This window comes from Streptomyces sp. NPDC026206 (genome assembly GCF_040638465.1).
Taxonomy (GTDB): Bacteria; Actinomycetota; Actinomycetes; order Streptomycetales; family Streptomycetaceae; genus Streptomyces.
The window spans coordinates 1-56,153 of record NZ_JBEZYL010000021.1 but is presented as its reverse complement, the minus strand read 5'-3'; the positions used below and the strand labels follow the sequence as shown (position 1 = coordinate 56,153).

Genomic DNA, 56,153 nt, shown 5'->3' with positions numbered 1-56,153 from the left:
CGAAGTCGGCCTCGCGCAGGCCCTCCTCGACGCGGACCTCCAGGCCGAGCCGGGCGGCGATCGCGTCGGCGGTCTCCCGGCAGCGCCGCATCGGCGAGCTGACGACGGCCTGGACGGTGCCACGGGCGGCCAGCGCGGCGGCTGTCGCCTCGGCCTGGCGGCGGCCGGCGGCGGAGAGCTCCGGGTCGGTGCCGCCGCTGCCGGAGAAGCGCTTCTGCGGGGTCAGGGCCGTCTCGCCGTGCCGGAGCAGGACGAAGGTCGTGGGCGTGCCGAGGTCGGCCGCGGCTCCCCAGCCGACCGGGGCGGCCTTGGGCTCGGCGAGCGGCTCCGCGACCGGCTCGGCCACGACGGCAGAGGCGGCCGAGGCCGCCACCGCGAGGCCGGCCGACGAGCGGCCCGGCTCCCACTTCCGGCCCGCCTTGCCGGCGTCCATGGCCTCGTTGGCCAGCCGGTCCGCGTGCTTGTTCTTCTCGCGCGGGATCCACTGGTAGGTGACCTGGCTCGCCGGGAGGATCCGCTGCGCCCGGGCGGCCAGCGGCTTCATGTCCGGGTGCTTGATCTTCCAGCGTCCGGACATCTGCTCGACGACGAGCTTGGAGTCCATGCGGACCTGGACGACGGCGTCCGGGTCGAGTGCCTTCGCGGCTTCGAGGCCGGCGATCAGGCCCTTGTACTCGGCGACGTTGTTCGTCGCGGTGCCGATGTACTCGGCGGCCTCGGCCAGCGCCTCGCCGGTGACGGGGTCGAGGACCACCGCGCCGTAGCCGGCGGGGCCCGGGTTGCCCCGGGAACCGCCGTCCGCCTCGACGATGAAGCGATTCGCCATGGGGCTTACAGGCCGGACTCGGGGGTGCGGACCAGGATGCGGCGGCAGTTCTCGCACCGCACGACGGCGTCGGGGGCGGCCGCGCGGACCTCGTTGAGCTCGGTGATGTTGAGCTCCAGCTGGCAGCCCTCGCAGCGGCGCTGGTAGAGGCGGGCCGCGCCGACGCCGCCCTGCTGGGCGCGGAGCTTGTCGTACAGCTTGATCAGGTCGGCGGGGACGGAGGCGGCGACGAGCTCGCGCTCCTTGGTGACGGTGGCGTCCTCGGCGTCGATGGCCTCGGTGGCGGCGTCACGGCGCGCGATTGCGTCGTTGACCTTGGCCTGGACGGACTCGACCCGGCCGGTCAGCTCCTTCACCCGCTCCTGGGCGGCCTCTCGGCGCTCCATGACCTCGAGGACGACGTCCTCCAGGTCGCCCTGGCGCTTGGCGAGGGAGGCGACCTCACGCTGGAGGTTCTCCAGGTCCTTGGGGGACATGCCGGCGCCGGAGTCCAGGCGCTGCTGGTCGCGGGCGGCGCGCTGGCGGACCTGGTCGACGTCCGTCTCGGCCTTCTTCTGCTCGCGGGCGCAGTCGCTCTCCTCGGTCTGCGAGGCGACGAGCAGGGAGCGGTGCTGGGCGAGGTCGCCCTCCAGGGAGGTGATCTCGGCGTGCTCGGGCAGGCTCGTGCGCTTGTGGGCGAGCTGGGTGAGGCGGACGTCCAGGGCCTGGAGATCGAGAAGGCGGATCTGGTCGGCGGGCGCGGCGTTTATTTGGGGGCTCCTATTTAGTGGTGGTGATGGGCGGACGACGCCGCGTGGGCGGTCCAGGGGTCGGTGACCGTACGCGAGACGTGGGTGCGCAGGCCCCAGCCGTGGCGGTCGGAGATCTCGTCGAGCTGGGCGGCGGCCTGCTCGGTCCAGGGCCACTCGGTGGCCCAGTGCGCGGCGTCGACCAGCGCGAGCGGGCTGTGCTGCTGTGCCTCGGAGGCGGGGTGGTGACGCAGGTCGGCGGTGACGTAGGCGTCGACGCCGGCGGCTCGTACCTCGTCGAAGAGGGAGTCGCCGGAGCCGCCGCAGACGGCGACGGTGCGGATCGTGCGCTGCGGGTCGCCGGCGACGCGGATGCCCTGCGCGGTGGCGGGCAGGCGCTTGGCGGCGCGCTCGGCGAAGTCGGCCAGGCTCATCGGCGGGTCGAGCTCGCAGATACGGCCCAGGCCGCGGCAGCCGGCGGGGTCACTCGGGTCGGGCACCAGGGGTGCGGTGACGCGCAGGTCGAGGGCGCCGGCGAGGGCGTCGGAGACGCCGGGGTCGGCGCGGTCGGCGTTGGTGTGCGCGACGTGCAGGGCGATGTCGTTCTTGATGAGGGTGTGCACGGCGCGGCCCTTGAACGTGGCGGCCGAGACCGTCGTCGTACCGCGCAGGTACAGCGGGTGGTGGGTGACGAGCAGGTCGGCGCCGAGCCGTACGGCCTCGTCGACGACTTCCTGAACGGGGTCGACGGCGAAGAGGACCCGGCCGACGGTGAGGTCGGGGTCGCCGCAGACCGTACCGACGGCGTCCCACTGCTCGGCCCGCTCCGGGGGCCAGAGGGCGTCGAGGGCGGCGATGACTTCAGACAGTACGGGCACGGGGAAAGGCTACCTGGCTCCCGTGCCCGTACGACTCTCGTTGTTCGCCCGATCCCGCGGGACCGGGTGCGGCGCCCTTCGCGGCCTCCTCGGCGGCCTTGCCGAAGTCCTTGCCGCCTTGCGCCACGGGCTTCGGGCCGCCCCGCCGTCCTTGCCCGCGCTCGCCGTGCCGTCATCGTCGTCGGACGAGCCGCAGGCGGCGAGCGTTGGTCAAGAGGGCCAGGTCAGCCACTCCTGCTGCCACTCAGGCTCGCCTTCCCTTGGTCAGCCGAATCGTACGAAGCACATCCAGCCACCGTTCCTCAGGCGAACCGGGCAGGCAACACCCTTACGCGTGAAGCGCCGGGGGTGGCGCAGTCGAGTTGCGACCGCGATAACTACGTTCTGTGCCGGAGGTGACGTTTCTCATGACGGTCTGTGCTCCCCACAGCGCCCAGAGCACCGCTCGAACCACCCCGAGCGCCCCGCCGGCCGACGTGCGGCGCCCGGCGTTCACCGTCACGGTGGACGGCTCGTACGCGGCCTGGCTGGCTCTCGGGCGTGGCACGGATGGCTGGTTTCCGGAGCGCTGGACCCTCGACGGCCCCGAGCCCTACGCCGTGTCCCTGCCCGGCAGCCAGCCGGAGGAGCCCGACAGCGAGGTCCTGCCCCTGACCGACGGCCGCGTGCTGATCCGGCGCCGCGTCGCCGACCGGTACGCGCTCTCGCTGCTCTACCCCACCGGCCCCGGCACCGGCGAACTGCCGCTGGGCGCGATCGAGTGCCCGCAGCTGTCCCTGCTGCCGCCCGCGCCCGACGGCTCCTGCGCCTACGCCCTCGTGAACGGCGAGCGGCAGACCACGCTGTGGCTGGTCTACGGCTGCGCGAGCGGGCCCGAGCTGCTGGCGAGGGTGCCGGGGCGGTGCGAGGGCGGCGCCTGGCTGGACCGCTCGGGAAGGCTGCTCGCGCTGGACCGGGAGCTGGAGGGGCTGACGAAGGCCGTCGTCGTCGACCTGGGGCGCGGCGGCGAGGTCAGCCCGCTGCTGCAGATCACCGAGAAGAGCAACGACCGGCTGCTGCTGGCCGAGCCGGACAGCGGTCTGCTGGTCGTGCGCTCCGACGCGCCCGGCGTCGACCGGCTGGGGTGGGGCGTGCTCGGCTCCGCCCGGCCGGTGCGCTTCCCGGAGTGCCTGCTGGTGCCGGACGCGACGCTGACGCCGTTCGCGGCCCAGCCGGGGCAGGGGCTGGCACCGGAGGCCAGCTCGGTGGCGTTCCGGATCGACCGGGAGCCGGCGGGCAGCTGGCTGGGCGTGTGGCGGCCGGCGAAGAAGCAGCTGCAGCAGTTCCAGGGGCCGGCCGGGTGGCTGGCGGGAGCGGGGCTGTGGACGGCGGACGGGGAGCTGAAGCTGCCGTTCGTGACGCCGGGCGTGCCGTGCGGGCTGGCGCGGCTGCGGCTGTCGGAGGACGGCGACGTCCTGGTGGCGGGGGCGGAGGGGGACGGGCGGGCGACGTCGTCCACGGCACTGCCCGTGGACGCCACGGACCCGGACGCGGAGATCGACGCGGAGATCGACGCGGAGACGGACGAGGAGGACGCGGCCGAAGGTGCGACGGCGGTTCCGCCGCCCCGGCCCGTACCGCTGCAGCAGGCGCCCTGCGCCCGTACGCCCTGACCACCCGTACGCCGCAACAACCGGACACACCTGCGAGTGCGAGTGGCTCGGTGATCAAGGTCCCGTTAGACTTGGGCGGGGGCCGCACAGCTGTACCGGGCGGGCACCCGGGTGAACCGAGGTGAGCGGAACGGTCATGCGTGGGAAGCGTGTTGACATCCGAGGTACATCCGGTGGTGTCTGCGCCGCCGTGCGCCACTGCTGTGGCCCCGACGCGCAGAGCACGCATCCCATCCGACGGAGTGACTTTCCCCATGCCCGATGCCCGAACCGACACGACCGAGGCGCGCCACCATGAGGCATCCGCCCAGGCCGCATCCGCCGGCAGCGGCAGGCACCGCGGTCCGGCGTCCCCGGACGAGAACCGCGCCCCCGCCCCCGGCAAGCACCGCCGCACCGACATCCGCTAGGCCGTAAGCACTACCGGGGCTTTGCCCCGGACCCCGGTCCTCAATCGCCGGACGGGCTGGTTCCGCCGAGCCCGTCCGGCCCGGGCCGCTTCACCCCCGCCCGAGCCCCAGCACCTCCGGCGCCGCGAAGCCCTCCCCCGCAGGCCGCCCCGCGAAGTACGGCGTCAGGGCCGCATCGAGCTCCTCCACCCCGAAGACCTCCCCCTTCGTGTCGAACTTCGCCGCCACCCTCGGCCGCTCCACCACCGCGACCATGCCGCCGTGCACCACGAACACCTGTCCGCTGACCCCGGCCGCCGGGGGTGAGGCGAGATAGGCCACGAGCGGCGAGACGTGCTCCGGTGCGAGTGGGTCGGCCCCGGTGTCCGCAGAGACGGCCGCGAAGACGTCCTCCGTCATCCGTGTCCGCGCCCGGGGACAGATCGCGTTCGCCGTGACCCCGTACTTGCGCAGGGCCGCGGCCGTGGAGGTGGTGAGCCCGACGATGCCGCCCTTGGCCGCCGCGTAGTTCGGCTGTCCGGCCGAGCCCGCCAGGAACGCCTCGGAGGAAGTGTTGACGATCCGTCCGTACACGGGGGCGCCGCCCGCCGCCTTGGAACGGTCGCGCCAGTGCGCGGCGGCGAAGCGGATCGTGTTGAAGTGGCCCTTCAGGTGCACACGGACGACGGAGTCCCACTCGTCCTCGGACATGGAGAAGACCATGCGGTCGCGCAGGATGCCGGCGTTGTTGACGAGGATGTCCAGCGAGCCGTATGTGCCGACGGCCAGTTGGACGAGCTCGCGGGCCTGGTCGAAGTCGGACACGTCGCCGAGGTGGGCCGTGGCCCGGCCGCCCGCGGCGCGGATCTGCGCGACGACGGCCTCGGCGGGTGCGGCGGAGGCCTCGCCGGTGCCGTCGCGGCCCGGCTGCCCGTAGTCGTTGACGACGACGTCGGCGCCGAGGCGGGCGAGTTCGAGGGCCTCGGCGCGGCCGAGGCCGCGCCCGGCGCCGGTGACGATCGCGGTCCTGCCGTGCAGCACGGTCCTCCGGCCCCCTGTCGTGTCGTGGTCCGCGGTCCGGCGGGCCGTCACATCGTGATCCAGGTACGGAGTGCCTCACCCGTGCGCATCTGGTCGATGGCGTCGTTGATGCGGGCGAGCGGGACACGGTGGGTGATCAGGCCCTCCAGGTCGACGCGGCCCGCCCGCCAGAGTGCGATGGTCCGTTCGTAGGAGCGCAGGACGTCGCCGCCGCCGTACAGCGAGGGCAGGATCTTCTTCTCGTCGAAGAACAACTCGAACATGTTGAGGCGCAAGTGGTCGTCCAGCGCCCCCGCCCCGACGACGCAGAGCGTGCCGCCGCGCCGGGTGGCCTCGTAGGCACTGCGGGCGGTGGCGGACCTGCCGACGACCTCGAAGACGTAGTCGAAACCCTCGCCGCCGGTGACGCGCCCGACGGCGTCCGCGAGGCCCTCGGGGGCGACGGCCTCGGTCGCCCCGAACCGCAGGGCGGCCTCGCGGCGGGGCGCGACGGGGTCGACGGCGACGATATGGGCGGCGCCCGAGACGCGGGCGCCCTGGATGGCGGCGATCCCGACGCCGCCGCAGCCGATGACGGCGACCGAGGAACCGGCGCTGACCCGCGCGGTGTTGAGGGCGGCGCCGAGGCCGGTGGTCACGCCGCAGCCCAGGAGCGCGGCGATCTCGTAGGGCACGTCGTCCGGGATAGGTACGGCGCAGCCTGCGCCGACGACGAGCTCCTCGGCGAAGGTGCCGGTGCCGGCGAAGCCGAAGAGGTCGGTGGTGCGGCGCCTGAAGTTGGGGGTGCCGGAGTTCATGAACCCGGCGAGGCAGAGCCGGCTCTGTCCGCGCCGGCAGGAGGGGCAGTCGCCGCAGGCGGGCAGCCAGCGGACGAGGACGCGGTCCCCCCGCTTGAGACGGGTGACGCCGTCGCCGACGTCGATGACATCGCCGGCGCCCTCGTGGCCGGGGACGAAGGGTGCGGGCTGCGGCAGGACGCCGGACATCGCGGAGAGGTCGGAATGGCACAGTCCGGCGGCCCGGACCCGGAGTCTGACCTTGCCCGGGCCCAGGCCCACGGCTTCGACGTCGTCGAGGACTTCGAGCTTGTCCTGGCCTGTCTCGTGCTGTACGGCGGCGCGCATGACGGTGCTCCCTTCGCGGGGGAAGCGGGCTGTGCCGGCTCAGCCGTGCTGAGGATCGAGCCGGCAGGTGTGTTCGACGACCGTGTCCATGAGCACCGGAGCTTCGTCGCGCTCGACGGCGGTGGCGGTCACCTGGATGCGGCCGGGGCCGAGGGCGTCCCGCCAGAGCCGTACGCGCAGGGTCTCGCCCGGGTGGACGACGCCGGCGAAGCGGGTGGTGTACGAGCGCACGCGGCTCACGTCGCCGCCGAAGGCGGTGTCGACGACGGCCTTGAGGACGATGCCGTAGGAGCACAGGCCGTGCAGGATCGGTCTGTCGAAGCCGGCGAGCTTGGCGAACTCCGGGTCGGCGTGCAGGGGGTTCCAGTCGCCGGAGAGGCGGTAGAGGAGGGCCTGGTCCTCGCGGGTGGGCCGGTCGACGGTGAAGTCGGGTGGGGTGGCGGGGGGCTCCAGGCGTTCGGTGGAGCCGCGTTCGCCGCCGAAGCCGCCTTCGCCCTTGACGAAGATCTCGCTGGTGCCGGTCCACAGCGGCCCGTCGCCGTCGGCGACGTCGGTGCGCAGCACGATGACGGCCGCCTTGCCCTTGTCGTACACGGCGGCGACGCGTGAGGTCTGGGTGGCGTCACAGGAGCGGACGGGGATGGGCCGGTGCAGGGTGACGGTCTGTCCGCCGTGCAGGACCGCCGCGAGGTCGACCTCGATGCCGGGTACGGAGAGGACGCCCGCCACGGCCCGGCCGCCGCCGGCGACCGTCGCGAAGCCGGGCAGGACATGGAGCCGGCTCTCCAGGGTGTAGCGGAGCTCGTCGGGGTCGGTGGCGGGGATGCCGGCGCCGATGCCCAGGTGGTAGAGCAGGATGTCCTTGTGGTCCCAGGCGAGGGGGAAGGTGCGCGGTGCGGCGGTCGTGGCCTTGGCGGGGTCGATGGGCATGGAGGTCCGTACTCCCGTCTGGCGAGGACTAGAACGCGTTCTACCCAATCGCCCATGTATAGCCGATGCCGCGGGACATGGGAAGAGAGGAGGAAGGCGCGGGTCCGACGCGGGGACATGGGCCGGGAGGCCGTGCGGGACAAATGTCACGGGTGACCCCGGACATTCGCATCTGCCCAGCTCAGCGCCGCGTTTCGTAGAGTCGGCAGCATGAAACACAGCATGGAGCGAACCCTCCGGCTCAAGACGCCGAACCGGCGGACGTTCATGCCCTGGCTGTTCATCCTCACCGGGGACGTGGTCGATCTCTTCCGGGGAAAGGTCGCGCTGCCGTGGCTCGCGGGCACCGGGGTGGCGGTGTTCATCGCGCTGTATCTCGCCACGGTCTTCACCGGACTCGACGAGCACCGCCGCAAGACCACCGCCCCGCTGATCGCCCTGGGCGCGCTGACCGCCCTGACCTACGCGCTGTCCATCGGGTACGGCGGCGACTGGATGCTGTGCTTCCCGCTGCTGTCGCTGGCGGCGGGGGTCGCACTGCGGGACAGGGGCCGCTGGCTCTCCATCGCGATGGGCGTCTTCGGCGTCACGGTCGGGGTCGTCCTCTCCGTCCGGAGCGGCGCGGAGAACGTCCTGGCCATCGCCTGGGGCACCTCGCTGTCCGGGCTCGTCGCGGCCGCCATCCTCAACCTCTCCGAGGCGGTCGCCCAGCTCCGCGCCACGCGCGAGCAGCTGGCACACGCCGCCGTGGAGCGCGAGCGCCTGCGCTTCTCGCGCGACCTGCACGACCTGCTCGGCCACACGATGTCCGTGATCGTGGTCAAGGCGGAGGCCGTACGCCGGCTGGCGCCGCGCAACCTGGACGCGGCGCTGGGTCAGGCCGCCGACATCGAGGCCGTGGGCCGCCAGGCCCTCACCGAGATCCGCGAGGCCGTGACCGGCTACCGCGAGGGCAGCCTGGCCACCGAGCTCGACCGCGCCCGGTCCCTGCTCGACGCCTCCGGCATCGCCGCGGACATCCGTCAGTCCGGGCCCCCGCTGCCGCCCCAGACGGCAGCACTGCTGGGGTGGGTGGTGCGCGAGGGGGTCACCAACGTCGTACGGCACAGCGGGGCGCAGCGGTGCGCCGTCGAGGTGCGGGGGGAGCCGGACCGGGTGCATCTGGAGATCACCGACGACGGGCGCGGCGTAGGGTCGGAGCCGGCTGCGGTGCCCGGCACCGGCGGCAACGGGCTCAAGGGCCTGACCGAGCGACTGGCCGCCGCGGGCGGCTCCCTGACGTCCGGCCCGGACGGGCGGCGCGGTTTCCGCCTCGTGGCGGAACTGCCGGTGGACGAGAACGACGAGGAGGAGCGGGCCGCGTGAGCAGCGAACTGATCAAGGTACTGCTGGCGGAGGACCAGGGGATGATGCGGGGCGCGCTCGCGCTGCTGCTCGGCCTGGAGGACGACATCGAGATCGTCGCCCAGGTGGGCGACGGCGACGACATCCTGCCCCAAGCCCTTGAGGTCCGGCCCGACATCGCTCTCCTGGACATCGAACTCCCCGGCCGCAGCGGCCTGGACGCCGCCGCCAAGCTGCGGACGCGGCTGCCGGAGTGCCGGGTGCTGATACTCACCACGTTCGGCCGTCCCGGTTATCTGCGCCGCGCCATGGAAGCGGGTGCGTCGGGCTTCCTGGTCAAGGACGGCCCGGTCGAGGACCTCGCGGCCGCGATCCGCCGTGTCCTGGCCGGCGAACGCGTCATCGACCCGGCCCTGGCCGCCGCCGCCCTCAGCGCCGGCCCCAACCCCCTCACCCAGCGCGAACGCGACGTCCTCACCGCAGCCGTCGACGGCGCCACCGTCGCCGACATCGCCGCCAAGGTCCACCTCTCCCCCGCGACCGTCCGCAACTACCTCTCGGCGGCCATCGGCAAGACCCAGACCCGCAACCGCATGGAGGCGGTGCGGGCGGCACGGCAGAACGGGTGGCTGTAGGGGCGCCGGTCCGGCCCGCCGCCCCGCCCCCGGGTCGTGCGGGCCCGTACGGCAGCATGGGTGGGGTACGTGACCAGCCAGTCGTCACCGGAGGACAGGACAGCCATGGCGCCCAAGCAGGGGATACTCGCCGCCTTCGAGGCGGCGAAGGGGTTCATGCCGGTGGAGGAGGGGCTCGCCCTCTATGCGGCGGCCGAGGAGGCGGGGCGGCTGGGGTTGCCGTCGGTGGAGGTGGGGACGTACTGCGGGCGGTCGACGATTCTGCTGGCCGGGGCGGCCCGGGAGGCGGGCGTGGTCGTGGTGACCGTCGACCACCACCGGGGCAGCGAGGAGCAGCAGCCGGGGTGGGAGTACCACGACCCGTCCGTCGTGGACGACGCGCCGGGCGTGGGGCGGATGGACACGTTGCCGACGTTCCGGCGGACGCTGTACCGGGCCGGGCTGGAGGAGCACGTCATCGCTGTCGTCGGACGGTCGCCGCAGGTGGCGAAGGTCTGGGGGCGCCCCGTCGGGCTGGTGTTCATCGACGGCGGGCACACCGACGAGCACGCGAACGCCGATTACGAGGGGTGGGCTCCGCACCTCGCGCCCGAGGGGCTGCTCGTCATCCACGACGTCTTCCCCGATCCGGCCGACGGCGGGCAGGCCCCGTACCGCGTGTACCTCAGGGCCCTGGCGTCAGGGGCGTTCACCGAGGTCTCTGTGACGCACTCGCTGCGCGTACTGCGGCGTACAGGTCTCGGAATCTGAGCGGCAGCGCTAGCATCGCCCGCGTGTCCAACGGCAGCGGTTCCCAGATGACCCCACGACTCGTCGCCGGGGCGGCAGCGCTGTTCCTGGCGGCCGGGCTGGCGGGCTGCTCGGGTGACGCGGACGACGACGGGGGCCGGCCGTCCCCGTCCGCCGCGTCGTCCTCCGGCACGGCGCGCCCGGCGCCCCGGCCCCAGCCGTCGGAACCGCCGGCCCCCGGCACCCCCTCGGCGGCGGAACCCGCGCAGCCCACGCAGGCCGCGCCCCAGGACGCCGCCGCCCCCGCCGCGGACGGGCCCCTCAAGGGCAAGGTCGTCGTCGTCGATCCGGGCCACAACATCCACAACGCCGAGCACACCGCCGAGATCAACCGTCAGGTCGACATCGGCACGGGCCACAAGGAATGCGACACCACCGGCACCGAAACCAACTCCGGTTACGCCGAGGCCGCCTTCAGCCTCGATGTGGCGCACCGGCTCCGGACGATCCTGCAGGCGCAGGGCGCCAAAGTGGTGCTGACCCACGACGGGGACCGGCAGTACGGGCCGTGCGTGACCGAACGGGCCGAGATCGGCAACAAGGCGCACGGCGACGCCGCGGTGTCCGTTCACGCGGACGGGGCGGGCGAGGGTGACCGCGGCTTCCATGTGATCCTGCCCGCATCCGTGCGCGGCGGACAGGCGGACACCTCGGCCATCACCGGGCCGTCGAAGGAACTGGGAGCGCGCATCGCGGGGAACTTCGTACGCGCCACCGGCAGCGCCCCGTCCAATTACATCGGCAAGGGCACGGGCCTCGACACTCGCGGTGATCTCGGCGGGCTCAATCTCTCGACGATTCCCAAGGTTTTCATCGAATGCGGCAATATGCGCGACGCGCAGGACGCGGCGCGGCTCACCGACGCGGCATGGCGCGAGAAGGCGGCGCAGGGAATCGCGGACGGCATCAAGGACTTCCTGCGCGGGTAAGTACCGGCAGGCCACCGGGCGTGTCACGAGGGTGATACGAAGGGGACGCCCTGGCTGCTCAGGCGATAGGTTCCCCGTACGATGGGTGGCCGCCACCCCCGCGCCCTCGCGCCCCCGGCATGCTCGCGTACCGGCGACAGCGACAAATTACCGACAGCACCGACAAGCACTGACAAAGGATTTCAGGTGAACATCCGCTCCCTCACTCGAGGCGACGGCGTGGTGATCGGAGCAGCGGTGTTGCTGTTCATCGCCTCGTTCCTCAGCTTCCGTTCTTACGACTGCGGGTCGGCGATCAACTGCCCCAAGGAGCCGATCGGCTGGAAGCCCGAACTCTTCCCCGTACTGCCGTCGATCTTCCTCGCCGGGATCGTCGCCGCCGCGCTCGTCATCGCCGCCCGCTTCCAGCCCGAGGGGCGCAAGCTCATCGGCCTGGGCCTCGACCAGTGGGGCATGGCGCTCGCCGTGTTCGCCGCCTGGTCCTCGCTGTGGACGATCTTCGGCGGTCCGGACGTGGACCAGATCTCGCCCGGCGTCGGCCAGATCCTGGGCCTGATCGCGAACCTGGTGCTCGCCGTGGTGGTCGCGCTCACGCCGCGCACCCCGGCGCTCAAGGCCCCGCTGATGGGCGCCCCGCGCCCCGCCCCCGCGCAGCCGTACGGCGGCATGGCTCCCGACCAGGGCTACGGCTACCCGGGTCCGGGCGGCATGCAGCCCGGCGCCGGCCCGTCCCCGTACGGTGCCCAGACCCCGCAGCCGTACGCCGGCCAGGCGGGCCCGACGCAGGTCCAGCCCCAGCCGGGCGCCGGAGCGGCCGCGCCGCAGCCCGCCGCGGCGGGTCAGCCGGCGGCCGGTCAGCCGGTCGCGGGTCAGCCTGCCGCGGCCGGCGGGGGCGAGTTCGCCCCGTTCTGGTTCGCGGTGCCGGTCAACCGTCCGCTGTTCGCGGAGGACGGCTCGCCCAGCCAGATCGCCGAGCTCGCGCCCGGCACCTGGTACCTGGCGGTCGACCAGCGCGGTCCGGCGCTCGTCGCGCAGACGCAGGACGGCCGCCGCGGCCTTCTGCAGGACACCACGGGGATCCAGCGCGGCTGAGCCCCGCTTCCTTCCCATGCGGCGGCCCGCCGGGTTCATCCCGGCGGGCCGCCGTCTTGTTGCCGCACGCCCGGCGGGCCTACCCTCCACTGGCTGACATAGCGTCAGATGACTGCGGGAGGTCCCATGCGGCTCGGTCTCGCCCTCGGCTACTGGGGCCGCCGGCCCGGCCCGCGCGACCTCGCGCTCGCCCGGCAGGCCGAGCGGCTCGGCTACCACTCCGTGTGGACCTCCGAGTCATGGGGCTCCGACGCCTTCACCCCGCTGGCCTGGATCGCCGCCCACACCAGCCGCATCCGGCTCGGCACGGCCGTGGCCCAGATGGCGGCCCGCTCGCCCACCGCCACGGCCATGCACGCCCTGACCCTCGACCACCTCTCCGGCGGCCGCGTCCTGCTCGGGCTGGGCCTGTCGGGGCCTCAGGTCGTGGAGGGGTGGTACGGGCGCCCGTTCCCGCAGAGCCCGCTGACCGCGACCCGCGAATACGTGGACGTGGTCCGGCAGGTGCTGCGCCGGGACGCACCCGTCGTCCTCGACGGGCGCTTCCACTCCCTCCCCTACACCGGGCCCGGCGCCACCGGGCTCGGCAAGCCGCTCAGGTCCATGACGCACCCCCTGCGCCCCGGCCTGCCCGTCCTGCTCGGCGCCGAGGGGCCCCGCAACGTCGCCCAGACCGCCCGCATCGCCGACGGCTGGCTGCCCCTGTACTGGTCGCCGACGCGTACGGACCTGTACGCCGCGGCCCTCGACGGCACCCCCGAGGGCTTCATGGTCGCGCCCATGGCCCAGGCGCGCGTCTGCTCCGACCTCGCGGAGGGCCTGCGCCCGGTGAAGACGATGCTGGCCCTCTACATCGGCGGCATGGGCCACGCCGCCCGCAACTTCCACGCCGACCTCATGGGGCGCATGGGATACGAGGAGGAGGCGCGGCGCGTCCAGGAGCTGTTCCTGTCCGGGCGGCGGGACGAGGCCGTCGCGGCCGTACCCGACGCCTTCGCCGACGAGATATCCCTGGTGGGCCCGCGCGAGCGCATCGCCGAGCGGTTGGAGCTCTGGCGCGCGGGGCCGGTCACCGACCTCCTTCTCACCGCCCCCGACCCCGGCACGCTGCGTCTGCTCGCCGGGCTCAACGCCTGACCCCCGGCCGGCCTCTCAGCGCTTCGCGGGCCTGCCCTTGCCGAACAACCAGACGTCGAAGACGTCACCGACGTCGCCCGCGTCCTCGCAGAAGTCGACGAACCCCTCCGTGTCGACGTTCTGGTACCGGTACTGCGCGGCCCACCCGCGGACGAGGCGGAAAAACTCGCGGTCCCCGAGCTTCTCGCGGAGCTTGTGCAGCACCATGGCCCCGCGGCCGTAGACAGGCAGCCCGGAGACCGTCTCCGGCCCCGGGCCGGCCGGCGGGAAGTCCCAGATGGTCTTCCCGCCCTCGCCCTTGCTCTCCGGGTCCCTGCCGTCGTAGTAGTCGTCGAAGATCTGCCGCACGGAACGCCCGCCGCTCCTCTCCTCCCACATCCACTCGGCGTACTGCGCGAAGCCCTCGCTCAGCCACATGTCCTTCCAGGTGCGGGGCGTGAGGGAGTTGCCGAACCACTGGTGCGCCAGCTCGTGCACCACGAGCCTGTCGCTGGGCGCGGCGTGGAAGTAGGGCTTGGGCTGGGTCTCCAGTTCGTAGCCGACCTCCGGGTTGCGGTCGATGACCGCGCCCGTGGACGAGAACGGGTACGGGCCGAACAGGCCGCCCGCCCAGTCGAGGACCTCCGGCACCAGCTTCGCCACCTTCGCCGCCGCCTCGGACTCCCCGGGGTGGGCGGCGATGTACACGGGCAGGCCGCTGGGCGTCTTCGAGGTCGTCACCTTGAACTCCCCCACGGCGACGACGGCCAGATAGCTCGCCATCGGCTCGCCGCTGTGCCAGGTGTAGGTGGTGCGCCGGGCCCCTGCCGGGCCCTTGTCCTCCGTGCGCTTCAGCTCGCCGTTGGCCACGGCCGTGAAGCCCTTCGGCACCGTCACCGCGATGTCGTAGGCGGCCTTGTCGGAGGGGTGGTGGTTGCCGGGGAACCAGGCCATCGACCCCGCCGGTTCGCCCAGTCCCACCGCCCCGTGGTCCGTCTCGACCCAGCCCTCCGTGGACCCGTCCGCGTCCTTGACCGCCTGCGGCTGCCCGTCGTAGACGATCGTCGTCTCGAACCAGCGGTACTTGTCGACCGGCTTGTCCAGCTCGACCGTCAGCTCGGTGCCCTTGCGGGACGTACGGACCGGCTCCCCGTCGACGCGGGCGCTGCGCACGTCCAGGCCCTTGAGGTCGAGGTTGAACGCGCTGAGCTTCTCCGTGGCCCGGGCGCGGATGACGGCGGTGCCGGAGAGGTGGTTGCCCTCGGGCTCGTAGTCGAGCGTCAGGCCGTAGTGGCTGACGTGATAACCGTCGTTGCCCAGGCCCGGGAAGAGCGGGTCGTTGACACCCGCCGCCCCCGGCCGGGCCATCGGGGCCGTGCCGCCGCCGCACGCCGTGACGAGCACGAGCAGGGCGGCGGGCAGCAGCACGCGCCGCGACGACCGGAGGTGACCGGTTCTCATCAGAAGCTTGCCCGCTCCAGCCACAAGTCGAGCACTTCGCGGTCACCGAGGACCTCGACCCGGTCGCTGTCGGCAGGCGAACGCCGGTAGAAGACCCGCAGCACGTCGGTCAGCGGGCCGCGCACCGCGACGGCCGCCTTCTCATGGGCACGGCGCCACTGGACCGTCTCCCCGGTGGCGTCGATGAACCACTCGGCGTTCAGCTCCGCAGCGGTGTCGGTCGCGTGCAGGTGCAGCGTGCGGCCCGGGCCGGTGAGCTCGCCGTACACCGGCTTGTACGCAATGGCCTGCGGGGACGTGACGAGCTCCAGCCACTCGTCGATGCAGTCGGCGGCGACGGCCGGGTCGAGGGTGTAGTCGGCGCCGGCGGCCGCGAAGACGTCGGCGCGGTGCATCGCCGTCTCATGCGTCATACGGCGGGCCCAGAACGACGCCTTGTGCTCGGCACCGAAGGTCCACACCTCGGCGTCGGGCCCCGCCTCCCGCAGAGTCTCCGACAGCTTCAGCGCGCCCTCGGCCAGCCGGGCGTCGAGGGCGGCGATGTCGTAGTTCTCCGCCCCGCCCGTCCCCGCCGTCTCGTCGGTCGGAACCGTGAACTCCTTGACCCGGTTGCGGACGATCTCCTCGACGCCCCGGTGCGCGCTGGAGACGTGCAGCACGAGCTGGGCGAGGGTCCAGTCGGGGCAGGTGGGGACGGTGGCGGAGGGGTCGGCGCCGCGCAGCGCTGCGCGGAGGAGGTCGGTCTGGGTGACGATCTCGGCGCAGTAACGGTCATGTGGCAGCAAGGTCATGACGCCACTTTAGGTTGCGGGGCCGGGCCTGTTCGAAAGTTTTGTCCCCACCCCGCCCCTTCCCGTAACCGGGGGCTCCGCCCCCGGACCCCCGGTCCTCAAACGCCGGACGGGCTGCTGTGCTGTGAGGACGCCGCGCGCAGCGCGGTCCGGGGCGGGGCCCCGGGTCACTGCCTCGCGCAGTCGCAGTCCGGGCCCAGCCCCACCACCGGCAGGCGCTCACCGCCGAAGACCGCCGTGGTGGCCTCGTCGCCGCCGAGCGCCGCGGCGGCCAGCAGCAGGGAGCCGGCCGTCCAGGTGGTGAGCTCCTCCGGCCAGACCGCCTTGTCCTCGAAGACGTAACCGGTCCAGTACATGCCGTTCTCGGCGCGCAGGTGCTGGATCCACTGGAGGATCTCCACCGCGCGGTCGGACTCGCCCATCACCCAAAGGGCCAGCGCCAGTTCACAGCTCTCGCCGCCCGTGACCCAGGGGTTGGGCAGCACGCAGCGCACCCCGAGCCCGGGCACGACGAAGGCGTCCCAGTGCCGTTCGATGCGCTCCTTGGCGGCCGCGCCGGTGACGGCGCCGCCCAGCACGGGGTAGTACCAGTCCATGGAGTAGCGGCTCTTGTCCAGGAACCGCTCCGGGTGATGGCGTATCGCGTGGGCCAGCAGGCCGGCGGCCAGCTCCCAGTCGGGCTGTGGCTCCTCGCGGTGCTCGGCGATGGCCAGGGCGCAGCGCAGCGCCTGGTGGATGGAGGAGCAGCCGGTGAGCAGGGCGTCGGTGACGTCCGTGTCGCCGTTCTCCGGCGACTCCCGCTTCCAGCCGATCTGGCCGCCGGGCTGCTGCAGTTGCAGGACGAACTCGACGGCGGCGAAGACGGTCGGCCACATGCGGTCGAGGAAGGCGTCGTCGCCGGTGGAGAGGTAGTGGTGCCAGAAGCCGACGGCGGCGTAGGCGACGAAGTTGGTCTCGCGGGCCCGGTCGGTGGGCCGGCCCGCGTCGCCGTCGGCGTACGCGGCGTACCAGGAACCGTCGGGGTTCTGGTGGCCGGCGAGCCAGCGGTACGCGGCCTCGGCGCGCTCGTGTTCACCCGCGGCGTCCAGGGCCATGGCGGACTCGACGTGGTCCCAGGGATCGAGGTGGTGACCACGGAACCACGGTATGGCGCCGTCGGCGCGCTGGACGGCGGCGATGCCCGCAACGGTCTGCTCGGCCTGTTCGACGGTGAGCACCCCGGGCAGGACGAGGCGTTCGGTGCGGCCGGAGCCCCGGCTGAAAGCGGTCATTCGGCGGCCGCCCGGGCTGTCGGGGCCACGGTGGCGGGGAGGTGCGGCTTGGTCGCGTACGCCACGAAGCTCTTGCCGATGACCGGGTTGAGGAGCTGCTCGGCGAGGCGCGTGGCCTTGGGCTTCTTCATGATGTCCCAGACGAGCAGCTTGTGGTACGCGCGGACGGGCAGCGCCTTTTCGTTGCCCACCCCGAAGGCGCACTTGAGCCACCAGTAGGGGCTGTGGAGGCCGTGGGCGTGGTGGGTGCCGTAGGGCTTGAGGCCGGCTTCCCGCATTTTGTTCAGCAGTTCGTCGGCCTTGTAGATGCGGATGTGACCGCCCTCGACCTCGTGGTACTCGTCGCTGAGCGCCCAGCACACCTTCTCCGGCCCGTAGCGGGGGACGGTGACCGCTATGCGGCCGCCGGGCCTGAGGACGCGCACCATTTCGGCGAGGACGCCCTTGTCGTCCGGAATGTGCTCCATGACCTCGGAGATGATGACGACATCGAAGCTGTCGTCGGGAAACGGCAGTGCGAGCGCGTCGCCCTCCATGGCGGTGGCGGTGGCCCCCTCCGGGGCCTCGCCGGCCTCCTTCATGGCGGCGAACCACTTGGCGACCTCGCGGATCTCCGCACCGTTGCGGTCGAGGGCGACGACCTGGGCGCCGCGCCGGTAGCACTCGAAGGCGTGCCGCCCCGCGCCGCACCCCAGATCGAGGACGCGGTCGCCTGCGGCGAGCGGGAAGCGGGAGAAATCGACGGTCAGCACGTTTTTGCTTTCGTCCGGCGGGACAGGTCGGGGTGCGGCGCCAGCCGCGTGGGGTGGGTCGCTGCCTCGGCCGGCGGAAAAGGAGGCCCGTCCGGCGACCGAGGACTTGGGGGCACCTCCCGGCGGTGGCCGGGGGAGGTGAAAGGGCGGAAAGGGGAACAGTCCGTGCCGGCCACTAGCCGCGCCTGCCGGCCGGCCGCATGGCACCGGCTCGGGCCATCGCCTCACGGTAGTGCTCGGCCGTCCCGATCGCCGCCTGGTGCCAGGTGAACTTGGCGAGTACGCGCTGCCGGCCCGCTGCACCCAGGCGCCGGCGCAGGTCCGCGTCACCGAGCAGCCGGGACAGCGCGGCGGCCAGCGCGTCCGCGTCCCCCGGCGGGACGGCGAGACACGTCTCGCCGTCGGGCCCGGCGACCTCGGGGATGGCGCCTCCGGTGGTGGCCACCAGCGGGGTGCCCGTGGCCATGGCCTCGGCCGCCGGCAGGGAGAAGCCCTCGTACAGGGACGGCACGCAGGCGATCTGGGCCGAGCGGACCAGGCCGACGAGTTCGGGGTCCGTGATGCCCTTGACGAACTCGACGGCACCTTCGAGCCCGTGCCGCTTGATGGCAGTGGCGACCGGCCCGTTCTCGGCACGCTTGCCGACGACGACGAGGTGGGCGCCGGGGTTGCCGGCGGCCCGGACGCGGGCCAGCGCCTCCACGAGGTGGACGAGGCCCTTGAGGGGGACGTCGGCGCTGGAGGTGGTGACGATCCGGCCGGGTATCTCCGCGACGGCGGGGTCCGGCGAGAAGAGGCCGGTGTCGGCGCCGATGTGGACGACGTGAATACGGCCGGGACGCACCCCCAGGTGGTCGACGATCTCCTGCCGGGAGGATCCGGAGACCGTGAGCACGGACGGCAGCCGCCGGGCGACGCGCTTCTGCATCCGCGTGAACCCGTACCAGCGGCGCACGGAGGCGCGGCGCTTCCAGTCCTGCGCCGCGTCCAGCTCCAGCTGCCGGTCGACGGTGATGGGGTGGTGGATGGTGGTCACCAGGGGGGCGCCGAGGACGCCGGGCCCGCCGAGGAGCCCGTAGCCGAGGGTCTGGTTGTCGTGGACGACGTCGAAGTCGCCGCGGCGCGCGGCGAGGTGGCGGCGGGCGCGCAGCGAGAACGTCAGCGGCTCGGGGAAGCCGCCGGTCCACATCGTGCCGACCTCCAGCGCGTCGATCCAGTCGCGGAACTCCTCGCGCCTGGGGGTTCGGAAGGGGTCGGGCTGGCGGTAGAGGTCGAGGCTGGGCAGCTCGGTCAGCCGCACGCCGCCGGCCGCACTCCGCGGCACGCCGCTTCTCGCGTAGCCGCTGCGCACGTACTCCCCGTCCTCCCCGTCCTCCCCACCCTTCATGTCGTCCCCGCCCTTCACGTCGTCCAGGACGGGGTAGGGCTGGGCGCCGATGACCTCGACGGAGTGGCCGAGGCGGGCGAGTTCCCGGGAGAGGTGGCGTACATATACGCCCTGACCGCCACAGAAGGGGTTGCCCTTGTAGGTGAGCAGCGCGATGCGCAACGGACGGTCGTCGCCACCCCTGTCCCGGAGGCTGCTGCGGTCTCGCGTAAGCGATGCCTCCGTGGCCTCAGCGGTCACTCCGGCCTCCTTCTCACTGGCTGTTCCGCCGGAGCGTAACGGGTCGCGCTAATCTAGAACAAGTTTCAGACCGGGTCGTCAGAGGCTTGAATCTACCGGCATGTCAGAGGGCCGAAACAGCCGTGCCGGGTGATTCGCGCCACCAACCCGACCCCTGCCATGCTGTGCCGTCCGGGCCGCACAGGCGCCGCTGGATGGAACGCCACGGAATGGGACATACGGACATATGACGACGGAACCCAAGTCGGCCATGGCATCTGTCGCACCCCTGACCCCCGCCGCGCCCTTGACGGCACGTCAGGAGGACCGGCGCCGCCGCATTCTGCACGCCACGACCCGGCTGGCGTGCCGCGGCGGCTTCGACGCCGTGCAGATGCGGGAGGTCGCCGAGTCCTCCAGCGTCGCGCTCGGCACCCTCTACCGCTACTTCCCCTCGAAGATCCATCTGCTGGTCGCCACCATGCAGGACCAGCTGGAGCACCTCCACGAGACGCTGCGCAAGCGCCCGCCGACCGACGAGAACCCGGCGGCCCGCGTGGCCCAGACCCTGATGCGGGCATTCCGCGCGATGCAGCGCGAGCCGCACCTGGCCGACGCGATGGTGCGCGCCCTGACCTTCGCCGACCGCTCGGTGAGCGCCGAGGTCGACACGGTCTCCCGGCTCACCACGGCGATCATCCTCGACGCCATGGGCCCGGCGGGCCCGCCCACCCCCGAGCAGTTGTCGGCCGTACGCGTCATCGAGCACACCTGGCACTCCGCCCTGATCACCTGGCTGTCGGGACGGGCGTCCATCGCCCAGGTGAAGATCGACATCGAGACGGTCTGCGGACTCATCGGCCGCCCGCCGACGGCCGCCGGCGCATGCCGGTAGGAGAGGGTCAGTAGGGCGCAAGGCACCCGCAGCCGAGGCGGGCGCGGCGGTCCTCCCACGTCGTTGCGCCCCCCGTGGACGGGGTATCCGCCCCCCTGACAGTGGGCGGCGCCGGTATGAATTTATCGACGTGCCCGAGGTGGTTCGCTACACGGAGCGGGGAGATACACACGTGACCCGAGTTCTACTGATACACGACACCTATCTACTGCGCATGGCTCTGGCGGTACTGATCGGCAGAGAGCCGGACCTGGAGGTGTCCTCGGCCTCCTGGCCCGGCGCCCTCGCGACGTCCCGGGCCCTGCGGCCCGATGTGTGCGTGGTGGACATGGACAGCCCGCACGCGGGCGAGGAATGCGGTATCGGGGAACTGGGGAGCCGATGTCGTGACGACGGCGGGCCCACCGCGCTGCTCGCGCTGGCGACCACCGGGCGTCCCGGGCCGCTGCGCCGGGCCTACGAGGTCGGAGCGTTGGGGTACTTGAGCAAAAACGCTTCGCCGGACCGGCTCGTCGAGGGCATACGGCATGTGGCGAAGGGGGAACGCTACATCGACGAGTCGCTCGGCTTCGGCTTCCTCCAGGCGGCCGAGATACCGCTGACCCGCCGAGAGTTAAGCGTGCTGTCACTCGCGGCCGAGGGTGCCTCCGTCGGCGAGATCGCCCGGAGCCTGCACCTGTCCAACGGGACCGTGCGCAATTACATGGCCGCGATCAACCGCAAGACCGGGGCCCGCAACCGTGTCGACGCGATCCGCATCTCGCGCGTGGCGGGGTGGGTGTGAGAGGCCGGGTGGGGGTGGGTGCGAGAGGCCGGGTGGGTGAGGAGGGTCGGCCGGCTGTGAGCACTGCGCGCCCTGCGCGCCCGTCTGCGCGCCCGTCTGCGCGCCCATGAGGTCCCGGTAGAGCGCCGAACGCGCCGGGAGGTCCCGGTGCGTTCCGGCGACGGTGCCGGGCCCGTCCATGACCAGTACGCGATCCGCGCGCCGGGCCGAACCCGCGCGGTGAGCGATCACGACGAGAGTGCCGCCGGGACGCGCCGCGAAGGCGCGCTCGGCGCGCGCCTCGGCGGCCGGGTCGAGATGGCAGGCCGCTTCGTCGAGCAGCGCCACGCGGGCCGGTGAGAGATACGCGCGGACCAGCGCGATCAGCTGCCGCTCCCCCGCCGACAGCTCGCCCGGCACGACGGTTGCGTCCAGTCCGCCGCCGCCCAGTCGCCGTACGAGCCCGCCGGCGCCGATCGCCTCGGCGGCGGCCATGACCTCATGGTCGGGGACAGGGCCTTCGCGCAGGTAACGGAAGTTGTCGCCGAGGGTGCCGGAGAAGACGTACGCCTCCTGCGGGATCAGCACCCGCCGCCCCACCGCACCTCCGTCCCGGGCCGCCACCCCGCCCACGGCCACCTCGCCGGCCCACGGCTCCAGCAGCCCCGCGATCAGCCCGGCCAACGTCGACTTCCCCACGCCGCTGGGCCCGACGACCGCCAGGTGCGTGCCGGCCGGGAGGGTCAGGTCCAGCTCCCGCACGACGGGCTCGGCGTGCGCGCCATACCCGAAGGTGACACCGCGCAGCTCCACGGCGAGGGCGGGGGTGACGGGGGCCGAGGCCATCCTGGCGGGGGCCGGGGGCGCGAAGTCGGTCCGGGCCGGTACCTGGGCCGGGTGGGCGGGAAGTTGCGAACCGGAGGCTGGGCCAGAACCCCGGGCCGGGGCCGAGGTGTCGGGCGGGGCCGGGGCCTCAGCTGGGGCCTCGGACGGGGCCGGGGACGAGGTGTCGGGCGGGGCCGGGGCCTTGGCTGGGGGCGCAGCCTGGGGCGGGGCCGGTGTCCCGGCCAAGTGCGGGGCCGAGTGCGAGCCGGGGGCTCGACACGAACCCCGGGCCGGGGACGAGGTGTCGGGCGGGGCCGGGGCCTCGGACGGGGCCTCGGCCGGGGGCGCAGCCTGGGGCGGGGCCGGTGTCCCGGCCAAGTGCGGGGCCGAGTGCGAGCCGGGGGCTCGACACGAACCCCGGGCCGGGTCCGACGCCTCGGCGGGGGACGGGGGCGGGGCGGTCAGGCGGCGTACCACCACGGCCAGGCGGGCGCCGCTCGCTCCCAGGCCGTGGATGAGGCTCTGCAGGGCGGGGAGCAGGGACTGCGTCAGATACGTGAGGGCTCCCACGAGCGCGCCCGGTGAGACGCCGTGGTCCAGGAGCCACGGTGCGGCCGCCAGGAGCGGGACGACGGGGAAGCGGCCCGCGACGGCCAGCGCCCCGACGCGTACGACCGACCAGCGGGCGAGAGCGTTCGCAGTACGCAGCTCGGCATCGACGAGAGCGCCCGTCTCCGCGCGGGCCCGCTGCTCGGCCCCGCTCGCGGCGATGTCGCGCAGGCCGGCGCAGACCTCGCCCAGCGACTGCGCCACGGCCTCGTCGGCGGCCAGGAACGCCTCCTGGCGGCGGGCCATCGGCCGAAGCGTCGCGAGGAACAGCACCAGGCCGAGCACGAGCGGCGGCACGACGACCGCCAACAGCACGGGAGCCAGCAGGAAGAGCCCCACCAGGGCTCCGGCGGCCGTGAAGACGAAGGAGCGCGCCACCATCACCAGGCCCGCGAACGCGTCGCGGGCGATCTCCACTTGATGCGTGAGCCGGGACACCGCCGCGCTGTCGCCGTCCCGCAGGGCCTGCGTCACCACGCGCCGCACAAGGGCGTCGCGGAACGGTTCCACGAGCGCGGCCACGCCCCCGTACGTCCGTCCGGTGCCGTAGGCCCCGATCACCAGGGCGACGGCCGCGACCGCCAGCCAGCCGAGCCCCGTCACCGCGTGCCCCGCCAGGAACCCGGCGTCCAGCGCCCGCGCGAGGGCGTACCCGGTGGCGAAGGTCTGCACGGCCTCGACGGCCGACCACGCGGCGAGCCCCACGAGCACGCGCCGGCGCCGCAGCAGAAACGTCAGCCCTTGGCGGAAGCCGGCCGGTGCCGGTGCCGCGGCCACTGCCGGTGTGGCGGCTGGGGTCATGACGGCCTCCTCGGCCACTCGCGGTCCGCGGCGGGCGCCGCCGGGGGCGTCCGGTTCCGGCCGGCACGGCACCGCCGGAACCCGCCGCGGAACGACTCGCCCTCGCGGCGGTGAAAACTTCGCGGCCCGCCCGGCCAAGGCACCGGCCTCCACCACGCCCGATCGGCACGGCACCGCCGGAACGCGCCGGCGCACGACACACCGTCGCGGCGGTGAGAACCTCGCGGCCCGCCCGGCCAAGGCACCGACCCCCACCCGTTCCAGCCGGCACGGCACCGCCGGAACCCGCCGGCGCACGACACGCCCTCGCGGCGGTCAAAACCTCGCGGCCCGCCCGGCCAAGGCACCGACCCCCACCCCACCCGATCGGCACGGCACCGCCAGGCCGCACCGGCGCACGACACACCGTCGCGGCGGTGAGAACCTCCCCGCTCCCGCCGGCAGCGGCCGGCGCCGTGAGCAGTCGCTGTCCGCCGGCCGACTGCGGGCGGTGCGGCTCGCCGGGGTGGCCGGGCGGGCGTCGTGTTCGGCGGCGTCATTCGTCGAACACCGCCCGGTATTCGGGGAGTCGCCAGAGTTCGTCGTGGGGGCCCACGGCCCGGATGCGGCCGGCGTCGAGCCAGGCGACGCGGTCGGCGCGGGCCGCCGTCGACGGGCGGTGGGCGACGATGATGCGGGTGCGGGCGGCGACGTCGTGCAGGAGGGCCTCGGCCACCTTCAGTTCGGTGACGGTGTCCAGGCTGGAGGTGGCGTCGTCGAGGACGATCAGCCGGCCGGCGTGGGCGAAGGCGCGGGCCAGGCCCAGGCGTTGAGTCTCGCCGCCCGAGAGGGGGGCGGCCGCGCAGGGGGTGTCGTAGCCGTCGGGCAGGCGGCGTACGAAATCGTGTGCGCAGGCGGCGCGGGCCGCGGCCGTCAGGAGGGCGGGCCCGGGGGTGAAGGAACCGAAGGCGATGGTGCCGCCGATCGTGCCGCCGAGGAGCGCCGGGCGTTCGAAGGCGTAGCCGACCTCACGGCGCAACTCCTCGTGGCCGAGGTCGCGCAGGGCGACGCCGTCGAGGGTGACCTCGCCGGCGTCCGGGTCGGCAAGTCGCCCGGCGACGGCGGCGAGCACCGATTTGCCGGTGCCCGAGCGGCCTACGACGGCCAGCGTGGTGCCGCCCGGCACCGTCAGGTCCACGTCGTGCAGGACCTGCCGGCCGCCGCGCGCCGCGCTCACACCGCGCAGGCGCAGCGTCCCGTCGCCGGGCGGCAGGTGCCGGGCCCCGTACGGGGTGGGGGTGAGGGAGTGGACCTCCGCGAGGCGGCGCGCGGCGGTGCGACCGTGCACGAGCGCGTTGAGGTGGCCGACGAGCGCGCCGACACCCGCCGCCAGCACGGCGTAACGGGAGGCGGCCAGCAAGTCGCCGACGCTCAGCCTGCCGCGCGACAATTCCAGCCCGGCGACGGCCAGGACGGCGATCTGCAGCAGCGGTACGAGCGTCGCGGCCTGGGCGGTGGCACGGCCCTGCACCTTCCACATGCGGTGTCCGTGGCGCGCGAGGCCGGGCAGCGGTTCGAGGATGCGGGCCCGTTCGCGGTCGGCCGTACCAGCGGCGGCGATGGTCCGGGCGCCGCCCATGGCTTCGACCAGGCGCCCGGCGAGCTCGCCCTGGAGCCGCTGGTACCCGGTGAGGCTGTCGGCGGAGGCACGGGCGAAGGACCGCAGCAGCAGGGCGAGCACGGGGGCCCCGGCGAGGAAGGCCACGGCGAGCCAGGGGTCGATCAGCGCCAGGGCGACGATGCCGCCGACGGGCCCGGCGAAGGCGGCCACGGTCCCGGCGAGGGACGCGGGGGCGGTACCGGCATGGGCGGCGTTGCCGACGAGGCGGGTGACGAGGTCACCGACGGGTATCCGGGCGGTGGCCCGCGGGCCCGCCGCGAGAACGTGCCGCAGTGCGCGGTGGCGAAGCCATGCCGTGGTCCGCGCGGCGGTGGTGGCGGTGAGCAGTTCGTCGAGCGCGTCCAGCAGGGCGGGGACGCAGACGAGGCCCGCGCACAGCAGCACCCACCGGCTCGCGTCGCCGCCGCGCCGGGCGAGCAGCAGGTCGAGGGTGTGCCCGAGGACGGCGGGCAGCAACAGGGCCGCGACGGTGCTCGCGGTCGCGATGAGGGCGAGGGCGACGGTACGGCCGGCGCTGTGCCGCAGCGCGCCGGACATGACCCGGCGGCCGGCGCGGGCGGCCGGCGCCGGGCTCGGCTCGTGGTGCGGGGCCGTGACAACCATGGTGGTGGACCTCGTGAGTCGGACCGACGGCCGGACCTCCGTCGCTCCGCGACGGCCCGGTGGGCCCTCCCCTCGGGAAGAGCCCACCAGGAGCGAGCGGTTACCCGCGAGTGTGGATCACAGGCACAGCGCGACGCTGGCCGTGCTCCAGCACAGGAGAAGGCTGACGTTGCTGCCGCCGCCACCGCCTCCGCCGTGGGACAGCTCGTCGGATTCCATGCTCTGCAGGTCGAGAAGCGCCATGGTTCTTCCTTTCATGGGGACGAAATGTGACGGATTGGTTGGGTCACGGCTCCACAACGCGGTGGAACCGGCTCTGGGGCGCCCGCAAGGGCGGCAGGAAGGGCAGCTGTACGGACCGGTGGTCGCCGTCGAGGGCGGCGGCGAGGGCGAGCAGGCAGCCGGCCGTTCCGGTGGCGAGGTCCATCGACAGCCGCATCATCTGGTGTCCGGGGAAGGCCAGTTCGCCCCGGTAGGGCATGGCGTGCCAGGACAGGGCGGAGATCTGTTGGGCCACGTGCTCCGGGGTGACGCCCGGCGCGGCGGTGCGGCTCAGGTGCCAGACCATGCCCGCGCGGCCCTGGAAGAGGCCGGGCTGGGCGTAGAAGCGGGAGCGGGCCGCGGTGAGGATGGCGTCGCGGGCCTCGGTGAGGTCCTCGTCGTCCGCACCGCCGGGGACCTGGGTGAGGTAGTCGTCGAGCACCGCGCCGATGCCGACGCTGCCGTCGCCGAGGTACGGCATGGTCCGCCAGCCCTCGTCCACGTCGAGGGAGCCGATGGGTGTGCGTACGCAGCGTTCGAGGTCCGTGCGCAGGGCGGTGGCCGCCAGGTCGAGGAGGGCGGGGGCACCGGTGCGTTCGTGGAGCCTGAGGAAGAGCAGCGCGGAGCCGGTGGCGCCGTGCATCAGACCGGCGCGGCGCTTCGCGGCGGGGGCGGCGCGGCCGGCGGCGAGCCGGTCGGCGAGCAACTGCGCCGCTTCCACGGCACGTTCGTGCAGGGTGCGGTCGCCGGTGGCGCCGGCGAGGTGGTCCAGGAGCAGGCCGATGCCGGCCAGGCCGCCGTGCAGGCCGGGGGCCAGGCGCTGCCACTTCTCCGCGAGCAGGGAGCCGGTGACGTCGAGGGCGCGCTGGGTGTGCCCGAGGCGGTGGAGGGCGTAGGCGACGCCCGCGAGGCCGTCGTAGAGGCCTAGCGGGGTGCCGGGCGGCACCGGATCGATGTGGTCGAGCAGCCACTTCTCGCCCTCTTCGTAGGGCTCGGCACCGGCTTCCGCCAGGGCGTGGAGCACTCCGGCCGCGCCGTGCGCCAGGCCCAGGCCGCCGCCGTCGGAGAACTGCGCGACGTCGCCCGGGAAGAGCCGGTCGTCGCGCTCGGGCGTGGCGGAGGCGAGGATGGCCCGGATCATGGAGTCCCGGCTGCGCGGCCAGTCGCCGGGCTCGGGCAGGTCCCCGGGCAGGCCGCGCGGGCGACGGCTCCCGGCCCCTTGTGCGGCGGCGCTCCCGGCGCGGTCATCCGGTATCACGCCCCGTCCGGACGGGCCGGGCCCTCCTGACGGCTCCGGCACCGACTCCGGCTCGGACACCGGCTCCCCCGCCCTGTCCGTATCCGCGTCCAGGTCACGTGTGATCTCGGCGACGGCCTCGTCGAGGAACTCGCCCGGGACGGGGAAGTGTTCGGCGATGATGCCCGCCAGGTGCGCGGCCTTGGCCCGGTCGATGGCGAACAGCGTCGTGGCGGGCAGGAACAGCGCGAGGCGCAGACAGGCGAGGGCGTAGCGGTCGACGTCGGTGCCCGTGCGGTCCGGCGGGGCGACGAAGCCCGGGTGGGCGACGACCTGCCGGCCGTGCTCGGAGGCGGCCGCCGCGGCCTCGAAGTCGATGAGGGTGACGGACTGCTCGTCCGGCGCGACCAGGATGTTGAACATGTGCAGGTCGTTGAAGACCACCCCCCTGGCGTGCACCGCCCCGACCGCTTCCTCGACGGCCCGGTGGATGCGCAGCGCCCAACCGGTGTAGGAGGCGATCGCACCCGGGTCGGGTTCGGTGGAGAGCAGCGGGTGGCGCTCGGCGAAGAAGGAGTTCAGGGGGCGGCCCTCGACGAAGTCCATGACGAGGAAGCGGTGGTCCCCGACGCTGAACCAGTCCCGGACGCCGGGGGCGACGCCGAGCCCGGACAGCTTCTCCAGCGCGTCCTTCTCCCGCTCCAGGCGCGCGATCGCGTCGGCGCCGTCGGCGGCGAGCCCGGCGTGCGGCCGGCCCTCCTTGAGGACGACCGCGCTTCCGTCGCGGGTGTCGGTGCCGCGGTAGACGCCGCCGCCGTTGGAGAAGTGCAGGGCCTTCTCGATCCGGTAGGGCAGCTCACCGACGGTGGTGGCGTTGCGGGCGGCCAGGTGGGGCGCCAGGAAGGCGGGCAGGGACACCCACTCGGGCGTCTGAAACGCCGGGTTGCGCAGGTCCGGCACGAGGGTGCCGGTGGGGTCCTCGATCGCGGGGACCAGGGCACCCTTGGCGTCGGCGCAGTAGCGGCGGGCGAAGGCGCCGTAGCGTACGTAGAGCGGGCCCTCGTGCCAGCGCAGGTCGGTGAGGATGTACGGACCCGGTCCGCCGGCGAGGAGCTCGTGCAGGCCGGTGAGGACCGTGTGCAGCTGGTCCTCGTCGGCCGGGTAGACGGTGACGAACTTTCCGCTGCCGTCGCGGGCGGCGTATTTGCTGTTGCGCAGGTGCAGCTGGTGCGGGGCCGGGACGAACTTGAACGGGATGGCCCGCGGCACGCAGTAGTCCCACACGGCGGCGGCCGTCGTGTCCGCGGTCCTCGCGGTGGCGGACACGTGGACCTTCCAGCCCTGCGGCGGCTGCCCGGCGCGCGGGGCCCCGGTGTCGTCGACGGGCGTGAGGTTGAGCCAGTCCCCGCTGCGGGCGCTCTTCCAGCCCTGCGGCACGGGGCGGCGCGCGGTCTCGAACAGCGTGCTCTGCCCGCGGCCCTCCGCCACGGCGGACAGCCGGTCCGGGATCTCGTAGAAGTGCCTGTCCGCCAGGCAGTAGACCTCGTACCGCTTGTCCATCGGACCCCCTCAGCTGCGACGGGAAGAGATTTCCACGCCGCAGAGGGCCGGGACAGTCACACGTGTCACGAACAGTCCGTGCGGAACGCATGAGTAAACAAATGTCCGGACCAGAAGGCCGACGTCACTCCTCCGGCGGGAACACCGCCTCGCCCGTGCCGGTCCCGCGCAGGGTCACCGCCTCGACGGGGCAGCTCTCGGCGGCGTCCAGTACCGCCTGTGACGCGTCCGTCTCCTCGGCCACCGGGTGCGAGCGCCGCGCCTCGTCCAGCCGGAACGCTCCGGGCGCGATGGCCGCGCACTGGCCGGAGCCGACGCACAGCGCCCGGTCGACCGACACCCGCCAGCGCTCCCCTGCCGTCACGCGCCGCCCCCTTCGCCGCCCCGGCCGTCGTCGGCGCGACCACCGCCACCGCCACCGGCCCCGGCAGCCCCGGCCCCGTCCCCGTCCCCGTATCCGTATCCGGCCGGCAGGTGGATCGTCTTCTGCTCCAGGTACTCGGCGTAGCCCTCGGGCCCGCCTTCGCGCCCCAGGCCGGAGTCCTTGTAGCCGCCGAACGGCCCGAACATGTCCAGGCTGAAGGTGTTCACGCAGTACGTGCCCGTGCGCACCCGGCGCGCTATGCCGATGCCGCGCTCGACGTCGCTCGTCCAGACGCTGCCCGAGAGCCCGTAATCGGAGTCGTCGGCGATGCGGACCGCCTCCTCCTCGTCCTCGTAGGGCAGGAGGCAGACGACCGGGCCGAAGATCTCCTCGCGGGCGATCCGCATGGTGTTGGTGACGTCGCCGAACAGGGTCGGCTCGACGTACCAGCCCTTGTCCTTCCCGGCCGGCCGGCCGCCGCCCGTCAGGACCTTGGCGCCCTCGCGCTGACCGAGCGCGATGTAGTCGAGCGAGCGCTCCCGCTGGCGCCGTGCCACGAGCGGGCCGACCCGGGTGGCCGGGTCGAGGGGGTCGCCGACGACCAGCGCGGACGCGGCGGCGGCGAGGCGCTCGGCGATCTCGGCGTAGTGGGAGCGGGGGGCGAGGACGCGGGTCTGGGCGACGCAGGCCTGGCCGTTGTTCATCCAGGCGCTGGGGACGATGCCGGCGACGGCGGCGTCGAGGTCGGCGTCCGGCAGGACGATGGCGGCGGACTTGCCGCCCAGTTCGAGGGTGACCCGGGTCAGCCGGCGGGCGGCGACCTCCATGACGCGCCGGCCGGCCGCGACCGAGCCGGTGAAGGAGACCTTGTCGAGGCCGGGGTGGCCGACCAGGTACTCGCTGACCTCCCGGCCCGCGGGCAGGATCGACAGCACCCCTTCGGGCAGGCCGGCGGCCGTGACGATCTCGGCGAGGAGGTAGGAGTCCAGGGGCGTCTCCGGGGACGGCTTGAGGATCACCGAGCAGCCCGCCAGCAGCGCGGGCGCCAGCTTGGCCGCCGCCACGAACTGGGGGACGTTCCAGGGCACCACGGCCGCCACGACGCCCACCGGCTCCCGCCGGACGAGCAGCGGCCCGAGGACGCCGGCCCGCCGCTCCTCGTGGGGGAAGCCGCGGGCGACGGCGATGGCGGAGTCCCACACCATCACGGCGCCGAGGGCCTGGGCCAGGAGGCTCCAGGAGTAGGGGGAGCCGTTCTGGGCGGAGATGACCCGGGCGATCTCCTCGTACCGGGCCGCGATCCCGTCCTTGATCCGGGTGACCACCGCGATCCGCTCGTCCAGGGGCAGCCCGGACCACACCTCCGACTCGAAGGAGGCGCGGGCCACGGCCACGGCCCGGTCGACGTCCGCGTGCGAGGCGTGCGGGACGCGCCCGATGACGGCCTCGGTGTGGGGCGAGACGACCTCGATGACGTCCCCGCCCCGGCCGGCGGCGGGTTCGACGGGCACGCCGCCGATGAAAAGGTGTCCGTACTCGATGAGTTCGCCCATCGCGGTTGCCTCCCAGCACACCTGACAGCGCATCAGAATTACTGCCGGGTTCCGTTGTAGTGGCTGGGGCCGGGCGCCGGAAGGCGGGCGGCGGCAGGCATTGCCGCGCGCATGGCCGCACCCGCCGTGCCCGGGGGTGCGCGCGGCGCCGCCTGTGCACGTACGTGGCGGTATGAGCCGCCGGAAATGGGCCGGATAAAGTGTTCAGCCCCCGACAGAGCGACCCTCGGCCACCCCGCCGGGAACCCACCGAGAGGCACCACTCCATGGCCCCCTCCTTCGCCGTCCACGCGCGCCGTGGCGCCGCCGCCCTGGCCACCGCCGCCGTCCTGGGCGTGGCCGCGGCCCCCGCCGCCCTCGCCGACGGCTCGCCGTCCCCGGCCGCGCCGGGGCTCTACGGCACGGGTGACCCGAAGTTCGACGGTGTGTTCCGGCAGTCCCTCGCCTTCCTCGCGCAGGACGCCATGGGCGTGAGCCCGGCGAACTCCGCCGTCGACTGGCTCGCCGGCCAGCAGTGCGCGGACGGCGGCTTCCCCGGCTACCGGGCCGACACGGCCAAGGCGTGCGACGCGAAGAAGGACGAGTTCACCGACGCGACCGCCGCCGCCGTACAGGGCCTCGCGGCCGTCGGCGGGCGCGGTGAGGCGGTGAAGAAGGGCCTCGACTGGCTCAAGGCCCACCAGAACGACGACGGCGGCTGGGGCTACCAGGCCGGCAGCCCCACCGACGCCAACTCCACCTCCATCGCCGTCGGCGCGTTCGCGGCGGCGGGGCAGGACCCGGCGAAGGCCGCCGTCAAGAACGGCAGGAACCCCGTCGAGGCGCTGCTCGGCTTCCAGCTCGGCTGCGAGGCGAAGGAGGACGAGCGCGGCGCCTTCTCGTATCTGAAGGACAACGACAGCCTGCGCGCCGACAACCTCGCCAGCGCCGCGGCCGGCCTCGCCACGCGCGGCAAGGGCTACCTGGTCGACCCACTGAAGAAGGGCTCCGACGAGCCCCTGAAGCCGCTGGACTGCTCCGCCGACGACAAGGCGCGCCCCAAGGACGCCGCGGCCGCCGCCGAGGCCGTGGACGGCTACCTCTCCGGGGCGCTCGCCAAGAACGGCGGCTACCTCATGCCCTCCATGCCCGGCGCCCCGGCCAAGCCCGACCAGGGCAACACCGCCGACGCCGCCCTCGCCCTCGCCGCGGGCGGCCACCGCGAGGCCGCCGGGAAGCCGCTGTCGTGGCTGCGGTCGAAGGAGAGCGGCACCGCCGAGTGGGCCAAGGGCAACCCCGGCAAGCTCGCCAAGCTCATCCTGGCCACGCACGCGGCGGGCGGCGACCCGCGCGACTTCGGCGGCAGCGACCTGGTGGCGCAGCTCAACGAGACCGGCCCGAAGCCGGAGGCTGCCGCTTCGGCCTCCGGGAAGGAGAAGGACCAGGAGAAGAAGGACAGCGAGGGCGGCTTCGGCGTCTGGTGGTTCGTCGCCGTCTTCTTCGTCGCGAGCGTCGGCGTCGGCTTCCTGATGAGCGGCCGCAAGAAGAAGACCCAGCTGTGACCCACAGGGGCACCCGCGTGGGCACCCGCGTGGGTGCCGTTCTGCTCACCGTTCCACTCACCGGGCTGCTGGCCGTGCTCGGCGCGGCACCCGCCCACGCGGACGGTTACCGCTACTGGTCGTTCTGGCAGCAGGCGGCCGGTTCCGCGCAGGAATGGGCTTACGCCACCCAGGGCCCGGCCACGCTGCGCCCCGGCGACGGTGGGATCGTCGGCTTCCGCTTCGCGGTGAGCAAGGACTCCGCGGACGCCGCGAAGCCGCGTGCGGCGGCCGGCTTCGGGGCGGTGTGCGGCCGTACGCCCGCCAAGGAGGGCGCCAAGCGCGTCGCCGTAGTCCTCGACTTCGGCACGGCCGCCGACGCCCCGTCCGGCGAGAGCCCGCCCGCGGCCCGTACGGCCTGCGCGCAGGTCGCCACGGACGCGAGCGCCGCCGAGGCGCTCGCGGCGGTCGCGAAGCCGCTGCGCTACAACTCCGACGCGTTGCTGTGTGCGATCGCCGGGTATCCGAAGTCCGGGTGCGGGGAGAAGGTCGACGGCGGCCAGGAGACGAAGAGCGGGGCTCCCGCCGAGGGAAAGAAGGACGCCCCGCGGGAGGAGAAGGGTGACGGCGGCCCGTCCGCCGGTCTGATCGGCGGCATCGCGGTCGTGGCCGTGCTCGGTGCCGCGGCGGTGTGGCAGACGCGGCGGCGCCGTCGCGGATGAGCGACGGTGCGGGCGGCACGGGCCCGGGCGCGGGCGCCGACGCGGACCAGCGGCGGGGCAGCATTGCGGATGGCGCGGCTAGGGCGTACGGGCCGTACGCGCCGGGTACGGCTGACGGGCCGGATGAGCGGCGGGGCGGCACGGGTGGCGCGAGTGGCCCGAGTGGCCGGCTGCCGGCCGGATACCGCCCGCCTGCCGGGCAACGTGGACCGGACGAGCAGGCCGGGCAGCGCGGGCGGCCCGGGTGGCGCCTGCCGGCCGGATACCACCCGCCTGCCAGGCGCGGCGGACCGGACGAGCAGGCCGAGCAGCGCGGGCGGCACGGGCGGCCCGAGTGGCGCCTGCCGGCTGGATACCGGCGGCGTGCCGGGCGCGGCAGCACGTCGGGCCGGACGAGCAGGCCGAGCAGCGTGAGTGGCGCGGGCGGCCCGAGTGGCGCCTGCGGGCCGGATACAGCCGGCCAGGCCGGACGAGTGGGAGGGGCGGGCCGACGTATGGCGAGCGGAGTGGGCGGGGCGGGTATGACGAGCAGGGCGGCGGGACGGGCGGGATGAGCAGGGCGGCGGGACCAGCGGAATGAGCCGGACAGGCGGGACGAGCAGGGCGGCGGGACGGGCGGAATGAGCCGGACGGGCGGGATGAGCAGGGCGGCGGGGAGCGGCATGAGCCGGACAGGCCGGACGAGCGGGACGGCGGAATGAGCCGGACAGGCCGGGCGAGTGGGGTGCGGGCGGCGGTGGGGCCGCCGTCGGCGGTACGCGCGTCCGCGCTGCACGCCGGCGCGTGGTGGGTCTGGGCCCTGGGCCTGGCCACCGCCGCCTCCCGCACCACCAACCCGCTGCTGCTGGCGATGCTCGTCGCCGTCGCCGGGTACGTCGTCGCGGCGCGCCGCACGGACGCGCCGTGGGCGCGCTCGTACGGGGCGTTCCTCAAGCTGGGCCTGGCCGTCATCGGCATCCGGCTGGTCTTCGCGATCGTCCTCGGTTCACCGATCCCCGGCACGCACGTCCTCGCCACCCTTCCCGAGGTCCCGCTGCCGGACTGGGCACGGGGGGTGCGCATCGGCGGCCGCGTGACCGCCGAAGGGCTGGTGTTCGCGTTCTACGACGGCTTGAAGCTGGCCACGCTGCTGGGCTGCGTGGGCGCGGCCAACGCCCTCGCCAACCCGGCCCGGCTGCTGAAGTCCCTGCCGGGCGCGCTGTACGAGGCGGGCGTGGCGGTCGTCGTCGCGATGACGTTCGCCCCGAACCTCGTCGCGGACGTGCAGCGGCTGCGTGCTGCGCGACGGCTGCGCGGCCGCCCGGACCGGGGCACGAAGGCCCTGCTGCAGGTGGGGCTGCCAGTGCTGGAGGGGGCGCTGGAACGTTCCGTGGCGCTGGCGGCGGCCATGGATGCCCGCGGCTACGGCCGCACGGCTCAGGTCCCCCCGGCCGTGCGCCGCACGACGAGTGCGCTGACGCTGGGCGGCCTGCTGGGTGTCTGCGCGGGCACGTACGGCCTGCTCGGCGACGCGGGCGCCGGATACGGGCTGCCGCTGCTGGCCGCGGGCCTGGCGGCCGCGCTGGCCGGGCTCCGTCTCGGCGGCCGCCGGACGGTCCGTACGCGCTACCGTCCCGACCGGTGGGGTGCGCGGGCCTGGCTGGTGTCCGCCTCGGGCGCGGCGGTGGCGGCCCTGATGATCCGGGCCGGCTCCTGGGCCCCGGAGGCCCTGCATCCGCCGGCCGTCCCGCTGACGGCCCCGACGCTGCCGCTGTGGCCTGCGGCTTCGCTGTTGATCGGGCTGGTTCCGGCCTTCGTGGCGCCGGTACCGGCGCTTTCGAGGCGGGTCCTGGACGGGCCGGGAACGGGCCGCGCGCCCGTGGCCCCGGAACCGGGGGCGGCGGGACCCCGGGCGCACGGGGTCCGGGGCGTAGCCCGGGGAAACGGTGAAAGGGCGGGACAGGGGCATCGTTCCCCGCCGCGACAGCGCCCGGCCCCCACCGTGCAGCCCGGCGGTGCCGGACCCGCCGAGGCCCCCGGCCCACCCGGCGCCTCCGGCGCACCCGCCGACAAGCCCACCCAGCCCCGCAAGGAGACCCCCCAGTGATCCGGTTCGAGCAGGTGTCCGTCTGCTATGACGGGGCGCCGGTGCCCGTGCTGGCCGGCGTCGATCTCACCGTTCCCGAGGGCGAGCTGTGCCTGCTGGTCGGCCCCTCCGGGGCCGGCAAGTCGACACTGCTGGGCACCGTCAGCGGGCTCGTGCCGCACTTCACGGGCGGCACCCTGCGCGGGCGGGTCACTGTCGCCGGGCGCGACACGCGTACGCACAAGCCGCGCGAGCTGGCCGACGTCGTGGGGACCGTGGGGCAGGACCCCCTGGCCCACTTCGTCACCGACACCGTCGAGGACGAGCTCGCCTACGGCATGGAGTCCCTGGGCGTACCGCCCGCCACCATGCGCCGCCGCGTCGAGGAGACCCTTGACCTGCTGGGCCTCGCGCCCCTGCGCGACCGGCCCCTGGCCACCCTCTCCGGCGGCCAGCAGCAGCGCGTCGCCATCGGGTCCGTGCTGACCACGCATCCCAAGGTGCTGGTCCTGGACGAACCGACGTCGGCGCTGGACCCGGCGGCCGCCGAGGAGGTGCTGGCCGTGCTGCAGCGGCTGGTCCACGACCTGGGCACCACCGTGCTGCTCGCCGAGCACCGGCTGGAGCGCGTGGCGCAGTACGCGGACCAGGTGATCCTGCTGCCCGCCCCCGGTGCGGCGCCCGTCGTCGGCGAGCCCGCCGACATCATGGCGGTCTCCCCCGTCCACCCGCCGGTCGTGGGCCTCGGCCGGCTCGCCGGCTGGTCGCCGCTGCCGCTGTCCGTACGCGACGCCCGCCGCAGGGCGGGGCCCCTGCGGGAGCGGCTGGCGCCGCTGACCCCGCCGGACGGGGCCCCTGCCCCGGCCGCCGGTCCGCGGGAGCCGGCTCCGCGCTCGCGCGGGGCCCGGCTGCTGCGCGGGGCCGGGCGGGCCGCGGCGCCAGCCGTGGCCGCCGCAGCTGTGGACGGCCTGGCCGTCCGGCACGGCCACGTCGACGCGCTGCGTGACATCGGCCTGTCCGTGCAGGGCGGGGAGACCGTCGCCCTCATGGGCCGCAACGGCGCCGGCAAGTCCACGCTGCTGCGCACGCTCGTCGGCATGCACCGGCCGGCGCGCGGCTCGGTGCACGTGGGCGGCGCCGTACCGCACCGTACGGGCCCGCGCGAGCTGCTGCGGCACGTGGGCCTCGTCCCGCAGGAGCCGCGCGACCTGCTCTACGCCGACACCGTCGCCGCGGAGTGCGCGGCGGCCGACCACGACGCGGGCGCCGCGCCCGGCACCTGCCGCGGCCTGGTCGGCGAGCTGCTCCCGGACGTGTCGGACGCCACGCACCCGCGCGACCTGTCCGAAGGCCAGCGCCTGGCGCTCGCGCTCGCGGTGGTCCTCACGGCGCGCCCGCCGCTGATCCTCCTCGACGAGCCGACGCGCGGCCTCGACTACGCGGCGAAGGCCCGCCTCGTCGGCATCCTCCGCGACCTGGCGGGCCGGGGCCATGCGATCGTCCTGGCCACGCACGACGTGGAGCTGGCGGCGGAGCTCGCCCACCGGGTGGTGATCCTCGCCGAGGGCGAGGTGGTGGCCGACGGCCCGACGACGGAGGTCGTGATGTCGTCCCCCGCCTTCGCTCCGCAGGTGGCCAAGGTGCTGGCGCCGCTGCCGTGGCTCACGGTGCCGCAGGTGCGGGCCGCTCTGGGGGAGGCGTCGTGAAGCGTCACTTCTTGCCGTCGCGCCGGGAATCTGCCCCTGCCCCGCCCTTTCACCGTTTCTTGTCCTCAATCGCCGGACGGGCTGGATTTTCCGCCGGTCCGGGCAACCATCGAGCCCGTCCGGCGATTGAGGACCGGGGGTCCGGGGGCGGAGCCCCCGGCACGGACCGCCAGGCGCGGGCGGTACGGCTCGGGCCGAGGTCCGTGGTCGCCCTCACGCTCGTCTCGCTGATCGGCGTGGCCGCCTTCGGCTGGCCCCTGCTCGCCGGCTCCGCGTCCGGCCTCGCGCACTCGCGGGACGCCCCGTGGCTGTTCGCGGCGCTGCTGCCGCTGCTGCTCGCCGTCGTCGTGGCGACGATCGCCGACGCGGGGCTGGACGCCAAGGCCATCGCCATGCTCGGCGTCCTCGCGGCGGCGGGGGCGGCGCTGCGGCCCCTCGGGGCGGGGACGGCCGGCATCGAACCCATGTTCTTCCTGATGGTGCTGGCCGGGCGGGTGCTCGGCCCGGGGTTCGGGTTTGTGCTCGGGGCGGTGTCGATGTTCGCGTCCGCTCTGCTGACCGGCGGGGTCGGGCCGTGGATGCCGTTCCAGATGCTGGCCATGGGCTGGGTCTCCATGGGTGCGGGGCTGCTGCCGGGGGCGGACCGGCTGCGGGGGCGGCGCGAGCCCGTGATGCTCGCGGGGTACGGGGCCGTGGCGTCCGTCCTCTACGGGACGGTCATGAACCTGCAGGGCTGGCCCTACATCGGCTCCCTCGTCTCCGGCGTCGCCTTCGTGCCCGGCGATCCGCTGCCCGAGAACCTCGCCCGCTTCGTCGCGTACTGCCTGGCGACCTCCCTGGGCTGGGACCTGCCCCGCGCGCTCGTCACGGTCGTCGCCACCCTCACCGTGGGGCCCACCGTGCTCAAGGCCCTGCGCCGGGCCACGCGCCGTGCGGCCTTCGACGCGCCCGTGGGCTTCGAGGACGCGTGACCCAGTGCACAACCGGACCCCTGTGTAAGAGATCGAACCGGGTCCGGGCCTTACGCATCCGGTGAGGCGGGGCACATGGTCCCCGTCACATACGAAGGAGCACCGTACTGGCGCACCCCCTCCTCACAGGGGGAGGCGGGGACGTCGGGGCCGTGGTGCGAAAGGCCTTCGTGCACAGGGGTCGTTGCCATCGCTTCCGCCGTCGGTCAGGTTGGTTGAGCCGCCAGGGAGCACGACGTCCCGGCGGCGCGCTACTGCCCCCGACGAAAGGTTCCCCTTCGTGACGTTCTCGACCATCAGCCGTATCGCCTCCCGCAAGCTCGTCGCCGCCGCCGGTGCCGCCCTGGCACTGGGTACCGCGGGCGCCGTCCTGACCGCCGTCCCGGCGCAGGCCGCGGCCCCCTCGACGAGCGCCACGCAGGAGACCGCGCGGAAGATGATCTCGAACGAGGCGCAGTTCCAGTGCTTCAGCAAGATCGTCGAGCACGAGAGCGGCTGGAAGCACACCGCGACCAACGCCTCCAGCGGTGCCTACGGCCTGGTCCAGGCCCTGCCCGGCTCGAAGATGGCCTCTGCCGGCGCCGACTGGAAGACCAACCCCGCCACCCAGATCAAGTGGGGCATGGACTACATGAAGGACCGCTACGGCAGCCCCTGTGGCGCCTGGACCTTCTGGCAGGCCCACAACTGGTACTGATCGAACCGATCGGACCCCCGACGCACGCAAGCGGCCGGCACCCTCCCAGGGGTGCCGGCCGCTTGCGTGCGCCCCGCGGCCGCCCTCACAGCCGCTGGATGATCGTCCCCGTGGCCTGTGCCCCGCCCGCGCACATCGTGACGAGCGCGAATTCCCCGTCCCGGCGTTCCAGCTCGTGCAGCGCGGTCGTGATCAGCCGCGCGCCCGTCGCCCCGACCGGGTGGCCGAGCGCTATCGCGCCGCCGTTGACGTTGACCTTCTCCAGGTCCTGATCGAAGACCTGCGCCCAGGAGAGGACCACCGAGGCGAAGGCCTCGTTGACCTCCACCAGGTCGATGTCCCGCAGCGACATCCCCGCCTTGCCCAGCACGGCCCGGGTCGCATCGATGGGCCCGTCCAGGTGGAAGTGCGGATCGGCGCCGGCCAGCGCCTGGGCGACGATGCGGGCGCGGGGGCGGAGCCTGAGGGCGCGGGCCATGCGTTTGGAGGCCCACATCAGGGCCGCGGCGCCGTCCGAGATCTGCGAGGAGTTGCCGGCGGTGTGGACGGCGGCCGGCATGACGGGCTTGAGGCCCGCCAGCGCCTCCGCGCTCGTATCGCGTAAGCCCTCGTCGCGGTCGACCAGGCGCCACATGCCCTGGCCGGCGAGCTGCTCCTCCTCCGTGGTGGGCACCTGCACGGCGAAGGTCTCCCGCTTGAAACGTTCCTCCGCCCAGGCGCGGGCCGCCCGTTCCTGGGAGAGCGCGCCGAGCGCGTCGACCCGCTCGCGGGTCAGGCCGCGCTTGCGGGCGATGCGCTCGGCGGCCTCGAACTGGTTGGGGAGGTCCACGTTCCACTCGTCGGGGAAGGGCTTGCCCGGCCCGTGCTTGGAGCCGCTGCCGAGGGGGACGCGGGACATGGCCTCGACGCCGCAGGCGATGCCGACGTCGATGACACCGGTCGCGATCATGTTGGCGACGAGGTGGTTGGCCTGCTGCGAGGAGCCGCACTGGCAGTCCACCGTCGTCGCCCCCGTCTCGTAGGGCAGGCCCATCGCGAGCCAGGCGGTACGGGCGGGGTTCATCGACTGCTCGCCGGCATGGGTGACCGTGCCGCCGACGATCTGTTCGACGCAGTCGGGCTGGATGGCGGTACGGGCGAGGACCTCCCGGTAGGTCTCACCGAGCAGGTAGGCGGGGTGGAGGTTGGCGAGCGCCCCTCCGCGCTTGCCGATGGGAGTGCGTACGGCTTCGACGATGACGGGTTCCGCGGCCATGACTGACTCGTCCTCTCCTCGCGTCCGCAGGGCGTCCCGGCGCCCCCGGCAGGAACTAGTACACGTTCCAGTTCCGCCCGCAGTCTTACGACCGCTACCCCCGGTACACAAGGGTCGCGCACGCCCCGCCTCCGCAACAGATGGCGTCGCTTCCCTTGCCGGTCCAGGGGCCCGTCACTACCGTCGACCGACAGGTTTCTGATGACACGTCAGAACTGGAGTGGTGGCCATGTCGTCCTGTCCAGCACTGCCCGACGGCTTCGACTTCACCGACCCGGACCTCTACCGGCACCGCGTCCCGTTCCCGGAGTTCGCCCTGCTGCGGCGGACCGCCCCGGTGTCGTGGAACCCCCAGCCGCACGGCCTCGCGGGCTTCGGCGACGACGGCTACTGGGTGGTGACCCGGCACGCCGACGTCAGGGAGGCCTCCACCCGGCCGGAGGTCTTCTCCTCCTCCGTCAACACCTCGGTCATCCGCTTCCACCCGAGCATCCGGCGCGAACAGATCGACGCCCAGCGGCTGATGATGCTCAACATGGACCCGCCGGAGCACACCCGCGTCCGCAGGATCGTCCAGCGCGGCTTCACCCCGCGCGCGATCCGCTCCCTGGAGGCCGCCCTGCGCGAGCGCGCGCACGCCATCGTGGCGGCGGCGCGGGAGCGCGGCAGCGGCGACTTCGTCACCGACATCGCCTGCGAACTGCCCCTGCAGGCCATCGCCGAGCTCATCGGCATCCCCCAGGACGACCGGGCGAAGATCTTCGACTGGTCCAACAAGATGATCTCCTACGACGACCCCGAGCTGGCCGTCACCGAGGAGACCGGCACCCTCTCCGCCATGGAGCTCATCTCCTACGCGATGAACCTCGCGGCCGCCCGCACCGCGTGCCCCGCGAAGGACATCGTCAGCCTCCTCGTGGCCGCCGGGGACGAGGGCAATCTCGGCTCCGACGAGTTCGGCTTCTTCGTCCTGATGCTGGCCGTCGCCGGCAACGAGACCACCCGCAACGCCATCAGCCACGGCATGCACGCCTTCCTCACCCACCCCGAGCAGTGGGAGCTCTACAAGCACGAGCGCCCGGCCACCACGGCGGAGGAGATCGTCCGCTGGGCGACCCCCGTGGTCTCCTTCCAGCGCACGGCCACGCGCGACACCGAGCTGGGCGGCGTACGCATCGCCGAGGGGCAGCGCGTCGGCCTCTTCTACGCGTCCGCCAACCACGACCCCGAGGTCTTCGACGCTCCCAGCACGTTCGACATCGGCCGCGACCCCAACCCCCACCTCGGCTTCGGGGGCGGCGGCCCGCACTTCTGCCTGGGCAAGTCCCTCGCGGTCCTGGAGATCGACCTCATCTTCGGCGCCATCGCCGACACCCTCCCCGGCATCCGGCTCACCGGGCAGCCGCGCCGCCTGCGGTCGGCCTGGCTGAACGGGATCAAGGAACTACGGGTGGACTACGGCACCGCCTGACCAACTCCCTTGCACGGCAAGGGAATCGGCCCGGTGGACCGGTCGGGCATCGGTCCATACCTGACCCCTTGTCAGGTGCCATCGGCAGACTTACTCTCGGGTACACCTTCAGGGACGGCGCATGTGCGCTACGTCGCGCACCGCAGTGCGCCCTCCCCATGTACCTCACTCTCCAGGGGACGGGACACCCGCATGAAGGACGCTCAGGGAAGACAGGTCACGGGTCGCGTCAGGTGGCGGAAGTTCGCCGTGCTGGCCGTCCCCGGCTTCGCCGCCACCGCCGCACTGGCCGTGGCGCTCGCCGACGGGGCGCTCGCCGCCTCGTTCGCCGTGTCCGGCCAGGAGTTCAAGGTCGGGGCGAGCAGCCTGGAGGGCGACGGCTTCGCCCAGTACGGCGGCATCGACCGCAACGCCCGCGGCAAGCTGCTGCCGGTCGCCGTCACCGCCATCAAGAACGCTAAGATCCACGACCTGTGCCAGTCGGTCGTGACCACCCTCCCGGGGATCGGCGACATCTCGCTGAAGCTCTCCGCCGGCGGCGGCGGGAAGCCCGTCGAGGCCAGCGATCTGTTCGTGGACGCCACCCAGCTGTCCGGTGACGCCCTGTTCAAGGACATCGAGATCGGCCGCGACGCGTCGACCCTGAACAGGGGCCCGGCCTCCGCCCAGGGGCTGCAGGACGCCTTCGGGCAGCAGGCCAGACGCATCGAGATCGGCAACCTCCGGCAGGTCGCCTGGGCGACCACCGCCGGTTCGTTCAAGCTCTCCGGCCTCAGCATGAAGATCGGCCTCGGTAAGCAGGAGTGCTTCTGACGTGGCGGACGGCACCCTGCCCGTCCACCCGCCGCGACCGCGCCGCCGGCCGTGGGCCGCGTGGCGGCGGTGGCGCAGGACCCGCCCCTTCTGGGGCGGCCTGGCCGCCGTCGTCGCGGGCGCGGAGATCTGCGCCATCCCGCTGGCCCCGCTGAAGATCATGCTCGAACAGGGCGTCGCGGGCATCCCCTCGGTCCTCATGGGCCTCGTCATGATCATCATGGGGCTGACCGCGTGGTTCGCCCCGCAGTACCGCGCCCTGGCCGGGATCCTGACCGTCCTGGTCGCCACGGCCGCACTGGTGATGTCCAACCTCGGCGGCTTCCTCTTCGGCACCGTCGTCGGCAATGTGGGCGGCGCGATGATCTTCGCGTGGCAACCGCTGACGGCGGGACGGCCGCCGGAGGCGGAGGATGCCACCGCCATCGCCGCCGCCGGGACCAGTGCCGGCACCGGGACCAGTGCCGGCACCGCCTCCGGGACCGGCGCCGGCACCCGCACCGGACCGGCGGACGCACCGGCACCCGACCACAGGCCCGAACCGCCCGGCTACCCGGCCGGCCCCTGACCCGAGCGCGGCTCCGCCGCCACGGGTCCGGGGCGAAGCCCCCGGTCACGGGAAGGGGCGGGACCAGGGAAACCCTCCCGCCATGGAAGCGCGCACCACGACACGACGACATGACGACATGACGACGGGGTGTCCGGCGATGCCGGACGCACTCGCGCCCCCACGACGGCGGCGTCCGGCGGTGTGCCGCACGGACTCACGCCCCCATGCCCGCACGCCCGCACGCCCGCAAGAGCTCCGGCCGGGCTCCCCCGGCCCGGCCGGCCCCCTCCACCCCTCCGAAGGAGCCATCGTGATCCCCCTCCGAGCCAACCCCCGCCCCCACACCCGCCCCCGCCCCCACACCCGTAGCCTGCTCGCCGCGAGCGCCGCGCTCGCCGTGACCGCCGGGCTCGCGCTCGCCGGGAGCGGCCAGGCAGCGGCGACCGCCCCAGCCGGCGCCGACGCCGCCGCGACCACCGTCCAGCCCGCCGGGCACTCCTACGCAGCCACCCTCAACGGCACGGCCAGATTCAAGGCCGGCTCGATGACCGTCACCTGTGAGGTATCCAGCTCCGTGCCCTCCGCCGGCGCCGGCGACAACAACCGGATACCCGCGGCGCCCGGCAACACCAACCCCGCGGGGCCGGTCGTCAGCACCATCAACCCGCCGGCATACTCCGACTGCGCCGCGAACGTGCCCGGCGTGGACATCAAGATCACCACATCCGGCACCTGGGGCGTCTCCATGCAGTACGGCTCGCCGAGCACGGCGTCGCTGACCGTGCCCAGCGGCGGAATGGTGCTGAAGAGCACCGGCCTGGCCAACTGCACGGTGACCGCCGCACCCGACGGACCGGCGACCTTCCCCACCACGTTCACCAACGGCGCGCCCTCGCAGATCGGCGTCGCCGACGCCGCCGTTCCCGTACGGACGGAGGGCGGCTTCGGCTGTCCGACCAGCGCGACGACCGCCTTGCTCAGCGCCACGTACGACATCACGGACGTCACCGACCCCGCATCCCAGATCATCGTGAGCGGCTGACGCGCGGCGCCCCCGCCCCCGGTACGGGCCGGCCGGGCTCAGCCCCCGGCCCGTACCGGTTCCGGCCGGGCCACGTCACTGCCGCTGTCGCTGCCGCCCCGGGCCCCGGGTATCACGGCCAGGGCCACCCGGCCGGGGCCGGTCAGCACGTACTGGAGGGCGAAGCCGGAGGCGACCACGAGCGCGCCGCCCGCCGCGTCCAGGACGTAGTGGTTGGCCGTGCCGACGATGACCGAGAACGTCAGCAGCGGGTACAGCATGCCCAGCCACTTCATCCACAGCTTCGGCGCCACCGCCGCGATCACGATGCCGCACCACAGCGACCAGCCGATGTGCAGCGAGGGCATCGCCGCGTACTGGTTCGACAGCTCCGTCAGCGCCCCGAAGTCGGGGTTGGACAGGTCCTGCGGCCCGTTGGCGGTGTCGATGAAGCCGCGGCCCGGCATCAGCCGCGGCGGGGCCAGCGGGTAGAGCCAGAAGCCGACGAGCGCCATCAGCGTCGCGAAGCCCAGCGCGGTGCGCGCCCAGCGGTAGGTGGCCGGGCGGCGCAGGTACAGGTAGCCCAGCAGGGACAGCGGCACCAGGAAATGGAAGGTGCCGTAGTAGTAGTTCATGCTGTCCTTGAGCCAGCCCACACCGGCCACGAAGTGGTTGAAGCCGTGCTCGACGTCCATGTGCAGGAACTCCTCGGCGCCGATGATCTGACGGCCGTGGGATTCCGCGAGACTGCGCGAGTCCGGCGCGTTGGCGCGGATGTAGGAGTAGACCCAGTAGCCGACCCGTATCAGCATCAGCTCCAGCAACAGGTTCGGACGGTTCAGCGCCCGCTTGAAGAAGCCCAGCAGCGGCACCCACGCGAAGCGGCCGCGCTGCGGCTCGGCGACCGGAGTGGGCACGGGCCGGTCCCACAGCGCGGAGGAACGGGAGAGGAACGGCACGGCGCAGGCGGCGGCGAGGGCCGCGACCAGCGGGGCGTTCTCGCCGAGCGGGCCGAACACGGGGTTGGGCGGCACGAGGACGGTGCTGGTGAGCGTCATGACGAGCACGACGAGCACGGGCCACACCAGCCGGTCGGCGCGGCGCCTGCCGACCCGGCCGACGACGGCCAGGAGGATCCACACCTGCTGGTGCTGCCAGGCGGTGGGCGAGACCGCGACCGCGACACAGCCGGTGATGGCGATGGCGAGCAGCGGCTGCCCGTCCTGGGCGTAGCGCACCGCCCGGCGCAGGCCGAGCACGACGACGGCGACGGCCAGGGCCGCGTACAGCGCGAGCTCGGCCGGGCCGTGCAGGCCGACGCGCAGCAGCAGGCCGTGCAGGGACTGGTTGGCGAGGCCGTCGGGCTTGTCGCCGAGGCCGGCCCCCGCGATGTGGTGCACCCAGTACGTCCACGAGTCGTCGGGCATGGTCACCCACGCCAGTGCCGTGCACGCCGCGAAGGTGACGCCGGTGGTGGCGGCCGCGCGGCGGCGCCCGGTCAGCCACAGCAGCGGGGCGAAGAGCAGTACGGCGGGCTGCAGGGCGGCGGCGACGCCGACGAGGACGCCGGTCGTCCGGCCGGAGCCCCGGGCGAGCCGGGGCAGGCAGCAGCCGAGGAGTACGAGCAGTACCGGAATGATGCTGGTCTGCCCGAGGGTGAAGGTGTTGCGCACGGGCAGCGAGAGCACGGTCAGGATGACCGCGACGGGTGCCGCCAGCAGGGCGGTGCGGCGGCTTACGGGCCCGGGCAGGGCACGGGCGGCCACGAGCGCGAGGGCGGCCACGAGCAGCAGGGTGCCGAAGGTCCAGACGATGCCGAGGCTCTGTTCCGCCGCCTTGGTGAGCGGCTTCAGGACGAGCCCGGCGAAGGGAGTTCCGGTGAACTTGTCCGTCTCGTAGAGGGACCCTCCGACGTGCAGGACGCCGTTGTCGCCGACCCATGTCTCCAGGTCGGTCAGCCGGCGCTCCGGAGGAAGCCGGAGCACCGCCGCCGCCTGACGCACGGCCAGCAGTCCGGCGAGCAGCCACAGTGTTCCCAGGACGATGCGGGTCCGCGAGCCCGCCCTCGGCGGACTCCCCAGTCCGCCCTGCTCTGCATCCGCCACGCTCTGCCGCTCCTCCAGTCGCCCGGCTCGGTCACCCTCGTAGGCTGTTTGAGACCTTACTGAGTCCTGCGGAACAGACGCAGGTCACCCCCGGATCACCTGAAAACCTCCCACAGGTGGCCTGATTCCAACGCTCCGAGGGCCATTAGGGTGCGGTTCATGAGCACCAGCGAGGAGAAGCCCCAGCCCCCCGTCCTGCGGGCCGACGCACGGCGCAACCGGGAACTGCTGATCGCGGCGGCCCGGGAGCTCTTCGCCGAGCAGGGCCTGGAGGCCCCCCTGGACGACATCGCCCGCCGGGCCGGCGTGGGCAACGCCACTCTCTACCGCCGCTTCCCCACGCGCGAGGCACTGATCGAAGCGGTCTTCCACGAGGGCCTGGGCCAGGGCATGGAAGCGGGCGAGGAGGCGCGCCGGGGCGAGGACGCCTTCGCGTCCCTGGTCGCCTACATGGCACAGATCTTCGAGGGCCTGGCCGCCGACCGGGGGGCCATCGAGCTGATGACGACCACGGTCGCCGCGGGCCCGACGCTGGCCGCGCTGCGCGAGCACAACCACGAGACGGTCGGCCTGCTCGTACGCCGGGCGCAGGAGCAGGGCACGATGCGGCCCGACGTGGTGACGGAGGACCTGCTGTTCGCCCTGGCCGCCCTGGGCCGCTACGTCCCCTCCGCCGCGGCCGTCGCCCCCGGCTCCTGGCGCCGCTACCTCGCCCTGCTCTTCGACGGCCTGCGCGCCGAGGCCGCCGGCCCGCTGCCGGCACCGCCGCTGACGCCGGAGCAGCTCGACGACGCCCTGGCCGACGCGGGCGGCGGCCGCAGGCCGGCACAGCAGGAGTGAGGGAAAGGCCACGGCGGCGGGCGTGAGGGGCCGCGGCGGCAGCCGCGGTGAGAGGCCGCGGCGCCCGCCTCCATTCCCTTGCCGTCTCCCTTGCCGTCTCCCTTGCCGTCTCCCTTGCCGTCGCCCTTGCCGTCGCCCGTGACGGCCGGTGTCGCGCCGCATCAGCGAAGTCCGGAATTCCGGGCACGTCAGGGATAGTGGCCACCGGACCGGTAAAATCTGCGCGGGCCACCGACTCCGGCCCGATGCGGCGACCGGACCGGCGACGGCCCACGGGTCGCCGGCCCGAACATCTGCCCACCCTTCCTCCCGCGGCCGTCCACACTTGCCTGCGATACGTCACGACAAGTCCGCCGCCACACGAATCGCGTGCCATTTGCCCATGTCCCACACAATCGATCCGGCCGTCGGAAATCCCGCGCCCGCCCGCCGACGCCGCTCGGCCAAGAAGTCCCGCCTTGCCGTGCTGGACGGACTCCGGCTCGTGGCGGCCCTGATGGTCGTGGTCTATCACTACACCGCGATGGACAACCCGTGGTCGGGGCACACCAGGACGATATTTCCCGGCCTCCACAGGATTTCCCAGTACGGCTGGACCGGCGTCGAGGTCTTCTTCCTGATCAGCGGCTTCGTCATCTGCATGAGCAGCTGGGGCCGCTCGGTCAGCGCGTTCTTCGTCTCCCGGATCTCCCGGCTCTACCCGGCCTACTGGGTCGCGGTGCTGCTGTCGTTCGCGGTGATCACCGTCTGGCCGCTGGTCCCACTGGTGCGGCACGTGGACGGCTGGACGCACGTCGCGGTCAACATGACCATGCTGCAAGGGGGCATGGGAATACCGGATGTCGACGGTGTCTACTGGACGCTCTTCTGCGAGCTGAAGTTCTACCTCCTCTTCGCTCTCCTGGTGGTGAGCCGGGGTGTCACCTACCGCAACTGCGTCATTTTCTGCTGTGTATGGACGGTCGCCGGAATCGTCGACTACACCGCGTCGAGCCAGCTGCTGGATATGTGGAGCATGCCGCTGTTCTCGCCGTATTTCATCGCCGGCATCGCGTTCTACCTGATGTACCGGTTCAAGCCGAACGCGGTGCTCGTGGGAATCGTGCTGGTCTCCTTCCTGCTCGCCGAGAACCAGATCGTCAAGCGCGTCGGATTCAACCTGACGGAACCGCACCGCCCGATCCCGTCCTGGCCCGCCCAGGTGGTCGTCGCCCTGGCCTTCGCCTTCATGGCACTGCTGGCGCTCGGTGTCTTCGACCGCGTGCAGTGGCGCTGGCTGACCACGGCCGGCGTACTCACCTACCCGCTGTATCTCCTGCACGAGGACATCGGATGGACGATCATCAGCGCCCTGCGCCACAAGGCGTCTCCCCCCGTACTGGTGGCCGGGACCGTCCTGGCGATGATGGTCCTCGCCTATCTCCTGCACCGGCTCGTCGAGCGTCCCTTGGGGACGCGGCTGAGCCGGTGGCTCAAGAACGCCTCGGAAGAGATCAGGGGCCTCTCCCGCCCCGCCCCGGCCGAGGCCGCCGACCGCATCGGGCCGGACACGGCAGAGCCGCGACAGGACCGGCTCGCCACGTCGGGGCGGCACGTCGCGGCCCCGTGACCGGATGACCCCGCCGCCCGGCGACACCCGGACCGACGGATGCGGACGGATGCGGATGTAGGAGACTGCGGGAACGTCCTCCAGGCCGGGCGCACGGCCCGGCCTGTGGTTCCCGAGAGGTGTCACGTGCCCAGTGTCGTAAAGATCAACGTCCTGACCGTCCCCGCCGAGCAGCGCGAGGTCCTCGAACAGCGCTTCGCCTCCCGTGCGGGCGCCGTGGAGAACTCCGACGGCTTCGAGTGGTTCGAACTTCTCCGCCCGCAACAGGTGCTCTGATGTACCACTGACGCGCCCCCTCAGCGATTTCGTCGTGCAGGTGGGGCAGGATGGGGCCATGAGTGTTGTGAAGATCAACGTGCTAGCCGTCCCAGCCGAGCAGCGAGAGGTCCTCGAACAGCGCTTCGCGGCCCGCGCCGGCGCCGTCGAGAACTCCGACGGCTTCGAGTGGTTCGAACTTCTCCGCCCCGTTGAGGGAACGGACACCTACCTCGTCTACACCCGCTGGCGCAGCGAAGAGGACTTCCAGGCGTGGATGGAGGGCCCGATGAAGGCCGCGCACCAGGGCGGCGGTGATGGCGCCCCCAAGCAGAAGCCGGCGGCGTCCGGGTCGACCCTGTGGTCCTTCGAGGTCGTCCAGCAGGCCGCGCCCAAGGCCCAGAACGCGTGACCCTCAGCTGATCGCTGCACGGGGAGTCCTGCCCAGACTCGCGGCAGGACTTACCCGTCCCTTGGATGCGACCACAGGCCTCCGAGCCCGGTCTGCATCACTAAGTTCCGCCTATGCCCACGCCATGAACGGTCAGCTGGCCGTGATCACATCCAGATGAGCACGCGCCGATCGGGAGAAGCTGTCCAGGAGGGCTTTGCCCTTCGCCGCAGATGCAAGCGACGGCTGGCCGATGACGCCGTTCGTCGTGTAACCCGCCATGCCCAGTGTGAGCAGATGCGGGCGGCTCGGGGCTGAATGGTCGTCGGCGTCAATGCCTTCGCGCACGAGGTGCGGGGCACCATGCAGGAGCAATGAGACCTCGAACTCTCCGCCGTGCATGTCCTCGGCGCTACTGCTCTCAAGCTCTGCGTCGGCTCGGGCCTGGGCGCGATCCTCGTGGACCGGGAAGAGAGCGACGCGGGGGCCGCCGACGTTGATCTCTTGGACGACGTTGGAGAGGACGTAGTTGCCGCCGTGTCCATTGACGATGAGTAGGCCGGGCACTCCGGATCCTTCGAGTGAGCGCCATATGTCGTGGATCATCGCGTACAGCGTTCCGGCGGTGATGCTGACCGTGCCAGCCATGGGGGCGTGTTCGTGTGAGCAGGCAATCGTGACTGGTGGCAGGAGGAAGAGACCATGGTCATCAGCTAGGCGGCGGGCGATCAGGCAAGCGATGGCAGTGTCTGTGATCAACGGCAGATGGTCGCCATGCTGCTCGAAGCTGCCAACGGGCAGGACGGCAACAGCCGGGCCGCGCCTGCGCTCATCACCCGAGGTGGCTTGCGTGATCAGTTCGTCCATGATCCCAGCATCTCGCATCCATCTCGGTCGAGTCATGCCGCAAACCGATCACGAACGAGCTCAAAACGCTCAAAGAATGTCTCAATGGTGGGGAGAGCACGTTGACACTCGACGGCGCGCGCCACTGCGGACAGTTCCGTGAACGTACGGGCTGATCCCGTCTGGGTCACGATGGCGAGTGCCTTGGAGGCGGTTTCCGCTCCTCGCTCCAGCTCGCCGGCCGTGATGTGGGCTCGGGCCAGGCGCGCCAGATAGACGCCGCGGTCGTTTCGGTACTCCGGGGGAAGAGCCGCCAACTGGTCCTCGAAGAGCTCGACTGCACGGTGGGGCTCGCCAAGATCGATCCAGCAGTTCGCGCGCTGCATCTCGATGTAGGTCGGGGTGCAGTACGAGGTGTCGAGTGTTGTCTCCAGGTCCGCGCCGGACGTCTCGGAGGCTAACGCGTGGGCCTCGTCGAACTTGGCGAGAGCTGCCGAAGGCGCGCCCTTGAGTAAAAACTGCCCGTCCTTGACGGCGGAGCAGTCTGACGCTTTGCTGTGGAAGTTGAACAGCCGACTGATCGGTAATGCGATCGCAAACCAACCGGCCGCTCCGCCCATCGTTGCGGGGCCGACATGGTCGTGTGGCGTGAGCTACAGGACCATCACGTTGTCTTGGGCCAGCTGGCCTATACGGCGCACCCACACGTACGAAGTCGCGGTGCAGGTGAACGGAGGCGCCTGGCGGCCGATCGATCTGCCCGACTCGACCGCTACGTCCGTCCCGCTCACAGGCGTAGACCCCGGTTCCACCGTCTACTACGCCGTCCGCGCGAGGGACCAGCAGCATTACAGCGCCTGGTCGTTCCTGGAGCCCCGGCTGAGCGAATGCACCTGGGCCGAGGACGCCTCCTGACACCGTGACCAAAGCTTCCCGATGGACTGGCCTGAAACGGCTGCGCTGACCGAGGCGGCGACGCCCACGGCCTGGTCGTCGTCCGAGACGACGGGCTCGGAGAGCATCCGCATTACCTGTGCGAGGCGGACTTTGCGGCGGCCGGGCTTGCGCTTAGAGGCCATTTCATTTGGCTGGCTCGGTGGGCTGTCGGTCGTGGTGGGGATTGTTGAGCGGCTTGTGCAAGATGAGTTGTGCGAGCTGTTCCAGCGGGTGGTACCTGAGGCGCCGTCGCGGCCTCAGGGCGGTGGCCGGCATCACCCACCGCAGACTCACCAAATGAGATGACGTCTTAAGGCAACCATGAGAGCAGTTCGAGTCCACGCTGTTGCTTTTTAAATAGCGGCGGGTTAAGGGATCAGGCCGCAAGCTACGGTTGAAGAAGGATGCCCTGTATAACCCCGGGTTCCGCGCCTGGCTATTAGCTAAGCTGACCCCTCTGGGATCCAGTAGCCTCGGCGATGCGGTAGGTAAGTTGGGCGCGGCTGGCGCTGGTACGAAGTTCTTCGAGGATCAGCGGGCCCGTGGCGTCACCGTGGGTAATGCGGGCGGAGTGCATGACCGGGGTGGCTTCGGGGATGTCGAGCGTGGTGCGTTCGTCGGGTTGGGGCATACGCGCCCTAACGGTCTCGGTCCAGAAGAGCTCGTGGCCGGCCTCTGCCAACAGGGCGTAAATCTGCTCCGGCTCCGCGTCGGGGGCGTCGGCGAGCGGGCTCCCTTCTGCAACGCAGAACGGGACGATCAGGCGATGCAGTGCGCGCGTGCCACTGGCCGAGTCGACCAGCAGACGGTCAGTGCCGAACACGGCTTCACCCTCGGGCAGTTCGAGCAACGGGCCGGTGATAGCCGTGGTCGTCGAGCGGTAGGTGGCGGGCTCCTCTACCCGCTCCCATGCGTGGCCCAGAACGTAGGCACCGGCCTCTTGGCTGATGGTCTGCTCGATGGTGAGCCTGGGCGTGGGGAGCGCGCGGACGTAGCTGCCCTTGCCGTGGATGACCTCGATCAAGCCCTCCGAGCGCAGGGCCGAGATGGCGTTTCGGACGGTGGGTCGGGAGACCTTGTACCGGTCGATGAGCTGCGCCTCTGAGGGGAGTGGGGCGCCCGGCGGGAACTCGCCGACGGCGATGGCGTTGCGGATCTCGGCTGCGACCTGCTGGTACAGGGCTCCGGGACGCTGAATCTCTCCCATGGTGGGTTCTCCTCGTCGTGCGTCGTCATCCGGCCGTCTTACATCACTCGTCAGCATAAGTGGTTGCGTTCGTCGGGCAATAGGGCCACAGTCGTCACTCGTAAGTACGAGTGACGACAGCCTCTCTGGCTGTCCGCTGATGGTCTGAGGAGGCCCGGTACACATGCAGTCCATTCCTGTGGACACCACCCGGCTCGGCGTCCTGCGGTGCGCTGTCGCGCCGGAACCGAAACTCGCGAGTTTCGAAACGAAGGAGGTCAAGAAGGACCGGGACGGCAACACGATCTACACCGTCGCGGTCATGGTGCGCCAGGAAGCCCGCCGGGTCTCGGTGATCGAGATCGCCGTGGCTGGCGAACCCGTCGGCGTCGCCGAAGGCGTCGAAGTGAAGGTCACCGGCCTGGAGGCGTTCTCCTGGGCGATGGGCGACCGGCACGGCATCAGCTTCCGCGCTGCCGCCATCACTCCCGCGCCGACTGCCGCCCCGGCGTCGACGTCTACGGGTAAAGGCGGTGGGTCGTGATCGATCCCTTCCTGCTCGCGTTGCTGCTCGCCGCCCTGGCCTGGCTGCTCGTCGCCGGAGCCCGGCTGTGGGAGTTGCGGCCTGTGTGGGGCTGGTACCTCACTGGCTACCCGCTCACCGCATTACGGATCGTGCGGACCTGGCGCAAGGTCGCCATACTCAACGACCTTGCCGTCTCTCCCCGCCCGTCCCGCAGCCTGCTCGGTGACCTGATGGTCAAGGGCGAGGCACTGCGACCGGTCGCCCCGCGCATCTCGTGGCCCAAGGCGACGCGGACGGGTGTGAGCGTGGTGGTGCGGCTGCATCCGGGCCAGACACCGGGCCCGTTCGTCACAGCGGCCGACGCCCTCGCGCACGCCTGGCGAGTGCACGCAGTACGGGTCACCTCTCCCGAGCGTGGCACCGTGCATCTGCTCGCCACAGCCAGCGATCCCCTGCAACGGCCCGGCATCGCCCACGCGGCGACGGCTCACTTGTCCGCCGTGGTCGGGATTCTGGAAAGCGGTGCGGCGTGGGTGATCAACCTGCGGAAGGTCCCGCACTGGCTCACCACCGGCGCCACGCAGTCCGGCAAGTCAACCCTGCTCGCGCGGCTGGTCATGAAGCTCGCTCCGCAGGATGTGGCTCTGGTTGGTATCGACTGCAAGGGCGGCATGGAGCTGGGCCTGTTCGAGCCCCGGCTGTCCGCCCTCACCACCAACCGGCGGGAAGCCGTGGCCGTACTCGGCGCCCTGGTCGCCGACATGCAACAGCGCATGGCAGCTTGCCGCACAGCAGAAGTGCGTTCGATCTGGGAACTGCCCGAGAAGGTGCGGCCGGTGCCGATCGTGGTGATCGTCGATGAACTCGCTGAGCTCTACCTTTCCGACGGCACCCGTGAAAGCAATGCCGAAGCCGAACAGTGCTCGACCTATCTGTTGCGGATAGCGCAGCTCGGGGCCGCACTCGGCGTCCACCTCGTCGTCGCCGGCCAGCGGGTTGGTTCCGAACTCGGCTCCGGCGTCACCGCCCTGCGTGCTCAGCTCTCCGGCCGCATCTGCCACCGGGTCAACGACCCCGGCACCGCGGAAATGACCCTCGGTGATCTAAACAAGGACGCCGTGGTCGTGGCCCAGTCCATCACCACCGAAGAGAAGGGCGTCGCTGTCTGCACCGACGCGGACGGCAACTGGAGCCGCGCCCGGTCCCACAGGACCACGACCGAAGAAGCCCGCGCCACCGCCCTCAGGTACGCAATCCGCACCCCCAGTCTCAAAGGCGTGCAACGCGCGCTGCTGGCAGCGGGAGGCGGCGGAGCGGCATGAGTGAGAAGACCGTTCTCCTGCTCTCCGTGGTCTTCGGGATCGTGACCGTTCTTCTGGTCCGCTCCCGCGACGTCAAAAAGTGGGAAGCCACGATCATCGCTCTCTTCGGCCTCTACATCGGGCAGAGGCCAGTGGTCTTCACCGTCAACGGCCTCCTGACCTGGCTCCTATCCGGCTTCAACTAGAGGGAGACCGACCGATGCCCATGCGCCCCGTGCGCTGCCCCCTCTGCAAGGGCGAACGACGCCGCAGGACCCGCTCCGGCCGCTGGCACCGGTGCCGCTGCTGCCGCGGCACCGGAACCATCCGCTGACCGATTCCCCTAGGACTCGAAGCGGTCCTGAGCATCGTCAGCCGCGTCCTGCGCCTGCTGCTGGCCCTGCCGGGCTCGGTCCTGGGCCTGCTGGCGACGCTCGTCCGCCTCCTCCTGAGCCCCGGCCCCGGCCCTCTGAGCCTGCTCCTTGAGCTGCTCGGCCTTGTCCTGGAACTGGTCCTTAATCCCCATGACTGGCTCCTTTCTCGATCGGTAGCCCAGCCCCCAGGTTCACGCGGGCCGGCCCGGCCCGCATCCCGGCCCCAACCCCACGAAAGGCCACCCCATGGACGACACCGGCCCACCAACCAACCACCTCGCCGCTTCGGCGGCCCACCCCGGGAGGTCCCCACCATCCGCGCCGACACCACCACGTCGGCTGACAGGCGCGCCGCCCTCGACCGCGCAGCGCGCCTGCGTCAGCTCCCCGAAGTCGACCAGGACGTCATACGCCTCGCCGCAGACCCTCTCTTCCCCCGCCTGCTGGAACAGATCACCGCCACCGGCGGCTGCGCCCACCCCATCCACCTCTCCGGCCACACCACCACCCACGACACAACGACCGGCGAGATCCTCCACCACTACGACACCCGCAACGAACCCGGAGAACGCCTCCTGGTCCGCTGCCGCAACCGCCGAGAGAACGTCTGCCCGCCCTGCTCCCGCCTCCACGCAGGCGACACCTTCCACCTCGTCCGCGCCGGGCTCACCGGCGGCAAGACCGTCCCGCCCACGGTCCGCGAACACCCCCGGCTCTTCGTCACCCTCACCGCCCCCAGCTTCGGCCCCGTCCACCGCACAACCACCGACGGCAAACGCTGCCGCCCCCGCCGCAATACCACTGGCTGTGAACACAGCCACCCCCAAAGCTGCCCCCGCCGCCACGAGCCGACCGACCCCCTCGTTGGCCAACCGCTCTGCCCCGGCTGCTACGACTACACCGGCCACGTCCTCTGGCACGCACACGCCGGAGAACTCTGGTCCCGCTTCACACGAAACGTGCGGCGTCACCTCGCCGCGGCTGCCGGAATCGTCCAGAGCCGATTCCCTGACCATGCCCGGCTCTCCTTCGCCAAAGTCTCCGAATACCAGCAACGCGCAGCCATCCACGTTCACGCGGTCATCCGCCTCGACGGCCCCGCCGGCCCCGGCGAACCGGCCCCCGCTTGGGGGACTGCTGAACTCCTCACCAACGCCGCGAAGGGCGCTGCACTCCGGGTCCTGGCCCACACCCCGTACAGCCCGGCCCTTGGGGAGTACGCCTTGCGCTGGGGCACGGAACTCGACGCCCGGCCCCTTCGAGCTTCACAGGGCCCTGACGGGCTAAGCGACGACGCCGTGGCCGCCTACATCGCGAAGTACGTCACCAAGGGATCAGGCACCACGGGCACGGCCTCCGGCGCCGACTACCGCTTCACCAGCGCCCACAACATCGCCCGCGCCGCCGTCACACCGCATATCCGTAACTTGATGCGCACCTGCTGGAACCTTGGCGACCTTCCGGAGTTCCAGCCTCTCCACCTCCGCGCCTGGGCTCATACCCTCGGCTACCGAGGCCACATCCTCACCAAATCCCTTGCGTACTCAACCACTTACACCGCCCTACGCGCGGAACGGGCAAACCACGAACGCAGAGAGACTGGGATTTCGGAAGTCGTCAACGCAGTCACTGACTCGGCTTGGCGCTACATCGACTCCGGCCATACCCCGGGGGCAGCCCTCATTGCAGCCGGAATCGCCGAAGACCTCATTCGCAATCGCCTGATAGCCCATACAGAAACACGGGCGCCTGCCAGGGCAGCCGCCCGTGCCTGAAGAGAACAGCAGCGGAGTACGCGATTGGGCCCGCCATCATGCACGCACGGCCCCACGCTGGTCGGAGCGTAAGTGGCGACGGATCAACGCGACACTCGGCATAGAGGTGGTCTCTCGTCTGCCCGGCGCCAAGGGGATTCTCGCGGAGGAGTAGTCGCCAGATACCAGCGGGGTGGCCGCCGGGCGGTCGGGAGTGGGGTGAGACGATGACGGTCGTTTGATCAGGTGAACGAGGAGAGTCGATATGACAGACGGGCAGACCCACAACTCATGGGGGAACTGGGAGGGCGATGGTGTGCCGGTGCAGCCCAAGCCGTTCGCGTGGACCTTGGGGCTCGCGGCGATCTTGGCCTGGTGCATCTACTTCACATGGCTTCTCGCTCCGTTCCTTGCCATCGCGAGCCTGATGTGTGCCATTCGTGAGTTCCGCAGGGCCCGGCGCACGGGGTACGGGCGTACCGGCGCGGCCTGGGGGCTTGGGTTGGCCTGTCTGGCGATGGTGGTCAGCGGTTTCGGTTGCTACGGGCTGGCGACTCTGGGCGGCTGACCCACGCGGACTTGCCGGGGCGCCCCGCCCTCCCGTGCCGGGCCCGGCACGGTTCGCTGCCGGAGAGGTACGCGACGGTGTTGGCGCCCTTTAAGACGCCGTTTCTTATGGTGTGATCGTTCGTTGAGCCGTGCATGACGGATCTGGTTGAGCGACTGGTACCGGACGAGTTATGGGCGTTGTTCC

General features: G+C 72.5%; 51 protein-coding genes and 2 pseudogenes (1 of these 53 running past the window's edge). 30 read left to right on the top strand and 23 right to left on the bottom strand.

All coding sequences use genetic code 11. The features are described from left to right. The 3 genes in view from AB0F13_RS24455 to AB0F13_RS24445 are tightly spaced (at most 14 nt apart) and all read right to left on the bottom strand, a layout consistent with a single transcriptional unit that may run on beyond the window. Nucleotides 1-826 carry the 5' portion of a bifunctional RNase H/acid phosphatase gene (locus tag AB0F13_RS24455; RefSeq protein ID WP_362086149.1) on the bottom strand. 353 nt of this gene lie to the left of the window's left edge, so only the first 826 of its 1,179 coding nucleotides appear in the window; its start codon is at nt 824-826; the stop codon falls past the left edge of the window. A 5-nt stretch (nt 827-831) separates the two neighbouring features. Next, nucleotides 832-1,575 (bottom strand): C4-type zinc ribbon domain-containing protein, encoded by a 744-nt coding sequence (locus tag AB0F13_RS24450; protein ID WP_362086252.1) that lies wholly within the window; start codon nt 1,573-1,575, stop codon nt 832-834. Nucleotides 1,576-1,589: 14 nt separating this feature from the next. Further along, complete coding sequence (locus AB0F13_RS24445) at nt 1,590-2,432, bottom strand: Nif3-like dinuclear metal center hexameric protein (RefSeq protein WP_362086146.1); 843 nt, start codon at nt 2,430-2,432, stop codon at nt 1,590-1,592. Between the two features lie 407 nt (nt 2,433-2,839). Here AB0F13_RS24445 and AB0F13_RS24440 point away from each other — a divergent pair, with 407 nt between their 5' ends. Both AB0F13_RS24440 and AB0F13_RS24435 read left to right on the top strand, forming a co-directional pair. After that, nucleotides 2,840-4,084 (top strand): hypothetical protein, encoded by a 1,245-nt coding sequence (locus AB0F13_RS24440; protein WP_362086143.1) that lies wholly within the window; start codon nt 2,840-2,842, stop codon nt 4,082-4,084. A gap of 254 nt (nt 4,085-4,338) precedes the next feature. Then, entirely contained in the window at nt 4,339-4,494 is a 156-nt protein-coding gene (locus AB0F13_RS24435; RefSeq protein ID WP_362086140.1) for a hypothetical protein, read from the top strand. A 90-nt stretch (nt 4,495-4,584) separates the two neighbouring features. On the opposite strand, the gene AB0F13_RS24430 is transcribed toward AB0F13_RS24435, so the two are convergent. The 3 genes from AB0F13_RS24430 to AB0F13_RS24420 are packed head-to-tail and all read right to left on the bottom strand — an operon-like array spanning nt 4,585 to nt 7,568. Next, complete coding sequence (locus AB0F13_RS24430) at nt 4,585-5,514, bottom strand: 3-oxoacyl-ACP reductase (RefSeq protein WP_362086137.1); 930 nt, start codon at nt 5,512-5,514, stop codon at nt 4,585-4,587. A 47-nt stretch (nt 5,515-5,561) separates the two neighbouring features. Next, nucleotides 5,562-6,638, bottom strand: coding sequence for a Zn-dependent alcohol dehydrogenase (locus AB0F13_RS24425; RefSeq protein WP_362086134.1), 1,077 nt, complete (start codon nt 6,636-6,638; stop codon nt 5,562-5,564). Nucleotides 6,639-6,677: 39 nt separating this feature from the next. After that, the gene (locus tag AB0F13_RS24420) at nt 6,678-7,568 is read right to left on the bottom strand and encodes a MaoC/PaaZ C-terminal domain-containing protein (RefSeq protein ID WP_362086132.1); all 891 of its coding nucleotides are present in this window, start codon (nt 7,566-7,568) and stop codon (nt 6,678-6,680) included. Nucleotides 7,569-7,790: 222 nt separating this feature from the next. Between AB0F13_RS24420 and AB0F13_RS24415 the strand changes: the two genes are divergently transcribed. The 6 genes from AB0F13_RS24415 (at nt 7,791) to AB0F13_RS24390 (ending at nt 13,494) form a co-directional block, all read left to right on the top strand. Further along, entirely contained in the window at nt 7,791-8,933 is a 1,143-nt protein-coding gene (locus AB0F13_RS24415) for a sensor histidine kinase (protein ID WP_362086129.1), read from the top strand. 8 nt (nt 8,934-8,941) lie between these two features. Further along, nucleotides 8,942-9,547: a response regulator transcription factor gene (locus tag AB0F13_RS24410; protein ID WP_362086249.1), complete on the top strand. Its 606-nt coding sequence runs from the start codon at nt 8,942-8,944 to the stop codon at nt 9,545-9,547. 105 nt (nt 9,548-9,652) lie between these two features. Further along, a complete protein-coding gene (locus tag AB0F13_RS24405; RefSeq protein WP_362086126.1) occupies nt 9,653-10,297 on the top strand; it encodes a class I SAM-dependent methyltransferase in 645 nt (214 codons plus the stop codon). 23 nt (nt 10,298-10,320) lie between these two features. Further along, nucleotides 10,321-11,265 (top strand): N-acetylmuramoyl-L-alanine amidase, encoded by a 945-nt coding sequence (locus AB0F13_RS24400; RefSeq protein ID WP_362086123.1) that lies wholly within the window; start codon nt 10,321-10,323, stop codon nt 11,263-11,265. Nucleotides 11,266-11,451: 186 nt separating this feature from the next. Next, the gene (locus AB0F13_RS24395; RefSeq protein ID WP_362086120.1) at nt 11,452-12,357 is read left to right on the top strand and encodes a hypothetical protein; all 906 of its coding nucleotides are present in this window, start codon (nt 11,452-11,454) and stop codon (nt 12,355-12,357) included. Between the two features lie 126 nt (nt 12,358-12,483). Continuing rightward, nucleotides 12,484-13,494: an LLM class F420-dependent oxidoreductase gene (locus AB0F13_RS24390; RefSeq protein WP_362086117.1), complete on the top strand. Its 1,011-nt coding sequence runs from the start codon at nt 12,484-12,486 to the stop codon at nt 13,492-13,494. Nucleotides 13,495-13,509: 15 nt separating this feature from the next. Here the strand turns inward: AB0F13_RS24390 and AB0F13_RS24385 are convergent, their stop codons facing one another. The 5 genes from AB0F13_RS24385 to AB0F13_RS24365 all read right to left on the bottom strand — a co-directional run bounded on the left by AB0F13_RS24385 (nt 13,510) and on the right by AB0F13_RS24365 (nt 19,297). Further along, entirely contained in the window at nt 13,510-14,934 is a 1,425-nt protein-coding gene (locus AB0F13_RS24385; protein WP_362086115.1) for a M1 family metallopeptidase, read from the bottom strand. Further along, the gene (locus AB0F13_RS24380; RefSeq protein WP_362086112.1) at nt 14,934-15,725 is read right to left on the bottom strand and encodes a maleylpyruvate isomerase family mycothiol-dependent enzyme; all 792 of its coding nucleotides are present in this window, start codon (nt 15,723-15,725) and stop codon (nt 14,934-14,936) included. Before AB0F13_RS24380 ends, AB0F13_RS24385 begins: the two co-directional genes overlap by 1 nt. A gap of 167 nt (nt 15,726-15,892) precedes the next feature. Beyond that, nucleotides 15,893-16,996: a prenyltransferase gene (locus AB0F13_RS24375; RefSeq protein WP_362086109.1), complete on the bottom strand. Its 1,104-nt coding sequence runs from the start codon at nt 16,994-16,996 to the stop codon at nt 15,893-15,895. Continuing rightward, entirely contained in the window at nt 16,993-17,748 is a 756-nt protein-coding gene (locus AB0F13_RS24370) for a class I SAM-dependent methyltransferase (RefSeq protein ID WP_362086106.1), read from the bottom strand. The genes AB0F13_RS24375 and AB0F13_RS24370 overlap by 4 nt, the downstream gene beginning before the upstream one ends. A gap of 175 nt (nt 17,749-17,923) precedes the next feature. Continuing rightward, nucleotides 17,924-19,297 (bottom strand): glycosyltransferase family 4 protein, encoded by a 1,374-nt coding sequence (locus tag AB0F13_RS24365; protein WP_362086103.1) that lies wholly within the window; start codon nt 19,295-19,297, stop codon nt 17,924-17,926. 304 nt (nt 19,298-19,601) lie between these two features. Between AB0F13_RS24365 and AB0F13_RS24360 the strand changes: the two genes are divergently transcribed. Together AB0F13_RS24360 and AB0F13_RS24355 are read left to right on the top strand one after the other, a co-directional pair. After that, the gene (locus AB0F13_RS24360; protein WP_362086100.1) at nt 19,602-20,249 is read left to right on the top strand and encodes a TetR family transcriptional regulator; all 648 of its coding nucleotides are present in this window, start codon (nt 19,602-19,604) and stop codon (nt 20,247-20,249) included. A gap of 214 nt (nt 20,250-20,463) precedes the next feature. Then, nucleotides 20,464-20,949: pseudogene (locus AB0F13_RS24355) on the top strand (response regulator transcription factor); the annotation flags it as partial. Here AB0F13_RS24355 and AB0F13_RS24350 read toward each other — a convergent pair. The 6 genes from AB0F13_RS24350 to AB0F13_RS24325 form a co-directional block, all read right to left on the bottom strand. Continuing rightward, nucleotides 20,875-23,247, bottom strand: a complete 2,373-nt coding sequence (locus AB0F13_RS24350) for an ABC transporter ATP-binding protein (protein ID WP_362086097.1) — start codon at nt 23,245-23,247, stop codon at nt 20,875-20,877. The pseudogene AB0F13_RS24355 and the gene AB0F13_RS24350 overlap by 75 nt on opposite strands. Nucleotides 23,248-23,782: 535 nt before the next feature. Next, a complete protein-coding gene (locus tag AB0F13_RS24345; protein WP_362086246.1) occupies nt 23,783-25,444 on the bottom strand; it encodes an ABC transporter ATP-binding protein in 1,662 nt (553 codons plus the stop codon). A gap of 183 nt (nt 25,445-25,627) precedes the next feature. Then, complete coding sequence (locus AB0F13_RS24340; RefSeq protein WP_362086094.1) at nt 25,628-25,753, bottom strand: SapB/AmfS family lanthipeptide; 126 nt, start codon at nt 25,751-25,753, stop codon at nt 25,628-25,630. Nucleotides 25,754-25,796: 43 nt separating this feature from the next. Next, a complete protein-coding gene (gene lanKC, locus AB0F13_RS24335; RefSeq protein WP_362086091.1) occupies nt 25,797-28,568 on the bottom strand; it encodes a class III lanthionine synthetase LanKC in 2,772 nt (923 codons plus the stop codon). 124 nt (nt 28,569-28,692) lie between these two features. Then, nucleotides 28,693-28,932, bottom strand: a complete 240-nt coding sequence (locus AB0F13_RS24330) for a ferredoxin (protein WP_362086088.1) — start codon at nt 28,930-28,932, stop codon at nt 28,693-28,695. Beyond that, nucleotides 28,929-30,485 (bottom strand): aldehyde dehydrogenase, encoded by a 1,557-nt coding sequence (locus AB0F13_RS24325; protein ID WP_362086085.1) that lies wholly within the window; start codon nt 30,483-30,485, stop codon nt 28,929-28,931. The genes AB0F13_RS24330 and AB0F13_RS24325 overlap by 4 nt, the downstream gene beginning before the upstream one ends. Before the next feature lie 266 nt (nt 30,486-30,751). Between AB0F13_RS24325 and AB0F13_RS24320 the strand changes: the two genes are divergently transcribed. The 6 genes from AB0F13_RS24320 to AB0F13_RS24295 all read left to right on the top strand — a co-directional run bounded on the left by AB0F13_RS24320 (nt 30,752) and on the right by AB0F13_RS24295 (nt 38,166). Next, nucleotides 30,752-32,026, top strand: a complete 1,275-nt coding sequence (locus AB0F13_RS24320) for a prenyltransferase/squalene oxidase repeat-containing protein (protein ID WP_362086083.1) — start codon at nt 30,752-30,754, stop codon at nt 32,024-32,026. Beyond that, nucleotides 32,023-32,727 (top strand): SCO2322 family protein, encoded by a 705-nt coding sequence (locus AB0F13_RS24315; RefSeq protein ID WP_362086080.1) that lies wholly within the window; start codon nt 32,023-32,025, stop codon nt 32,725-32,727. Before AB0F13_RS24320 ends, AB0F13_RS24315 begins: the two co-directional genes overlap by 4 nt. A 697-nt stretch (nt 32,728-33,424) precedes the next feature. Then, nucleotides 33,425-34,813, top strand: a complete 1,389-nt coding sequence (locus AB0F13_RS24310) for a CbiQ family ECF transporter T component (protein ID WP_362086077.1) — start codon at nt 33,425-33,427, stop codon at nt 34,811-34,813. After that, on the top strand, nt 34,810-36,498 hold the full coding sequence (locus AB0F13_RS24305) for an ATP-binding cassette domain-containing protein (RefSeq protein WP_362086074.1): 1,689 nt from the start codon (nt 34,810-34,812) through the stop codon (nt 36,496-36,498). Before AB0F13_RS24310 ends, AB0F13_RS24305 begins: the two co-directional genes overlap by 4 nt. Nucleotides 36,499-36,623: 125 nt before the next feature. Next, nucleotides 36,624-37,469, top strand: coding sequence for an ECF transporter S component (locus tag AB0F13_RS24300; RefSeq protein ID WP_362086243.1), 846 nt, complete (start codon nt 36,624-36,626; stop codon nt 37,467-37,469). Nucleotides 37,470-37,749: 280 nt separating this feature from the next. Further along, nucleotides 37,750-38,166 (top strand): transglycosylase SLT domain-containing protein, encoded by a 417-nt coding sequence (locus tag AB0F13_RS24295; RefSeq protein ID WP_362086071.1) that lies wholly within the window; start codon nt 37,750-37,752, stop codon nt 38,164-38,166. Nucleotides 38,167-38,251: 85 nt separating this feature from the next. Here AB0F13_RS24295 and AB0F13_RS24290 read toward each other — a convergent pair whose 3' ends face one another. Then, nucleotides 38,252-39,421: a steroid 3-ketoacyl-CoA thiolase gene (locus tag AB0F13_RS24290; protein WP_362086068.1), complete on the bottom strand. Its 1,170-nt coding sequence runs from the start codon at nt 39,419-39,421 to the stop codon at nt 38,252-38,254. A gap of 229 nt (nt 39,422-39,650) precedes the next feature. Here AB0F13_RS24290 and AB0F13_RS24285 point away from each other — a divergent pair, with 229 nt between their 5' ends. The 4 genes from AB0F13_RS24285 (at nt 39,651) to AB0F13_RS24270 (ending at nt 43,297) form a co-directional block, all read left to right on the top strand. Then, nucleotides 39,651-40,892, top strand: coding sequence for a cytochrome P450 (locus AB0F13_RS24285; protein ID WP_362086065.1), 1,242 nt, complete (start codon nt 39,651-39,653; stop codon nt 40,890-40,892). 192 nt (nt 40,893-41,084) lie between these two features. After that, nucleotides 41,085-41,705, top strand: a complete 621-nt coding sequence (locus AB0F13_RS24280) for a DUF6230 family protein (protein ID WP_362086062.1) — start codon at nt 41,085-41,087, stop codon at nt 41,703-41,705. A gap of 1 nt (nt 41,706) precedes the next feature. Next, nucleotides 41,707-42,273 carry a DUF6114 domain-containing protein gene (locus tag AB0F13_RS24275; protein ID WP_362086059.1) on the top strand — a complete coding sequence of 189 codons (567 nt, stop codon included), beginning with the start codon at nt 41,707-41,709 and terminating at the stop codon, nt 42,271-42,273. 292 nt (nt 42,274-42,565) lie between these two features. Continuing rightward, the gene (locus AB0F13_RS24270) at nt 42,566-43,297 is read left to right on the top strand and encodes a hypothetical protein (protein WP_362086056.1); all 732 of its coding nucleotides are present in this window, start codon (nt 42,566-42,568) and stop codon (nt 43,295-43,297) included. Nucleotides 43,298-43,335: 38 nt separating this feature from the next. Here AB0F13_RS24270 and AB0F13_RS24265 read toward each other — a convergent pair whose 3' ends face one another. Beyond that, nucleotides 43,336-45,357 (bottom strand): bifunctional glycosyltransferase 87/phosphatase PAP2 family protein, encoded by a 2,022-nt coding sequence (locus AB0F13_RS24265; RefSeq protein WP_362086240.1) that lies wholly within the window; start codon nt 45,355-45,357, stop codon nt 43,336-43,338. Between the two features lie 183 nt (nt 45,358-45,540). Here AB0F13_RS24265 and AB0F13_RS24260 point away from each other — a divergent pair, with 183 nt between their 5' ends. The 4 genes and pseudogenes from AB0F13_RS24260 to AB0F13_RS24245 all read left to right on the top strand — a co-directional run bounded on the left by AB0F13_RS24260 (nt 45,541) and on the right by AB0F13_RS24245 (nt 48,497). Continuing rightward, nucleotides 45,541-46,221 carry a helix-turn-helix domain-containing protein gene (locus AB0F13_RS24260; protein WP_362086053.1) on the top strand — a complete coding sequence of 227 codons (681 nt, stop codon included), beginning with the start codon at nt 45,541-45,543 and terminating at the stop codon, nt 46,219-46,221. Between the two features lie 382 nt (nt 46,222-46,603). Beyond that, a complete protein-coding gene (locus AB0F13_RS24255; protein WP_362086051.1) occupies nt 46,604-47,830 on the top strand; it encodes an acyltransferase in 1,227 nt (408 codons plus the stop codon). Nucleotides 47,831-47,956: 126 nt separating this feature from the next. Then, nucleotides 47,957-48,097, top strand: a pseudogene (locus tag AB0F13_RS24250) (antibiotic biosynthesis monooxygenase); the annotation flags it as partial. A gap of 67 nt (nt 48,098-48,164) precedes the next feature. Further along, nucleotides 48,165-48,497: an antibiotic biosynthesis monooxygenase gene (locus AB0F13_RS24245; RefSeq protein ID WP_362086048.1), complete on the top strand. Its 333-nt coding sequence runs from the start codon at nt 48,165-48,167 to the stop codon at nt 48,495-48,497. A gap of 132 nt (nt 48,498-48,629) precedes the next feature. Here the strand turns inward: AB0F13_RS24245 and AB0F13_RS24240 are convergent, their stop codons facing one another. After that, complete coding sequence (locus tag AB0F13_RS24240; RefSeq protein ID WP_362086045.1) at nt 48,630-49,343, bottom strand: creatininase family protein; 714 nt, start codon at nt 49,341-49,343, stop codon at nt 48,630-48,632. Between the two features lie 32 nt (nt 49,344-49,375). Beyond that, the gene (locus AB0F13_RS24235; RefSeq protein WP_362086042.1) at nt 49,376-49,942 is read right to left on the bottom strand and encodes a hypothetical protein; all 567 of its coding nucleotides are present in this window, start codon (nt 49,940-49,942) and stop codon (nt 49,376-49,378) included. Nucleotides 49,943-50,042: 100 nt separating this feature from the next. Here AB0F13_RS24235 and AB0F13_RS24230 point away from each other — a divergent pair, with 100 nt between their 5' ends. Then, nucleotides 50,043-50,237 carry a fibronectin type III domain-containing protein gene (locus tag AB0F13_RS24230; RefSeq protein WP_362086040.1) on the top strand — a complete coding sequence of 65 codons (195 nt, stop codon included), beginning with the start codon at nt 50,043-50,045 and terminating at the stop codon, nt 50,235-50,237. A gap of 460 nt (nt 50,238-50,697) precedes the next feature. Here AB0F13_RS24230 and AB0F13_RS24225 read toward each other — a convergent pair whose 3' ends face one another. Beyond that, nucleotides 50,698-51,465 (bottom strand): GntR family transcriptional regulator, encoded by a 768-nt coding sequence (locus tag AB0F13_RS24225; protein ID WP_362086037.1) that lies wholly within the window; start codon nt 51,463-51,465, stop codon nt 50,698-50,700. Nucleotides 51,466-51,628: 163 nt separating this feature from the next. Between AB0F13_RS24225 and AB0F13_RS24220 the strand changes: the two genes are divergently transcribed. The 3 genes from AB0F13_RS24220 to AB0F13_RS24210 are packed head-to-tail and all read left to right on the top strand — an operon-like array spanning nt 51,629 to nt 53,477. Then, nucleotides 51,629-51,988 (top strand): hypothetical protein, encoded by a 360-nt coding sequence (locus tag AB0F13_RS24220; protein WP_362086034.1) that lies wholly within the window; start codon nt 51,629-51,631, stop codon nt 51,986-51,988. Next, the gene (locus tag AB0F13_RS24215; protein ID WP_362086237.1) at nt 51,988-53,292 is read left to right on the top strand and encodes an FtsK/SpoIIIE domain-containing protein; all 1,305 of its coding nucleotides are present in this window, start codon (nt 51,988-51,990) and stop codon (nt 53,290-53,292) included. Before AB0F13_RS24220 ends, AB0F13_RS24215 begins: the two co-directional genes overlap by 1 nt. After that, nucleotides 53,289-53,477 (top strand): hypothetical protein, encoded by a 189-nt coding sequence (locus AB0F13_RS24210; protein WP_362086031.1) that lies wholly within the window; start codon nt 53,289-53,291, stop codon nt 53,475-53,477. The genes AB0F13_RS24215 and AB0F13_RS24210 overlap by 4 nt, the downstream gene beginning before the upstream one ends. Nucleotides 53,478-53,614: 137 nt before the next feature. On the opposite strand, the gene AB0F13_RS24205 is transcribed toward AB0F13_RS24210, so the two are convergent. Beyond that, nucleotides 53,615-53,797, bottom strand: a complete 183-nt coding sequence (locus AB0F13_RS24205; RefSeq protein ID WP_362086028.1) for a hypothetical protein — start codon at nt 53,795-53,797, stop codon at nt 53,615-53,617. On the opposite strand from AB0F13_RS24205, the gene AB0F13_RS24200 reads away from it, so the two are divergent. Next, complete coding sequence (locus AB0F13_RS24200; protein ID WP_362086234.1) at nt 53,720-55,420, top strand: replication initiator; 1,701 nt, start codon at nt 53,720-53,722, stop codon at nt 55,418-55,420. The genes AB0F13_RS24205 and AB0F13_RS24200 overlap by 78 nt on opposite strands. 244 nt (nt 55,421-55,664) lie before the next feature. Further along, nucleotides 55,665-55,967: a hypothetical protein gene (locus AB0F13_RS24195; RefSeq protein ID WP_362086025.1), complete on the top strand. Its 303-nt coding sequence runs from the start codon at nt 55,665-55,667 to the stop codon at nt 55,965-55,967. Nucleotides 55,968-56,153: the final 186 nt, after the last annotated feature.

What these genes read in the sequence shown, in the direction of transcription:
- AB0F13_RS24340 (WP_362086094.1), bottom strand. Translation starts at nt 25,753, where the DNA reads ATGGCGCTTCTCGACCTGCAGAGCATGGAATCCGACGAGCTGTCCCAC.
- lanKC (WP_362086091.1), bottom strand. Translation starts at nt 28,568, where the DNA reads ATGGACAAGCGGTACGAGGTCTACTGCCTGGCGGACAGGCACTTCTAC.
- AB0F13_RS24385 (WP_362086115.1), bottom strand. Translation starts at nt 14,934, where the DNA reads ATGAGAACCGGTCACCTCCGGTCGTCGCGGCGCGTGCTGCTGCCCGCC.
- AB0F13_RS24345 (WP_362086246.1), bottom strand. Translation starts at nt 25,444, where the DNA reads ATGTCCGGCGCGCTGCGGCACAGCGCCGGCCGTACCGTCGCCCTCGCC.
- AB0F13_RS24405 (WP_362086126.1), top strand. Translation starts at nt 9,653, where the DNA reads ATGGCGCCCAAGCAGGGGATACTCGCCGCCTTCGAGGCGGCGAAGGGG.
- AB0F13_RS24320 (WP_362086083.1), top strand. Translation starts at nt 30,752, where the DNA reads ATGGCCCCCTCCTTCGCCGTCCACGCGCGCCGTGGCGCCGCCGCCCTG.
- AB0F13_RS24435 (WP_362086140.1), top strand. Translation starts at nt 4,339, where the DNA reads ATGCCCGATGCCCGAACCGACACGACCGAGGCGCGCCACCATGAGGCA.
- AB0F13_RS24375 (WP_362086109.1), bottom strand. Translation starts at nt 16,996, where the DNA reads ATGACCGCTTTCAGCCGGGGCTCCGGCCGCACCGAACGCCTCGTCCTG.
- AB0F13_RS24285 (WP_362086065.1), top strand. Translation starts at nt 39,651, where the DNA reads ATGTCGTCCTGTCCAGCACTGCCCGACGGCTTCGACTTCACCGACCCG.
- AB0F13_RS24225 (WP_362086037.1), bottom strand. Translation starts at nt 51,465, where the DNA reads ATGGGAGAGATTCAGCGTCCCGGAGCCCTGTACCAGCAGGTCGCAGCC.
- AB0F13_RS24255 (WP_362086051.1), top strand. Translation starts at nt 46,604, where the DNA reads ATGTCCCACACAATCGATCCGGCCGTCGGAAATCCCGCGCCCGCCCGC.
- AB0F13_RS24235 (WP_362086042.1), bottom strand. Translation starts at nt 49,942, where the DNA reads ATGGGCGGAGCGGCCGGTTGGTTTGCGATCGCATTACCGATCAGTCGG.
- AB0F13_RS24325 (WP_362086085.1), bottom strand. Translation starts at nt 30,485, where the DNA reads ATGGGCGAACTCATCGAGTACGGACACCTTTTCATCGGCGGCGTGCCC.
- AB0F13_RS24420 (WP_362086132.1), bottom strand. Translation starts at nt 7,568, where the DNA reads ATGCCCATCGACCCCGCCAAGGCCACGACCGCCGCACCGCGCACCTTC.
- AB0F13_RS24440 (WP_362086143.1), top strand. Translation starts at nt 2,840, where the DNA reads ATGACGGTCTGTGCTCCCCACAGCGCCCAGAGCACCGCTCGAACCACC.
- AB0F13_RS24390 (WP_362086117.1), top strand. Translation starts at nt 12,484, where the DNA reads ATGCGGCTCGGTCTCGCCCTCGGCTACTGGGGCCGCCGGCCCGGCCCG.
- AB0F13_RS24260 (WP_362086053.1), top strand. Translation starts at nt 45,541, where the DNA reads ATGAGCACCAGCGAGGAGAAGCCCCAGCCCCCCGTCCTGCGGGCCGAC.
- AB0F13_RS24350 (WP_362086097.1), bottom strand. Translation starts at nt 23,247, where the DNA reads ATGACCCCAGCCGCCACACCGGCAGTGGCCGCGGCACCGGCACCGGCC.
- AB0F13_RS24205 (WP_362086028.1), bottom strand. Translation starts at nt 53,797, where the DNA reads ATGGGGATTAAGGACCAGTTCCAGGACAAGGCCGAGCAGCTCAAGGAG.
- AB0F13_RS24425 (WP_362086134.1), bottom strand. Translation starts at nt 6,638, where the DNA reads ATGCGCGCCGCCGTACAGCACGAGACAGGCCAGGACAAGCTCGAAGTC.
- AB0F13_RS24245 (WP_362086048.1), top strand. Translation starts at nt 48,165, where the DNA reads ATGAGTGTTGTGAAGATCAACGTGCTAGCCGTCCCAGCCGAGCAGCGA.
- AB0F13_RS24195 (WP_362086025.1), top strand. Translation starts at nt 55,665, where the DNA reads ATGACAGACGGGCAGACCCACAACTCATGGGGGAACTGGGAGGGCGAT.
- AB0F13_RS24415 (WP_362086129.1), top strand. Translation starts at nt 7,791, where the DNA reads ATGGAGCGAACCCTCCGGCTCAAGACGCCGAACCGGCGGACGTTCATG.
- AB0F13_RS24240 (WP_362086045.1), bottom strand. Translation starts at nt 49,343, where the DNA reads ATGGACGAACTGATCACGCAAGCCACCTCGGGTGATGAGCGCAGGCGC.
- AB0F13_RS24310 (WP_362086077.1), top strand. Translation starts at nt 33,425, where the DNA reads ATGAGCCGGACAGGCCGGGCGAGTGGGGTGCGGGCGGCGGTGGGGCCG.
- AB0F13_RS24220 (WP_362086034.1), top strand. Translation starts at nt 51,629, where the DNA reads ATGCAGTCCATTCCTGTGGACACCACCCGGCTCGGCGTCCTGCGGTGC.
- AB0F13_RS24360 (WP_362086100.1), top strand. Translation starts at nt 19,602, where the DNA reads ATGACGACGGAACCCAAGTCGGCCATGGCATCTGTCGCACCCCTGACC.
- AB0F13_RS24280 (WP_362086062.1), top strand. Translation starts at nt 41,085, where the DNA reads ATGAAGGACGCTCAGGGAAGACAGGTCACGGGTCGCGTCAGGTGGCGG.
- AB0F13_RS24210 (WP_362086031.1), top strand. Translation starts at nt 53,289, where the DNA reads ATGAGTGAGAAGACCGTTCTCCTGCTCTCCGTGGTCTTCGGGATCGTG.
- AB0F13_RS24380 (WP_362086112.1), bottom strand. Translation starts at nt 15,725, where the DNA reads ATGACCTTGCTGCCACATGACCGTTACTGCGCCGAGATCGTCACCCAG.
- AB0F13_RS24290 (WP_362086068.1), bottom strand. Translation starts at nt 39,421, where the DNA reads ATGGCCGCGGAACCCGTCATCGTCGAAGCCGTACGCACTCCCATCGGC.